This window comes from Streptomyces sp. NPDC048600 (assembly GCF_055587025.1).
Window position 1 is genome coordinate 1 of record NZ_JBVJGZ010000022.1, and the last position, 56772, is coordinate 56772.

General features: G+C 71.9%; 52 protein-coding genes and 2 pseudogenes (1 of these 54 only partly in view). 40 read left to right on the forward strand and 14 right to left on the reverse strand.

All coding sequences use genetic code 11. From position 1 onward, the window contains the following. From ACZ6SQ_RS26495 to ACZ6SQ_RS26510, 4 genes and pseudogenes are all read left to right on the forward strand, one after another. Positions 1-509 (forward strand): annotated as a pseudogene (locus ACZ6SQ_RS26495) (glucose-6-phosphate isomerase); the annotation flags it as partial. 55 nt (positions 510-564) lie between these two features. Further along, complete coding sequence (locus ACZ6SQ_RS26500) at positions 565-1584, forward strand: hypothetical protein (RefSeq protein WP_469566267.1); 1020 nt, start codon at positions 565-567, stop codon at positions 1582-1584. 74 nt (positions 1585-1658) lie between these two features. Then, complete coding sequence (locus ACZ6SQ_RS26505) at positions 1659-3338, forward strand: LuxR C-terminal-related transcriptional regulator (protein WP_469566269.1); 1680 nt, start codon at positions 1659-1661, stop codon at positions 3336-3338. Between the two features lie 222 nt (positions 3339-3560). Further along, the gene (locus tag ACZ6SQ_RS26510; protein ID WP_469566271.1) at positions 3561-4937 is read left to right on the forward strand and encodes an FAD-binding oxidoreductase; all 1377 of its coding nucleotides are present in this window, start codon (positions 3561-3563) and stop codon (positions 4935-4937) included. Between the two features lie 90 nt (positions 4938-5027). Here the strand turns inward: ACZ6SQ_RS26510 and pgl are convergent, their stop codons facing one another. From pgl to tkt, 5 genes are read right to left on the reverse strand one after another with little or no spacing between them, the layout of a single operon-like run. Continuing rightward, a complete protein-coding gene (pgl, locus tag ACZ6SQ_RS26515; protein ID WP_469566272.1) occupies positions 5028-5810 on the reverse strand; it encodes a 6-phosphogluconolactonase in 783 nt (260 codons plus the stop codon). Continuing rightward, on the reverse strand, positions 5807-6934 hold the full coding sequence (opcA, locus tag ACZ6SQ_RS26520) for a glucose-6-phosphate dehydrogenase assembly protein OpcA (protein WP_469566274.1): 1128 nt from the start codon (positions 6932-6934) through the stop codon (positions 5807-5809). The genes pgl and opcA overlap by 4 nt, the downstream gene beginning before the upstream one ends. Further along, positions 6931-8454, reverse strand: a complete 1524-nt coding sequence (zwf, locus tag ACZ6SQ_RS26525) for a glucose-6-phosphate dehydrogenase (RefSeq protein ID WP_469566276.1) — start codon at positions 8452-8454, stop codon at positions 6931-6933. Before zwf ends, opcA begins: the two co-directional genes overlap by 4 nt. A 4-nt stretch (positions 8455-8458) precedes the next feature. Continuing rightward, positions 8459-9577, reverse strand: coding sequence for a transaldolase (tal, locus tag ACZ6SQ_RS26530; RefSeq protein ID WP_386379360.1), 1119 nt, complete (start codon positions 9575-9577; stop codon positions 8459-8461). A gap of 34 nt (positions 9578-9611) precedes the next feature. Beyond that, on the reverse strand, positions 9612-11699 hold the full coding sequence (gene tkt, locus ACZ6SQ_RS26535) for a transketolase (protein ID WP_386379361.1): 2088 nt from the start codon (positions 11697-11699) through the stop codon (positions 9612-9614). Positions 11700-12111: 412 nt separating this feature from the next. Here tkt and ACZ6SQ_RS26540 point away from each other — a divergent pair, with 412 nt between their 5' ends. From ACZ6SQ_RS26540 to ACZ6SQ_RS26555, 4 genes are all read left to right on the forward strand, one after another. Further along, a complete protein-coding gene (locus ACZ6SQ_RS26540; protein ID WP_386379496.1) occupies positions 12112-13062 on the forward strand; it encodes a heme o synthase in 951 nt (316 codons plus the stop codon). Positions 13063-13234: 172 nt separating this feature from the next. After that, entirely contained in the window at positions 13235-13561 is a 327-nt protein-coding gene (locus ACZ6SQ_RS26545) for a hypothetical protein (protein ID WP_386379362.1), read from the forward strand. Positions 13562-13714: 153 nt separating this feature from the next. After that, positions 13715-14821, forward strand: coding sequence for an amidohydrolase family protein (locus tag ACZ6SQ_RS26550; protein WP_386379363.1), 1107 nt, complete (start codon positions 13715-13717; stop codon positions 14819-14821). 16 nt (positions 14822-14837) lie between these two features. After that, positions 14838-15575: a nucleotidyltransferase domain-containing protein gene (locus ACZ6SQ_RS26555; RefSeq protein WP_469566280.1), complete on the forward strand. Its 738-nt coding sequence runs from the start codon at positions 14838-14840 to the stop codon at positions 15573-15575. Here the strand turns inward: ACZ6SQ_RS26555 and ACZ6SQ_RS26560 are convergent. The 3 genes from ACZ6SQ_RS26560 to ACZ6SQ_RS26570 all read right to left on the reverse strand — a co-directional run bounded on the left by ACZ6SQ_RS26560 (position 15530) and on the right by ACZ6SQ_RS26570 (position 18428). Next, complete coding sequence (locus ACZ6SQ_RS26560; RefSeq protein WP_469566281.1) at positions 15530-16552, reverse strand: COX15/CtaA family protein; 1023 nt, start codon at positions 16550-16552, stop codon at positions 15530-15532. The two genes, ACZ6SQ_RS26555 and ACZ6SQ_RS26560, sit on opposite strands and share 46 nt — an antisense overlap. 93 nt (positions 16553-16645) lie before the next feature. Continuing rightward, positions 16646-17416 carry an ABC transporter permease gene (locus ACZ6SQ_RS26565; RefSeq protein WP_469566283.1) on the reverse strand — a complete coding sequence of 257 codons (771 nt, stop codon included), beginning with the start codon at positions 17414-17416 and terminating at the stop codon, positions 16646-16648. A gap of 88 nt (positions 17417-17504) precedes the next feature. Beyond that, positions 17505-18428 carry an ABC transporter ATP-binding protein gene (locus ACZ6SQ_RS26570; RefSeq protein ID WP_469566284.1) on the reverse strand — a complete coding sequence of 308 codons (924 nt, stop codon included), beginning with the start codon at positions 18426-18428 and terminating at the stop codon, positions 17505-17507. Between the two features lie 280 nt (positions 18429-18708). Between ACZ6SQ_RS26570 and ACZ6SQ_RS26575 the strand changes: the two genes are divergently transcribed. The 15 genes from ACZ6SQ_RS26575 to ACZ6SQ_RS26645 all read left to right on the forward strand — a co-directional run bounded on the left by ACZ6SQ_RS26575 (position 18709) and on the right by ACZ6SQ_RS26645 (position 31189). Then, positions 18709-19443, forward strand: a complete 735-nt coding sequence (locus ACZ6SQ_RS26575) for a helix-turn-helix transcriptional regulator (protein ID WP_469566285.1) — start codon at positions 18709-18711, stop codon at positions 19441-19443. Then, positions 19440-20861: a Fe-S cluster assembly protein SufB gene (gene sufB, locus ACZ6SQ_RS26580; protein ID WP_469566286.1), complete on the forward strand. Its 1422-nt coding sequence runs from the start codon at positions 19440-19442 to the stop codon at positions 20859-20861. Before ACZ6SQ_RS26575 ends, sufB begins: the two co-directional genes overlap by 4 nt. A gap of 86 nt (positions 20862-20947) precedes the next feature. Next, the gene (sufD, locus tag ACZ6SQ_RS26585; protein ID WP_469566289.1) at positions 20948-22129 is read left to right on the forward strand and encodes a Fe-S cluster assembly protein SufD; all 1182 of its coding nucleotides are present in this window, start codon (positions 20948-20950) and stop codon (positions 22127-22129) included. Beyond that, on the forward strand, positions 22126-22455 hold the full coding sequence (locus ACZ6SQ_RS26590; protein WP_386379371.1) for a bifunctional 3-phenylpropionate/cinnamic acid dioxygenase ferredoxin subunit: 330 nt from the start codon (positions 22126-22128) through the stop codon (positions 22453-22455). The genes sufD and ACZ6SQ_RS26590 overlap by 4 nt, the downstream gene beginning before the upstream one ends. 7 nt (positions 22456-22462) lie before the next feature. Next, positions 22463-23227 (forward strand): Fe-S cluster assembly ATPase SufC, encoded by a 765-nt coding sequence (gene sufC, locus ACZ6SQ_RS26595; RefSeq protein ID WP_469566291.1) that lies wholly within the window; start codon positions 22463-22465, stop codon positions 23225-23227. Further along, positions 23224-24480 (forward strand): cysteine desulfurase, encoded by a 1257-nt coding sequence (locus tag ACZ6SQ_RS26600; protein WP_469566293.1) that lies wholly within the window; start codon positions 23224-23226, stop codon positions 24478-24480. The genes sufC and ACZ6SQ_RS26600 overlap by 4 nt, the downstream gene beginning before the upstream one ends. 16 nt (positions 24481-24496) lie before the next feature. Continuing rightward, positions 24497-24964, forward strand: a complete 468-nt coding sequence (gene sufU, locus ACZ6SQ_RS26605) for a Fe-S cluster assembly sulfur transfer protein SufU (protein WP_469566294.1) — start codon at positions 24497-24499, stop codon at positions 24962-24964. After that, positions 24961-25293, forward strand: coding sequence for a metal-sulfur cluster assembly factor (locus ACZ6SQ_RS26610; protein ID WP_386379375.1), 333 nt, complete (start codon positions 24961-24963; stop codon positions 25291-25293). The genes sufU and ACZ6SQ_RS26610 overlap by 4 nt, the downstream gene beginning before the upstream one ends. Before the next feature lie 357 nt (positions 25294-25650). Beyond that, positions 25651-25971 carry a DMT family transporter gene (locus ACZ6SQ_RS26615; protein WP_469566297.1) on the forward strand — a complete coding sequence of 107 codons (321 nt, stop codon included), beginning with the start codon at positions 25651-25653 and terminating at the stop codon, positions 25969-25971. Beyond that, positions 25971-26513 carry a TetR/AcrR family transcriptional regulator gene (locus ACZ6SQ_RS26620; protein WP_469566298.1) on the forward strand — a complete coding sequence of 181 codons (543 nt, stop codon included), beginning with the start codon at positions 25971-25973 and terminating at the stop codon, positions 26511-26513. The genes ACZ6SQ_RS26615 and ACZ6SQ_RS26620 overlap by 1 nt, the downstream gene beginning before the upstream one ends. An 80-nt stretch (positions 26514-26593) precedes the next feature. Beyond that, positions 26594-27184, forward strand: a complete 591-nt coding sequence (locus ACZ6SQ_RS26625; RefSeq protein ID WP_469566300.1) for an RNA polymerase sigma factor — start codon at positions 26594-26596, stop codon at positions 27182-27184. Between the two features lies 1 nt (position 27185). After that, positions 27186-28088, forward strand: coding sequence for a CU044_5270 family protein (locus ACZ6SQ_RS26630; RefSeq protein WP_469566301.1), 903 nt, complete (start codon positions 27186-27188; stop codon positions 28086-28088). 151 nt (positions 28089-28239) lie between these two features. Then, positions 28240-29229, forward strand: a complete 990-nt coding sequence (dapD, locus tag ACZ6SQ_RS26635) for a 2,3,4,5-tetrahydropyridine-2,6-dicarboxylate N-succinyltransferase (RefSeq protein WP_386379380.1) — start codon at positions 28240-28242, stop codon at positions 29227-29229. A 185-nt stretch (positions 29230-29414) separates the two neighbouring features. Next, positions 29415-29963: a SigE family RNA polymerase sigma factor gene (locus ACZ6SQ_RS26640; protein WP_469566303.1), complete on the forward strand. Its 549-nt coding sequence runs from the start codon at positions 29415-29417 to the stop codon at positions 29961-29963. Continuing rightward, positions 29960-31189, forward strand: coding sequence for a WD40 repeat domain-containing protein (locus ACZ6SQ_RS26645; protein ID WP_469566304.1), 1230 nt, complete (start codon positions 29960-29962; stop codon positions 31187-31189). Before ACZ6SQ_RS26640 ends, ACZ6SQ_RS26645 begins: the two co-directional genes overlap by 4 nt. A gap of 46 nt (positions 31190-31235) precedes the next feature. On the opposite strand, the gene dapA is transcribed toward ACZ6SQ_RS26645, so the two are convergent. Beyond that, positions 31236-32123: a 4-hydroxy-tetrahydrodipicolinate synthase gene (gene dapA, locus ACZ6SQ_RS26650; RefSeq protein ID WP_469566306.1), complete on the reverse strand. Its 888-nt coding sequence runs from the start codon at positions 32121-32123 to the stop codon at positions 31236-31238. A gap of 175 nt (positions 32124-32298) precedes the next feature. Further along, a complete protein-coding gene (locus ACZ6SQ_RS26655; protein ID WP_469566308.1) occupies positions 32299-34128 on the reverse strand; it encodes an endonuclease/exonuclease/phosphatase family protein in 1830 nt (609 codons plus the stop codon). A 284-nt stretch (positions 34129-34412) separates the two neighbouring features. On the opposite strand from ACZ6SQ_RS26655, the gene ACZ6SQ_RS26660 reads away from it, so the two are divergent. Together ACZ6SQ_RS26660 and ACZ6SQ_RS26665 are read left to right on the forward strand one after the other, a co-directional pair. Next, on the forward strand, positions 34413-35843 hold the full coding sequence (locus ACZ6SQ_RS26660) for a hypothetical protein (RefSeq protein WP_469566310.1): 1431 nt from the start codon (positions 34413-34415) through the stop codon (positions 35841-35843). A 405-nt stretch (positions 35844-36248) separates the two neighbouring features. Continuing rightward, positions 36249-36857 carry a TetR/AcrR family transcriptional regulator gene (locus ACZ6SQ_RS26665; protein WP_469566312.1) on the forward strand — a complete coding sequence of 203 codons (609 nt, stop codon included), beginning with the start codon at positions 36249-36251 and terminating at the stop codon, positions 36855-36857. A 144-nt stretch (positions 36858-37001) separates the two neighbouring features. Here ACZ6SQ_RS26665 and ACZ6SQ_RS26670 read toward each other — a convergent pair whose 3' ends face one another. The 4 genes and pseudogenes from ACZ6SQ_RS26670 to ACZ6SQ_RS26685 form a co-directional block, all read right to left on the reverse strand. Continuing rightward, the gene (locus tag ACZ6SQ_RS26670) at positions 37002-38225 is read right to left on the reverse strand and encodes a TerD family protein (RefSeq protein WP_469566499.1); all 1224 of its coding nucleotides are present in this window, start codon (positions 38223-38225) and stop codon (positions 37002-37004) included. 64 nt (positions 38226-38289) lie between these two features. Beyond that, entirely contained in the window at positions 38290-38508 is a 219-nt protein-coding gene (locus ACZ6SQ_RS26675) for a hypothetical protein (RefSeq protein ID WP_469566314.1), read from the reverse strand. Between the two features lie 280 nt (positions 38509-38788). Next, positions 38789-38956 (reverse strand): annotated as a pseudogene (locus tag ACZ6SQ_RS26680) (alcohol dehydrogenase); the annotation flags it as partial. Positions 38957-39068: 112 nt separating this feature from the next. Further along, positions 39069-39977 (reverse strand): NAD-dependent epimerase/dehydratase family protein, encoded by a 909-nt coding sequence (locus tag ACZ6SQ_RS26685; protein ID WP_469566316.1) that lies wholly within the window; start codon positions 39975-39977, stop codon positions 39069-39071. A 267-nt stretch (positions 39978-40244) separates the two neighbouring features. On the opposite strand from ACZ6SQ_RS26685, the gene ACZ6SQ_RS26690 reads away from it, so the two are divergent. From ACZ6SQ_RS26690 to ACZ6SQ_RS26760, 15 genes are all read left to right on the forward strand, one after another. Continuing rightward, a complete protein-coding gene (locus ACZ6SQ_RS26690; RefSeq protein ID WP_469566318.1) occupies positions 40245-41186 on the forward strand; it encodes a 5-dehydro-4-deoxyglucarate dehydratase in 942 nt (313 codons plus the stop codon). After that, positions 41183-42349 carry a hypothetical protein gene (locus ACZ6SQ_RS26695; RefSeq protein WP_469566319.1) on the forward strand — a complete coding sequence of 389 codons (1167 nt, stop codon included), beginning with the start codon at positions 41183-41185 and terminating at the stop codon, positions 42347-42349. The genes ACZ6SQ_RS26690 and ACZ6SQ_RS26695 overlap by 4 nt, the downstream gene beginning before the upstream one ends. Before the next feature lie 99 nt (positions 42350-42448). Beyond that, entirely contained in the window at positions 42449-43039 is a 591-nt protein-coding gene (locus ACZ6SQ_RS26700) for a TIGR03086 family metal-binding protein (protein WP_469566321.1), read from the forward strand. A 541-nt stretch (positions 43040-43580) separates the two neighbouring features. Next, positions 43581-44330, forward strand: a complete 750-nt coding sequence (locus ACZ6SQ_RS26705; RefSeq protein WP_469566322.1) for an MBL fold metallo-hydrolase — start codon at positions 43581-43583, stop codon at positions 44328-44330. A gap of 132 nt (positions 44331-44462) precedes the next feature. Beyond that, the gene (locus ACZ6SQ_RS26710) at positions 44463-45122 is read left to right on the forward strand and encodes a GntR family transcriptional regulator (protein WP_469566324.1); all 660 of its coding nucleotides are present in this window, start codon (positions 44463-44465) and stop codon (positions 45120-45122) included. Beyond that, a complete protein-coding gene (locus ACZ6SQ_RS26715; RefSeq protein ID WP_469566326.1) occupies positions 45119-46024 on the forward strand; it encodes a dihydrodipicolinate synthase family protein in 906 nt (301 codons plus the stop codon). The genes ACZ6SQ_RS26710 and ACZ6SQ_RS26715 overlap by 4 nt, the downstream gene beginning before the upstream one ends. Then, entirely contained in the window at positions 46021-47736 is a 1716-nt protein-coding gene (araD, locus tag ACZ6SQ_RS26720; RefSeq protein ID WP_469566328.1) for an L-arabinonate dehydratase, read from the forward strand. The genes ACZ6SQ_RS26715 and araD overlap by 4 nt, the downstream gene beginning before the upstream one ends. Before the next feature lie 71 nt (positions 47737-47807). Then, complete coding sequence (locus ACZ6SQ_RS26725) at positions 47808-48743, forward strand: carbohydrate ABC transporter permease (protein WP_469566330.1); 936 nt, start codon at positions 47808-47810, stop codon at positions 48741-48743. Further along, positions 48740-49645 carry a carbohydrate ABC transporter permease gene (locus ACZ6SQ_RS26730; protein ID WP_469566332.1) on the forward strand — a complete coding sequence of 302 codons (906 nt, stop codon included), beginning with the start codon at positions 48740-48742 and terminating at the stop codon, positions 49643-49645. The genes ACZ6SQ_RS26725 and ACZ6SQ_RS26730 overlap by 4 nt, the downstream gene beginning before the upstream one ends. Then, a complete protein-coding gene (locus ACZ6SQ_RS26735; RefSeq protein ID WP_469566335.1) occupies positions 49645-50784 on the forward strand; it encodes a Gfo/Idh/MocA family protein in 1140 nt (379 codons plus the stop codon). The genes ACZ6SQ_RS26730 and ACZ6SQ_RS26735 overlap by 1 nt, the downstream gene beginning before the upstream one ends. Continuing rightward, positions 50781-51620, forward strand: coding sequence for a DUF6807 domain-containing protein (locus ACZ6SQ_RS26740; RefSeq protein WP_469566337.1), 840 nt, complete (start codon positions 50781-50783; stop codon positions 51618-51620). The genes ACZ6SQ_RS26735 and ACZ6SQ_RS26740 overlap by 4 nt, the downstream gene beginning before the upstream one ends. After that, positions 51617-53116 carry a glycoside hydrolase family 43 protein gene (locus ACZ6SQ_RS26745; protein WP_469566338.1) on the forward strand — a complete coding sequence of 500 codons (1500 nt, stop codon included), beginning with the start codon at positions 51617-51619 and terminating at the stop codon, positions 53114-53116. The genes ACZ6SQ_RS26740 and ACZ6SQ_RS26745 overlap by 4 nt, the downstream gene beginning before the upstream one ends. Positions 53117-53175: 59 nt before the next feature. Then, positions 53176-54519, forward strand: coding sequence for an ABC transporter substrate-binding protein (locus ACZ6SQ_RS26750; RefSeq protein WP_469566340.1), 1344 nt, complete (start codon positions 53176-53178; stop codon positions 54517-54519). A gap of 245 nt (positions 54520-54764) precedes the next feature. Next, positions 54765-55565: a rhamnogalacturonan acetylesterase gene (locus ACZ6SQ_RS26755; protein ID WP_469566342.1), complete on the forward strand. Its 801-nt coding sequence runs from the start codon at positions 54765-54767 to the stop codon at positions 55563-55565. A gap of 41 nt (positions 55566-55606) precedes the next feature. After that, positions 55607-56772, forward strand: the 5' portion of a protein-coding gene (locus ACZ6SQ_RS26760; RefSeq protein ID WP_469566344.1) for a pectate lyase family protein. It continues 121 nt past the right edge of the window; only the first 1166 of its 1287 coding nucleotides appear in the window; its start codon is at positions 55607-55609; its stop codon lies beyond the right edge, outside the window.

Sequence of the window (56772 nt, forward strand, 5' to 3'; positions counted from 1 at the left end):
CGCCCGGCACCAACGGGCAGCACGCCTACTACCAGCTGATCCACCAGGGCACCAGGCTGATCCCGGCGGACTTCATCGGCTTCGCCCGGCCGGTCACCGGACTCGGTGACCCCCTCGCCGCCCAGCACGACCTGCTGATGGCGAACTTCTTCGCGCAGACCCAGGCCCTCGCCTTCGGCAAGACCCCCGACGAGGTCCGCGCGGAGGGCGTGCCCGAGGAACTCGTCGCCCACAAGACGTTCCACGGCGACCGCCCCACCACCACCGTCCTCGCCGCCGAGCTGACCCCCTCGGTCCTCGGCCAGCTGATCGCGCTGTACGAGCACAAGGTGTTCGTCCAGGGCGCGGTGTGGGACATCGACTCCTTCGACCAGTGGGGCGTCGAACTCGGCAAGGTCCTCGCCAAGCGCATCGAACCCGCCCTCACCGAAGGCACCGACGTCCCCGGACTCGACACCTCCACGGCAGCACTCGTCGCGAAGTACCGGGAGCTGCGCGCCCGGGGCTGAACCGGGCTAGACTCCTCCGGGCGATCATGAGCACGATCACTCGGGGGAGTGCAACTTGACAGTCCCACAACGGAGTTGGACCGGCGGCAGGCTGACCGCCAAGACGTTCCTGAAGCCGTACAAGGTGGCATGGGTGATGTTCCACCCGACCTGGATCCCCGACTCGGTGGATCCGTCGGTCGAGTCGCTCAAGCGCGCCCGTGTCATTGCCGGAGCCGTCGCCGCCCTCGGCGTCTACACCTACGTCGAGGGCGGCTTCGCCTTCACCGAGGTACTGGGCAACGCCATGGCCGCGTCCATGGTGCTGCTGTTCCTCACCCCGATCACCGCCGGCGTCATGCTCTGGGTGTGGCGGCGCTCCGGCGGGGGCACGGTGGCACAGCTGCGCGAGCCCCTGGTGAAGGCGCTCAAGCTGCTCCTGCTGTTCGTCGGGTCGGTGGTCACCACCGTCCTGCTGTTCACCCTGTCGACGTCACTGCCGACCCTCGTCCGGCTCGTGGTCACGCTGGCGGCCCTGTGGCTGGCCTTCTTCGCGATGGCCGGCGCGATCCGGATCACCGGCAACTTCTTCGGCACCGCCGTCGTCCACCGCTGCCTGCCGCCGCTGCTCGCCACGGTCACCTCCTGGCTGATGGCCCTCTTCGACCTGTTCTCGGGCGATCTGCACGGTCTCAGCCTCGCGATGGGCATCCTGTTCATCCTCGGCGCGCCTGTCACGGTCACCGCCATCTCGCTGCTGGAGATGCGTCGGCTGCGCAGCCGCTACGGCATCCGCCTCGGCGCCCACCCCGCGACCCTGCCGCGCATCCCGGGCACGCCCCCGCCGATGCCGCCGACGGCTCCGCCGTACGTCCCGCAGCAGGGGAACCCGTACGGCAACCCCTACACCCCGCCGTACGGCCACCCGTACCCGCCGCAGCCCGCGCCCGGACACGCCCCGCAGCCCGCGCCCGGATACGTCCCGCAACCCGCCCCAGGGCACCCGCCCCACCAGGGTCATCCCTATGCACCCCCGCCGGGAGCCCCGTACCCGCCGCAGGGCAACCCGTACGGGCAGGGGCCCTACGGTCCCTGAGGCCCCCCGTCCGGCGCTGCCTATCCTGGAGGGAAGGGCACGGGCCGGCTCGCGGACGCGAGAAGGGAGCCGGGGTGAGTGAACGGACCACCGGCACCGGGACGGCTGTCCCGGACGACGTTCACCGGGCACGCGACGCCGTCGCACGGCAGGCGTGGGCCGAGGCCTACCGCCTGCTCAGCGGCAGCCCGGCCGCGCTCACCCCCGACGACTTCGCCGCCTGGGCGGACGCGGCCTGGTGGACCAGCCGCATCGAGGAGTCGATCGTCGCCCGCACCAAGGCGTACGCCGGATACGTGGCCACGCACAACGGGCGACGGGCCGGGTACTGCGCCTGGATGCTCTTCTACGAGCACCAGCTCGCGGGACGCACGGCACTGGCGGCCGGCTGGCTGCGCCGGGCAAGACGGCACCTGAGCGCCGAGCCGGAGTGCGTCGAGCAGTGCTACCTGGTGTGGATGGAGGCCGAGGCCGCCGCCGCTCGCGGCGAGTTCGACGCGGCGATGACCGCGGCACGGCGCATGCAGGACATCGCGCGGCGCCGCGGCAGCCCGGATCTGCACGCGATGAGCGTCCAGGCGCAGGCCGGCGTCCTGCTGGACCAGGGCCGGGTCGCCGAGGGCCTCGAACTGCTCGACGACGCGCTGTGCCCGGCCATGGCGGGCGAGCTGAGCGCCTTCTTCACCGGCTGGATCTACTGCCTGGGCCTCCAGCGCTGCATGGCCTGCGCCGATCTGGAACGGGCCGCCGAGTGGACCGACGCGGCCATGCGCTGGTGCGCGGCGATGCCGGCCGAGAACAACTTCCGCGGACTGTGCCGGGTGCACCGGGTGGAGGTGCTGGAGCTGCGCGGGCTGTGGCCGCGGGCGCTGGAGGAGGCCGTACGCACGTGCGAGGAGCTGCTGCCGTACGAGCGGGGCGCGGCGGCAGAGACGTTCTGCCTGATCGGGGACATCCAGCGGCGGCGCGGTGACACGGCCGCGGCCGAGACGGCGTACCGGCGGGCGCACGAGCTCGGCCGTGACCCGCAGCCCGGGCTCGCCCTGCTGCGGCTGGCCCAGGGCCGGGCCGAGGCGGCGGTCACCGGGCTGCGGCTCGCCCTCGCCGCCGAGGGCGACGGGGGAGACCGGCTCGCGCACTGCCGGCTGCTGGCGGCGCGGGCCGAGATCTCGCTCGCCCTGGACCGGGTCGAGGAGGCCCGGACGGCCGCCGCGGAACTGGAGGACCTGGCCGCCGACTGGGGCGTGCGGCGCCGCTCGTCGACCACCCCGCTGGACGCTGCCGCCGCGTCGGCGAGCGGCGCGGTGGCCTACGCCGAGCACGATGCCGAGCGGGCGGTGCTCCTGCTCAGGCGGGCGCTGTCGCTGTGGCTGGCGCTGGACGTGCCCTACGAGGAGGCGCAGGTCCGGATGACGCTCGCCGCGGCCCACCGCGCGGCCGGCGACGAGGAGGGCGCCCGGCTGGAACTGCGGGCCGCCCGGGGTGTGTTCGACCGGCTCGGCGCGGTCCCGGACGCGCGGCGGGCGGCGGCGCTGCTCGCGGGACCGGGCGCCCGTGAGCCCGGCGCGCTCACCGAGCGGGAGACCGAGGTGCTGCGGCTGGTCGCCGCGGGCCGGACCAACCGGGCCGTGGCCGCCGAGCTGGTGATCAGCGAGCACACCGTCGCCCGCCATCTGAACAACATCTTCGCCAAGCTGGACGTGTCCTCACGGGCCGCGGCGACGGCGTACGCCTTCCGGCACGGCCTTGCCTGAAGAAGCCCTGACCGGCCTGAGTGGGACCGGTCGGCCTGAGTGGGACCGGCCGACCCGAGCGGGACCGGCCGACCTGAGCGGGACCGCCCGATGGGGGCATGGGCCGTTTCGCCCATTCCCCGACCCGGCGGGATGGGCCGTTGTGGCGATGAGGGGCGGCCCCGGGCGGGCGTACACCGAAAGGACACACCGTCCCCGATCCGCCGAAGGCAGGTGGCCGCCATGACCGTCTCCCCACCGACCCTGGACGACCAGCGGCTGCGCGGCGCCCTGCGCGGGGACGTCGTCGAGCCCGGCGACCCCGAGTACGACGAGGCACGCAAGGTCTACAACGCCATGTCCGACCGGCGCCCGGCGCTCGTCGTGCGGGCCGTCGACGCGGGCGACGTGATCGCCACGGTCGACTTCGCCCGCGAACGGGGGCTGCCGCTCGCGGTGCGCGGCGGCAGCCACAGCGTCGCCGGGTACGGCACCTGCGACGACGGGATCGTCCTCGACCTCGGGCGGATGCGCGGCATCCGGGTCGACCCCGAGACCCGCACGGCCCGCGCACAGGGCGGCTGCACCTGGGCCGACCTCAACCACGCCACGCACGCCTTCGGGCTCGCCACCACCGGCGGGGTCGTCTCCAGCACCGGCATCGGCGGCCTCACCACGGGCGGCGGCATGGGGCATCTCGCCCGGCGCTGTGGACTGGCCTGCGACAACCTGGTCGCGGCCGACGTGGTGACCGCCGACGGGTCCTTCGTCACCTGCACCGGGGAGCGGAACGCCGACCTGCTGTGGGCACTGCGCGGCGGCGGCGGGAACTTCGGGGTCGTCACCTCCTTCGCCTACCGCCTGCACCCGGTCGCGGACATCCTCGGCGGGCCGACCTTCTTCCCGCTCGACGGCGAGGTGATCCGCCGCTACCGGGAGATGATCGGCGGCGCCGACGAACGGCTCGGCGCGCTGCTGGTCGTGGGACTCGGGCCGCCGCTGCCGTTCCTGCCCGAGCGCTGGCACGGGCGGCCGCTGTGCGGTGTGGTCACCTGCTGGAGCGGGCCTCGGGAGCAGGACGTCGAGATCCGCGGACTGCTCGCCGGACTCGGCCCCGTCCTCGGACAGATGCTCGACCGGATGCCCTACCCGGTGATCAACACCCTGTTCGACGAGCTGTTGCCCGCGGGCCTGTTCCACTACTGGAAGGGCACCTTCAGCCGCGGCCTGCCGGACGGCGCCGTCGACGCCTACGTCGAGTACGGCGCCTCGACGCCCTCCATCGAGAGCGCGACCGTGGTGTTCCCGCTGGACGGCGCGGTGCAGCGGGTCGGCCCGCACGACACCGCCTTCGCCTACCGGGACGTCGACTTCGCGACCGCGCTGTCGCCGACGCTCGCCACCCGGGAGGACTGCGAGGCGCAGAAGGACTGGGTGCGGTCCTTCCACGCGGCCCTGCTGCCGCACTCCGCCGAGGGCGCCTACGTCAACTTCATGGACGGCGACGACCAGGACCGCGTACGGGCCAACTACCTCGGCAACTACGACCGGTTGGCGGAGCTCAAGCGGCGGTACGACCCCGGCAACCTGTTCCGGCTCAACCACAACATCGCGCCCTGAACCCCCGAACCCCCGAACCCCTGAACCCCCGAACGAGAAAAGGGCCCTGGGCGGATCGCCCGGGGCCCTCCTCGGCACGTCACGGAGACGTCACGGAGACGCGGGCGGGTACAGCGAGCGCGGCAACTGCCCGGCCGCGGCCGCGTCCAGCAGCCACAGGGTGCGCTGCCGGCCGCGGGCGCCGGCCGCCGGGGCCTGGATCTCCCCGGCGCCGGACAGCGCGATCGCCGCGGCCTGCGCCTTGTCCTGGCCGGCCGCCAGCAGCCACACCTCACGGGCCGCCCGGATCGCCGGAAGGGTGAGGGTGACCCGGGTGGGCGGCGGCTTGGGGGCGCCGTGCACGCCGACCACCGTGCGCTCGGTCTCGCGCACCGCGGGCAGCTCCGGGAACAGCGAGGCCACGTGCGTGTCCGGGCCGACACCCAGCATCAGGACGTCGAAGGTGGGCACGTCGCCGTGGTTCTCGGGACCGGCCGCGCGGGCCAGTTCCTCGGCGTAGGCGGCGGCGGCCGCGTCCGCGTCGGCGCCGTACGGTCCGTCGGACGCGGGCATGGCGTGCACGCGCTTCGGGTCCAGCGGCACCGCGTCGAGCAGCGCCTCGCGGGCCTGGGTGACATTGCGCTCGGGGTCGCCCTCGGGCAGGAAGCGCTCGTCCCCCCACCACAGGTCCAGGCGGCCCCAGTCCACGGCGTCCCGGGCAGGGGCGGCGGCCAGGGCGGCGAGCAGGCCGTTGCCGTTGCGGCCGCCGGTGAGCACGACGGACGCGGAGCCGCGGGAGGCCTGCGCGTCGACGATCTTCGTGATCAGCCGGGCCGCGGCGGCCCGGGCCATCAGTTCCTTGTCGCGGTGCACGACGAGCTGGGGCGTACTCACTGCGCGGCCGCCTTCTTCGCCAGGGCCTTGGGGGTGACCCTCTCGGGAGCCGCGGTCCCGGCGTCGGCCCGCGGGTCACCGGCCTCGTCCGGCGCACCGGCGTCGGCCCGCGGCTCACCTGCCCCGTCCGGCGCACCGCCGTCGGCCGGTTCCCCGGCGTCGGCGGCCCGCCCGGAGCCGGAGGTCTCCCCGGCCCGGGGAGCGGTCAGCCGCTCCAGCCCGAACCGCAGCGCGGACGCGTACGTGTCGTCCGGGTCCAGACGCCGCAGCTCCTCCGCGATCAGGTCGGCCGTCTCGCGGCGCTTGAGCGCCACCGCGCGGTCCGGCTGACCCTCGATGGACAGGGTCGCCAGCGTGCCGTCGGCGCGGTCGAGGACGATCGGACCGCAGTCGGTGTCCATGCGCACCCCGGTCAGACCGGGGCCGCCGGACACCGAGCGCCGCACCGGCACGTCCAGCCGGTCCGCGAGCCACATCGCCAGCAGCTCGCAGCTCGGGTTGAACTCCTCGCCCTCGACCTCGACGCCCCGCACCTCGCAGGTCACCTGGTCCAGGGCCGCCGCCAGCATGGAACGCCAGGGCGTGATCCGGGTCCACGCCAGGTCGGTGTCCCCGGGCGTGTAGGTACCGGCGCGGGCGCTGAGGCCCCGCACCGGCTGCTCGGCCGCGTAGCTGTCGGTCACCCGTCGCTGGGCGAGCGCGCCCAGCGGGTCCCCGGCCGGGTCGAGGGGCGCGTTCACCGGCCACCAGACGACCACGGGGGCGTCCGGCAGCAGCAGCGGCAGCACGACCGACTGGGCGTGGTCGACCACCTCGCCGTACAGCCGCAGCACGACCGTCTCGCCGGTGCCCGCGTCGGCGCCCACCCGGACCTCGGCGTCGAGCCGGGACTGGGTGCGGTCGCGCGAGGTGCGCGAGACGCGCCTGATGACGACCAGGGTGCGCGAGGGGTGCTCCCGCGAGGCGTCGTTGGCGGCCCGCAGGGCGTCGTAGGCGTTCTCCTCGTCGGTGACGATGACGAGGGTGAGGACCATGCCCACGGCCGGCGTGCCGATGGCGCGGCGGCCCTTCACCAGTGCCTTGTTGATCTTGCTGGCCGTGGTGTCGGTGAGGTCTATGTTCATGGCCGGCGCCAGCTCCGTCCGTCTCGTTCGAGCATCTCGTCCGCCTCGACGGGGCCCCAGGTACCGGCCGGGTACTGCGCGGGCCTGCCGTGCTCGTCCCAGTACCGCTCGATCGGGTCGAGGATCTTCCAGGACAGCTCGACCTCCTCCGTGCGCGGGAAGAGGTTGGAGTCGCCGAGCAGGACGTCGAGGATGAGTCGCTCGTAGGCCTCCGGGCTGGACTCCGTGAACGACTCGCCGTACGCGAAGTCCATGGACACGTCCCGGATCTCCATCGAGGTGCCCGGCACCTTGGAGCCGAAGCGGACGGTGACGCCCTCGTCGGGCTGGACGCGGATGACGATCGCGTTCTGGCCCAGCTCCTCCGTCGCCGTGGTGTCGAAGGGGGAGTGGGGAGCGCGCTGGAAGACCACCGCGATCTCCGTCACCCGGCGGCCCAGCCGCTTCCCGGTGCGCAGATAGAACGGCACGCCCGCCCAGCGGCGGTTGTCGATGCACAGCTTGATCGCGGCGTAGGTGTCGGTCTTGGAGCCGGGGTCGATGCCCTCCTCCTCCAGATAGCCGACGGCCTTCTCGCCGCCCTGCCAGCCCGCCGAGTACTGGGCGCGCACGGTGTCCCGGCCCAGGTCCCTGGGCAGCTTCATCGCGCCGAGCACCTTGGTCTTCTCGGCGGCCAGCGCGTCCGCGTCGAAGGAGGCGGGCTCCTCCATCGCGGTCAGGGCCAGCAGCTGGAGCAGGTGGTTCTGGATGACGTCACGGGCGGCGCCGATGCCGTCGTAGTAGCCGGCGCGGCCGCCGATGCCGATGTCCTCGGCCATCGTGACCTGCACATGGTCCACGAAGGACCGGTTCCAGATCGGCTCGAACATCGTGTTGGCGAAGCGCAGCGCCAGGATGTTCTGGACGGTCTCCTTGCCCAGGTAGTGGTCGATGCGGAAGACCTGGTCCGGGGCGAAGACCTCGTGCACGACCTTGTTGAGCTCCTCGGCGGAGGCCAGGTCGTGACCGAAGGGCTTCTCGATGACCGCGCGGCGCCAGGAGCCGCCGGTCTGGTCGGCCAGGCCGTGCTTCTTCAGCTGCTGGATGACCACGGGGAAGGAGCGGGGCGGCACCGACAGGTAGAAGGCGAAGTTGCCGCCGGTCCCCTGGGCCTTGTCCAGCTCGTCGATGGTGGCGCGCAGCCTCTCGAAGGCGTCGTCGTCGTCGAAGGTGCCCTGCACGAAGCGCATGCCCTGGATGAGCTGCTGCCAGACCTCCTCGCGGAAGGGGGTGCGGGCGTGCTCCTTGACGGCGTCGTGGACCTCCTGCGCGAAGTCCTCGTGCGCCCACTCGCGGCGGGCGAAGCCGACCAGCGAGAAGCCCGGCGGCAGCAGACCCCGGTTCGCGAGGTCGTACACGGCGGGCATCAGCTTTTTGCGTGACAAATCGCCTGTGACGCCGAAGATGACCAGGCCCGACGGCCCCGCGATACGCGGGAGCCGTCGGTCTGCCGGGTCACGCAGCGGGTTGCTGCTTGACAAGGAATCAGCCCTCCGAGGGGGCGAGGCGCTTCAGTTCCGCCTCGGTCGAGGTCAGCAGATCGTTCCAGGACGCCTCGAACTTCTCGACGCCCTCGTCCTCCAGGAGCTGGACCACGTCGTCGTACGAGATCCCGAGCTTCTCGACGGCGTCGAGGTCCGCACGGGCCTGCTCGTAGGTACCGGTGACGGTGTCGCCGGTGATCGAGCCGTGGTCCTCGGTGGCCAGCAGGGTGGCCTCCGGCATGGTGTTCACCGTGTTCGGCGCCACCAGGTCGTCGACGTACAGGGTGTCCTTGTACGCCGGGTCCTTCACGCCCGTGGAGGCCCACAGCGGACGCTGCTTGTTGGCGCCCGTGCGCTCCAGCGCGTTCCAGCGGTCGGAGGAGAAGACCTCCTCGTACGCCTGGTAGGCCAGCCGCGCGTTGGCGAGGGCGGCCTTGCCGCGGGCCGCCTTGGCCTCGTCGGTGCCGAGCGCGTCGAGGCGCTTGTCGATCTCGGTGTCCACCCGGGACACGAAGAAGGACGCCACGGAGTGGATGAGGGAGAGGTCCAGGCCCTTCTCCTTCGCCTTCTCCAGGCCCGCCAGGTAGGCGTCCATGACCTCGCGGTAGCGCTCCAGCGAGAAGATCAGCGTGACGTTGACGCTGATGCCGTTGCCGATCACCTCGGTGATGGCGGGCAGACCCGCCTTGGTGGCCGGGATCTTGATCAGGGTGTTGGGCCGGTCGACCAGCCAGGCCAGCTGCTTGGCCTCGGCGACGGTCGCCGCGGTGTTGTGGGCCAGGCGCGGGTCGACCTCGATGGAGACCCGGCCGTCCTGGCCGTCGGTGGCGTCGTACACCGGACGCAGGATGTCCGCGGCGTCCCGGACGTCCGCCGTGGTGATCATTCGGACGGCCTCGTCCACGGTCACCTTGCGGGCGGCGAGGTCCGCGAGCTGCTGCTCGTAGCCGTCACCCGACGAGATCGCCTTCTGGAAGATCGTCGGGTTGGTGGTGACGCCCACGACGTAGCTCTGGTCGATCAGTTCGGCGAGGTTGCCGGACGTGATCCGCTTGCGGGACAGGTCGTCCAGCCAGATCGCGACGCCTTCCTCGGAGAGGCGCTTGAGTGCGTCTGTCATGGAAATTGCATCTCCTACATGTCGTATATGAGCGTCAGCGCTGGGCTGCGGCGATCGATTCCCGCGCTACGGCGGCCACGTTCTCCCCGGTGAAGCCGTACTCGCGGAAGAGGACCTTGCCGTCCGCGGAAGCGCCGAAGTGTTCCAGGGAAACGATGCGGCCGGCGTCACCCACGTACTTGTGCCAGGTCAGACCGATACCGGCCTCGACCGCCACACGCGCCTTGACGGACGGCGGCAGGACGCTGTCCCGGTACCCCTGGTCCTGCTCCTCGAACCACTCCACGCAGGGCATGGACACGACCCGCGTGGGCGTGCCGGCGGCCTCCAGCTGCTCGCGCGCCTCGACGGCCACGTGCACCTCGGAGCCGGTCGCGATCAGGACGACCTCGGGCGCGCCGTTCGACGCCTCGAACAGGACGTAACCGCCGCGCGCGGCGTCCTCGTTCGGCTCGTAGACCGGGACACCCTGGCGGGTGAGGGCGAGACCGTGCGGCTGACCCTTGCCGAACACCTTCGTGTAGCGCTTGAGGATCTCGCGCCAGGCGATCGCGGTCTCGTTGGCGTCCGCCGGGCGGACCACGTTCAGACCGGGGATCGCGCGCAGCGAGGCCAGGTGCTCCACCGGCTGGTGGGTGGGGCCGTCCTCGCCGAGACCGATGGAGTCGTGCGTCCACACGTACGTCACCGGCAGGTGCATCAGCGCCGACAGCCGCACCGCGTTGCGCATGTAGTCGGAGAACACCAGGAAGGTGCCTCCGTAGATGCGCGTGCCGCCGTGCAGGGCGATGCCGTTCATCTCCGCGGCCATGGAGTGCTCACGGATACCGAAGTGGATCGTGCGGCCGTACGGGTGTGCCTCGGGCAGCGGGTTGCCCTCGGGCAGGAACGACGAGGTCTTGTCGATCGTGGTGTTGTTGGAGCCGGCCAGGTCGGCCGAGCCGCCCCACAGCTCCGGGACCACCGCGCCGAGCGCCTGGAGGACCTTGCCCGAGGCGGCACGGGTGGCGACACCCTTGCCGGGCTCGAAGACCGGGAGCTTGTCCTCCCAGCCCTCGGGCAGCTCGCCCGCGGCGATCCGGTCGAACTCGGCGGCGCGCTCCGGGTTGCTGTTGCGCCACTCCTGGAACGACTTCTCCCACTCCGCCTTGAACTGGCGGCCGCGCTCCAGGGCCTCGCGGGTGTGGCCGATGACCTCGTCGGAGACCTCGAAGGACTGCTCCGGGTCGAAGCCGAGGACGCGCTTGGTGGCCGCGACCTCGTCGTCGCCGAGCGCCGAGCCGTGCGCGGCCTCGGTGTTCTGCGCGTTCGGGGCGGGCCAGGCGATGATCGAGCGCATCGCGATGAAGGACGGCCTGTCGGTGACCGCCTTGGCCTTCTCGACCGCCTCGAAGATCGCCTTCGGGTCGAGGTCGCCGTTCGCCTGCGGCTCCACGCGCTGGACGTGCCAGCCGTAGGCCTCGTAGCGCTTGGTGACGTCCTCGGAGACTGCGGTCTCGGTGTCGCCCTCGATCGAGATGTGGTTGTCGTCCCACAGCAGGACCAGGTTGCCGAGCTTCTGGTGGCCGGCCAGCGAGGACGCCTCGGCGGAGATGCCCTCCTGGAGGCAGCCGTCACCGGCGATCACGTACACGAAGTGGTCGAACGGCGACTCGCCGGCCGGGGCCTCGGGGTCGAACAGACCGCGCTCGTAGCGGGCGGCCATGGCCATGCCCACGGCGTTGGCGATGCCCTGGCCCAGCGGGCCGGTGGTCGTCTCCACGCCCACGGTGTGGCCGTACTCGGGGTGACCGGGGGTCTTGGAGCCCCAGGTGCGGAACGCCTTCAGGTCGTCCAGCTCCAGGCCGAAGCCGGCCAGGTACAGCTGGGTGTAGAGGGTCAGCGACGAGTGACCGGCGGACAGGACGAATCGGTCGCGGGCCACCCAGTCGGCGTCGGCGGGGTCGTGCCGCATCACCTTCTGGAAGAGGGTGTAGGCGGCAGGCGCCAGGCTCATCGCCGTACCCGGATGGCCGTTGCCGACCTTCTGTACGGCATCGGCGGCCAGGACGCGAGCGGTGTCGACGGCCCGCTGGTCCATTTCGGTCCACGCGAAGTCTGTGGTGGTCGGCTTGGTGCTCACCCTGAGTCAGGGCTCCTCTCCACATGTCGGTAGCCGGTGGTCCGGGCGCTCGTCCACCGGCCTCCGGTGCGCTCGACGCGCACCGGCCGATGGTGAGCCTACCCCCGTAAGTACGTGCGTTTTTTCCGCTCATTCCAGAGTGACGGGACTCTCGGAGATCCGCCTCCCGACTGGGCTGCGGGCCTTTCGGCATGTGAATACGGAGCCGCTCATCTGACTGCTCAATCGAGCTTCGGCGCGCCCGTCGGAAGGTCGCACGATCGCACCCTCGTACGTGCCGTCGGTCACGGCCGCCAACACGACCCCACCCCCGCGAATGTCCGGGTCTGGGCAACGTCTACAGTGGCGTGGTACGCGCGAGCTTTACCCGGACTTCACACGGACCAGGCTCGCTGGGATGTCTCTGTCAGGGGTGTGCGTGACGGCCGTTGAATCCCGTCCAGCGGGGATCGGGACGAGCCAGATCCCGAGCCACCGGCCGTTGGGGGCCCGTGTCAAGGGCTTCGTGGCGTTGACCAAGCCGCGGATCATCGAGCTGCTGCTCATCACCACCGTCCCGGTGATGTTCCTTGCCGAGCAGGGTGTGCCCGATCTCCGTCTGGTGCTGCTGACCTGCGTCGGCGGCTACCTCTCCGCGGGCGGCGCCAACGCGCTGAACATGTACATCGACCGTGACATCGACGCGCTGATGGACCGCACCTCGCAGCGGCCGCTGGTGACCGGCATGGTCGGCCCGCGGGAGTGCCTGGCCTTCGGCATCGCCCTCGCGGTGGTCTCCACCCTGCTGTTCGGCCTCGCCGTCAACTGGCTGAGCGCCTGGCTCTCCCTCGGCGCGCTCCTCTTCTATGTCGTGATCTACACGATGATCCTCAAGAGGCGTACGTCACAGAACATCGTCTGGGGCGGCATCGCGGGCTGCATGCCCGTGCTCATCGGCTGGACGGCCGTGAAGGACTCGCTGTCCTGGGCCCCGGTCATCCTCTTCCTGGTCATCTTCTTCTGGACGCCGCCGCACTACTGGCCGCTGTCCATGAAGGTCAAGGAGGACTACGCGCGCGTGGGCGTGCCCATGCTGCCGGTCATCGCCTCCAACAAGGTCGTCGCCCGGCAGATCGTCATCTACAGCTGGGTGATGGTCGCCGTATCCCTGCTGCTCACACCCCTCGGCTACACCGGCTGGTTCTACACCGCGGTCGCGCTGGCCGCGGGCGGCTGGTGGCTGTGGGAGGCGCACGCCCTCCAGAACCGCGCCAGGGCCGAGGTCACGGGCGGCAAGCTCAAGGAGATGCGGCTGTTCCACTGGTCCATCACCTATGTCTCGCTGCTGTTCGTCGCGGTCGCGGTGGACCCCTTCCTGCGCTGAGCGCCGCGTCCGGCTGAGCTGAGCGTCGGCCCGCCTCGGCTGACCCGCCGACCTGCTGGCCGGCTGACCCGTCGGCCCGGCGCCCCCGCCTCGCACCGGGGCCCCGCGCTGAGGCAAGCGTCACGCGGCAGGGCCGTCGCCGAACGATCTACGCGTCGGTAGCATCCTGACCATGGCAGACACGGACACGCAGCAGGTTGACCCGAAGGCCGAGCGCAAGGCCGCCCGGCTCGCCAAGCAGATCAGCGCCTTCGCCAAGGCCCACGGCGGCGCCGAGGGCCAGGTCGCCTACATCGGCGAGCGCGGTGCCCGGATCGCCCTCGTGGGCGAGGACGGCAACTGGGGCAACCTCGTCGCCCCGACCCTGGAGATCGCCCAGCAGGCCGTCACCAAGTCCGGCATCACCGTGCACGAGGACTTCGACGGCGAGTTCGCGGCGAAGGTGCAGACCGGCCGTTACGAATGGAAGCGGATGGCGGGCATCCAGATCGGCGGCTGACCCGCCCTCCCCAAGGGGCGCGGGGACCGCGCGCGAGGCGCCCGGCGTCCGGCGCGCGCGGGGCGATCGAGTCGTCCCGTCCGGGAGGCGCACCTCATCACCCGGTCACCCGTTAGGACGGGTAGAACCACGTCCGCCCACGGGAAGCCCGGGATGATCGACACGCCGTCCCTCGTGGACCAGTACTGCCACGGCGTACTGAGAACAGAGCTGGGCCTCGGCACCTTCGAGGCTCAGCTGTCCCGTACCGAGGGCCCACCCGCCCCCGGCACCACCCTCTTCGACACCCAGACCGGCTTCGCCGTGCGCCGCTGGTGCCCGCCGCTGCTCGGTCTGGAACCCCACTGCCACCCGGCCCGCTATCTCGCCAGACGTCGCGAACTCGGGGTCCTGGAGGCCGGCCGCAGACTGCTGCGCGGCAGCGGCATCACCACCTATCTGATGGACACCGGCCTGCCGGGCGACCTGACCGGCCCCGGCGAGATGGCCACCGCCGCCGACGCCGAGGCCCGCGAGATCGTCCGGCTGGAACTGCTCGCTGAGCAGGTCGCCGACACCTCCGGCACCGTCGAGTCCTTCCTCGCCAACCTCGCCGAGTCCGTGCACGGCGCCGCCGCGGACGCCGTCGCCTTCACCTCCGTCGCGGGCGTACGGCACGGCCTCGCGCTGGCCCCGGAGCCGCCCGGCCCCGGCGAGGTGCGCAGCGCGGCCGGCCGCTGGCTGGCCGCCCGCAGGGTCGGCGGCGAGGTCAGCGACCCGGTCCTGCTGCGGCATCTGCTGTGGATCGCCGTGGCCTCGGGACGCCCCCTCCAGCTGCACGCGGGACTCGGGGAGCCGGGCCAGCGCATCGACCGCACCGACCCGGTCCTCCTGACGGACTTCGTGCGGGCGACTGCGGGCCTCGGCACCGACCTGGTGCTGCTGCACGGCTACCCGTACCACCGGCACGCCGCCCACCTCGCCGGGGTCTTCCCGCATGTGTACGCCGACTCGGGCGCGGCCCTGGCCCGCACCGGCGCCCGTGCCGCCACGGTCCTCGCCGAGATCCTGGAGCTGGCCCCCTTCGGCAAGGTCCTCTTCTCCAGCGGCGCGCACGGACTGCCCGAGCTGCACGTCATCGGCGCCCGTCTGTTCCGCGAGGCCCTCGGCCGGGTGCTGGGCGCCTGGGTCGCCGAGGACGCCTGGTCCCTCGGCGATGCCCAGCGCGTGGCCGGGCTGCTCGCGGCGGGCAACGCGCGCCGGGTGTACGGGCTGGAGTGAGGTGTAGAACGGACGGATGGAGACCGAGACCTTACTCGCCCGCTTCGTCCGCGAACTGGCGGCGGTGGACCCCGTCGCCGTCTGGGCCCACGGCTCCCTCGCCGGGGGCGACTACCAGGAGGGCCGCAGCGACCTCGACCTGATCGCGATGCTGCCGGGACCGGTGACCCCGGGCGTCCTGTGGCGGATCGCCGTGCTGCACGCCCGGCTGCGCCGGGAGCCGCTCGCGCCGAAGCTGCACTGCACCTATCTCACGCCGGACACCGTCGCCGACCCCGCCCGGCGCCACCTGACCTGGGCGCACCAGCAGCTGTTCGGGCGACCGGTCACCCCGGTGACCCGTGCCGAGCTGCACGCCTTCGGGCGGGTGCTGCACGGCACGCCGCCCGCCGGGCTGCTGCCGCCCCTGCCGGAGGGGAGCCTGCGGGAGTTCGTCCTGCGCGACCAGCGGGACTACTGGCGGCGGGCGCTCGACCGGCCCGGGCTGTGGACCGAGGACGTCTGGGTCGACCTGGGGCTGGTCACCTTCGCCCGGGCGAGCGCGACCGTGCGCGACGGGCGGCTGATCTCCAAGCGGGAGGCGCTGGACCTGCTGCCCGCACTCGGCGCGCCCGGCGAGGTCGTCGACGACGTCCGCGGCCGCCGCTACGACGACCCGCCGCCGGTCACCCGCGAGTGGCGGGCCCGGCGGGCCGGGCTCGTCCGGGGCTACCTGGGGCCGGCGATCGACGCGCTGGTCGCCTCGAACGGCTGAAGCGGCAGGCCGGCCGGAGCGGAGTCGGGGCGCTCGCGCATGGCCAGCAGCACCCGCACGGCGGCGATCCAGACCAGGCAGGAGCCGAACATATGGGCGCCGACCAGGAGCTCGGGCAGGTCGGTGAAGAACTGGACGTAGCCGATGGCGCCCTGGGCGAGCAGCACCAGGAACAGCTCACGCGTACGGTCCAGCGGGCCCCGCGGGGCGTCGACCGCCTTGAGCACGAACCACAGGGCGAAGGTCAGCGTCACCACGATCCAGGCCAGGACGGCGTGCAGCTTGCTGACGTCCTCCCAGTTCAGCGGCATGCGCTCGACCTCGCTGGAGTCGCCCGCGTGCGGACCGGCGCCGGTGACGACCGTACCGACCGCGATCAGCAGGACGGTGACGCCGACGAGCGCCCACACCAGCTGCTGCACCGACTTGCCGACCAGCGGCCGGGGCGCCTCGTCGCCCTCGCGGGTGCGCTGCCACATCACCGTGGCCACCGCGATCAGGGCGCTGGAGAGCAGGAAGTGCGCCGCGACCGTGTACGGGTTCAGGCCGACGAGCACCACGATGCCGCCGAGCACCGCGTTGCCCATCACGATCCAGAACTGCGCCCAGCCGAGGCGGGTGAGGCTGCGACGGTACGGCTTCTGCGAACGCGCGGCGATGATCGCCCAGCCGACCGCGGCGCACAGGACGTACGTCAGCATGCGGTTGCCGAACTCGATGTAGCCGTGGATGCCCATCGCGGCGGTGTTGTTGATCGAGTCCTCGGTGCACTTGGGCCAGGTCGGGCAGCCCAGGCCCGAGCCGGTGAGGCGGACGGCGCCGCCGGTCACCACGATGACGACCGCCATCACGAGTGCGACGAGGGCCGCCCGCCGGACCGTCCGGGGTGTGGGCGTCCAGCGTGCGGCGATGAAGGCGAGCGGGTTGCGCACGGCGGCTGCCGCGTCGGCGGGGGTCAGGTTCGGCACGCGGTCCATCGTAGAAGGCCGCTTGTGCACGCTTTCACGAGGGTCGCCCTCGCGCCTGTCCCGAGTGTCGCTTTCATCCCTGTTCGCGCGGTTGTCCACGGCTCACTCCCAGCGGAAGAACTTCCCCGCCGCGGTCAGTCCCACGACCGCCCACACGGCGAGGATCCCCAGGTCGCCCCAGGGCATCCCGGCCCCGTGCTGAAGGACGTCCCGCAGCCCGTCGGACAGCGCCGAGACGGGCAGCAGGGCGAGCATGTCCTGGACGCCGGAGGGGAACTTGTCCAGCGGCACGACGACCCCGCCGCCGACCAGCAGCAGCAGGAACACCAGGTTGGCGGCGGCCAGCGTGGCCTCCGCTTTGAGGGTGCCCGCCATCAGCAGGCCGAGCCCCGAGAAGGCGGCCGTACCGAGGACCAGCAGCGCGAACACGGCGAGCGGGTTGCCCTGCGGGTCCCAGCCCATGGCCAGGGCGATCACCGTCACCAGGAGCACCTGGAGGACCTCGGTGACCAGCACCGACGCCGTCTTCGCGGTCATCAGGCCCCAGCGCGGCAGCGGTGAGGCGGCGAGCCGCTTGAGCACGCCGTAGCGGCGCTCGAAGCCGGTGGCGATGGCCTGCCCGGTGAACGCCGTCGACATCACGGCGAGCGCCAGGATGCCGGGTGTGAGGAAGTCCACCGCCTCGCCCTCGCCGGTGTCGACGATGTCCACCGAGCCGAACAGCACCAGCAGCAGCGTGGGGATCACGACCGTCAGCAGCAGCTGCTCGCCGTTGCGCAGCAGCATCTTGGTCTCCAGCACCGCCTGCGCCGCGATCATGCGGGGCAGGGGGGCGGCGCCGGGACGGGGGGTGTACCCGCCGGTGACGCTCATGAACGCAGCTCCTTGCCGGTCGGCTCGAGGCTTTGTCTTCCCGGGGGGCGCCCCCCGGACCCCCGGCGGTCGCCGGTGTGCACGCACGTCACGAACGCAGCTCCTTACCCGTCAGCTCCAGAAAAACGTCCTCCAGCGTGTGCCGTTCGACCGAGATGCGGTCCGGCATCACGCCGTGCTGCGCGCACCAGGAGGTGACCGTCGCGAGCAGCTGCGGGTCGACCTTGCCGGTGATCCGGTAGGAGCCCGGGGTCAGCTCGGCGGCCGTGCTGTCCGCCGGCAGTGCCTTGAGCAGCGAGTTCACGTCGAGGCCGGGGCGGCCGGTGAACCGCAGGGTGTTCTCGGCGCCGCCGCGGCACAGTTCCTCGGGGGAGCCCTGGGCGATGACCCGGCCGGCGTCGATGATCGCGACGTCGTCGGCGAGCTGCTCGGCCTCGTCCATGTAGTGGGTGGTGAGGATCACCGATACGCCGTCGGCGCGCAGGTCGCGCACGAGCTCCCAGGTCGCGCGGCGGGCCTGCGGGTCGAGCCCGGCGGTGGGCTCGTCGAGGAACACCAGCTCGGGGCGGCCGACCACGGCCATCGCGAGGGCGAGCCGCTGTTGCTGGCCGCCGGACAGCCGGCGGTAGGAGGTACGGCCGCAGGAGCCGAGCCCGAGGCGCTCGATCAGCGCGTCCACGTCCAGCGGGTGCGCGTGCAGCCGGGCGACATGGCGGAGCATCTCCCCGGCACGGGCGCCGGAGTAGACGCCGCCGGACTGGAGCATCACGCCGATCCGCGGACGCAGCTCGTCGCCCTGGCGTACCGGATCGAGGCCCAGGACCCGCACCGAGCCGGAGTCCGGTCTGCGGTAGCCCTCGCATGTCTCGATCGTGGTGGTCTTGCCGGCGCCGTTGGGTCCGAGTACGGCGGTGACTCCGGGCCTGGCCACCAGATCGAGGCCGTCCACCGCGGTCGTGTCGCCGTACCGCTTCACCAGGGACTGCACCTGGAGGACGGGATCGGTTCGCATGGGACAGGAGTCTAGGTACGCGCGCGGGGGCTCAGGCAGCCGGGTGCGCGAACTTCCCGGGATGTGCGCCGGAGCCGCCCTCCGGTGCCGCCGGAGGGGCAACAGGGCCGGTCGGAGGGGGTGCGGGGGCTGTGCGCGGGGAGCCGGGGGCATGGCCCGCTCTGATCGATCAAAGATCGTTTTTGCAGGTCAGATTAGGTATGCCTAAGTGATGTAGGGCACCGATCAAGGTTTCCTGGGCGGCTTGCCCGGTCCCGAGGAATTACGCAACAATGGCGTTGTGAAAAACGTCGGCGAGGCTCGGGAGACCCCCACGGGGGCCCCTCACGAAGAGCTAGCGACCGGTGAGCGTTCGACGCGCAACCGGGTCGCGCGGTCCATCCTGGACCACGGGCCGTCGACCGTCGCCGAGCTGGCCGCGCGGCTGGGCCTGACCCAGGCCGCCGTCCGCCGCCATCTCGACGCCCTCGTCGCCGACGACGTCGTGGAAGCACGTGAGCAGCGGGTGTACGGCACCCGCACCCGCGGCCGCCCCGCCAAGGTCTTCGCACTCACCGACTGCGGCCGGGACGCCTTCGACCAGTCCTACGACAAGCTCGCCGCGGACGCGCTGCGCTGGATCGCCGACCAGGAGGGCGGCGGCGAGGCGGTCGCCGCCTTCGCCCGCGCCAGGATCGCCGCACAGGCCGACGCCTATCGCACGGCCGTCGAGGGCGCCGCCCCCGACCGGCGCGCGGAAGCCCTGGCCAAGGCCCTGAGCGCCGACGGGTACGCTGCTACGGCGCGCAGCGCGCCCGTGGGTGAGCAGCTGTGTCAGCACCACTGCCCGGTGGCCCATGTCGCGGAGCAGTTCCCCCAGCTGTGCGAGGCGGAGACGGAGTTCTTCGCCGAGCTGCTCGGGACCCACGTCCAGCGGCTCGCGACCATCGCGCACGGCGACGGCGTGTGCACGACGTTCATCCCCAAGATTTCCGACAACGCATCCGCAAGCACGGCCGGGAGGAACCCCGCATGACTCTCCCCACGGAGACCGCCCACCCTGAGCTGGAAGGCCTGGGCAAGTACGAATACGGCTGGGCCGACTCCGACGAGGCCGGTGCCGCGGCGAAGCGCGGTCTGAACGAGGCCGTCGTCCGCGACATCTCGGGCAAGAAGTCCGAGCCGGAGTGGATGACCAAGCTGCGTCTCAAGGGCCTGAGGCTCTTCGAGAAGAAGCCGATGCCGAACTGGGGTTCCGACCTGTCGGGCATCGACTTCGACAACATCAAGTACTTCGTGCGCTCCACGGAGAAGCAGGCGGAGTCCTGGGAGGACCTGCCCGAGGACATCAAGAACACCTACGACAAGCTCGGCATCCCGGAGGCGGAGAAGCAGCGCCTGGTCGCCGGTGTCGCCGCGCAGTACGAGTCGGAGGTCGTCTACCACCAGATCCGCGAGGACCTGGAGGAGCAGGGCGTCATCTTCCTCGACACCGACACCGCCCTGAAGGAGCACCCGGAGCTCTTCAAGGAGTACTTCGGCACGGTCATCCCGGTCGGCGACAACAAGTTCGCGTCGCTGAACTCCGCGGTGTGGTCCGGCGGCTCCTTCATCTACGTCCCGCCGGGCGTCCACGTGGAGATCCCGCTCCAGGCCTACTTCCGTATCAACACGGAGAACATGGGCCAGTTCGAGCGGACCCTGATCATCGTCGACGAGGGTGCCTACGTGCACTACGTCGAGGGCTGTACGGCCCCGATCTACAAGTCGGACTCGCTGCACTCCGCGGTCGTCGAGATCATCGTCAAGAAGAACGCCCGCTGCCGCTACACGACCATCCAGAACTGGTCGAACAACGTCTACAACCTGGTCACCAAGCGCGCCGTCGCCTACGAGGGCGCGACCATGGAGTGGGTCGACGGCAACATCGGCTCCAAGGTGACGATGAAGTACCCGGCCGTCTACCTGATGGGCGAGCACGCCAAGGGCGAGACCCTGTCCATCGCCTTCGCGGGCGAGGGCCAGCACCAGGACGCCGGCGCCAAGATGGTCCACATGGCGCCGAACACCTCGTCCAACATCGTCTCCAAGTCGGTCGCGCGCGGCGGTGGCCGCACCTCCTACCGCGGTCTGATCGAGATCGGCGAGGGTGCCCCGGGCTCCAAGTCCAACGTGCTGTGCGACGCGCTGCTCGTGGACACCATCTCCCGGTCCGACACCTACCCGTACGTCGACGTCCGCGAGGACGACGTCTCCATGGGTCACGAGGCGACCGTCTCCAAGGTCTCCGACGACCAGCTCTTCTACCTGATGAGCCGCGGCCTGTCCGAGGACGAGGCCATGGCGATGATCGTGCGCGGCTTCGTCGAGCCGATCGCCAAGGAGCTCCCCATGGAGTACGCCCTCGAGCTCAACCGGCTGATCGAGCTGCAGATGGAAGGCGCGGTCGGCTAAGACCCCGCCCCCGGTCCAGCAGCAGTCGGCCCGCACCGGTAGCGGGCCGAGCATCGCAACGTAGGAAAGAGAGCAGACCGACAGCCATGGCTGAGGCTCCTAACAACCCGGTGGGCTCCACCACCGCCGGCGCGATCGCGGTCGCCGCCGAGTCGACCGTCGCCACGCGCATGAGCGCGCCCCCGTCCTTCGACGTGGCGGACTTCCCCGTGCCGCACGGCCGCGAGGAGGAGTGGCGGTTCACCCCGCTGGAGCGGCTGCGCGGACTGCACGACGGCACCGCGCTGCCCGGCGGCACGATCAAGGCCGAGTTCTCCGCGCCCGACGGCGTCACCATCGAGACCGTCGGCCGCGACGACGCCCGGCTCGGCCGGGCCGGCACGCCGGTGGACCGGGTCGCCGCCCAGGCGTACTCCGCCTTCGAGCAGGCCACGGTCGTCACCGTGCCCAAGGACACCGTGCTGAGCGAGCCGGTCCGCCTCGGTCTGCACGGCGAGGGCGGTGTCACCTACGGCCACACCGTCTTCGAGCTCGGCGCCTTCGCCGAGGCGACCGTCGTCATCGACCACACCGGCGACACCGTCCGTGCCGCGAACGTGGAGTACGTCGTCGGCGACGGCGCCAAGCTGACCGTCGTCACCGTCGTGGACTGGGACGACACCGCCGTGCACGTCGCGCAGCAGAGCGCGCTGGTCGGCCGCGACGCCGGCTTCAAGCACATCGTGGTCACCTTCGGCGGCGACCTGGTCCGCATCCACCCGCGGGTCTCCTACTCCTCCACCGGCGGCGAGGCCGAGCTGTTCGGTCTGTACTTCACCGACAAGGGCCAGCACCACGAGCACCGCCTCCTGGTCGACCACAACACCCCGCACTGCACGTCCAACGTCGTCTACAAGGGCGCGCTCCAGGGCGACAACGCGCACGCGGTGTGGATCGGTGACGTGCTGATCGAGGCCGCGGCCGAGGGCACCGACACCTACGAGATGAACCGCAACCTGGTGCTCACCGACGGCGCCCGCGTCGACTCGGTGCCCAACCTGGAGATCGAGACCGGCGAGATCGTGGGCGCCGGCCACGCCTCCGCCACCGGCCGCTTCGACGACGAGCAGCTGTTCTACCTGATGGCCCGCGGCATCCCGGAGCACGAGGCCCGCCGTCTGGTGGTCCGCGGCTTCTTCGCCGAGCTGGTCCAGCAGATCGGTGTCGCCGACATCGAGGAGCGCCTCCTCGCCAAGATCGAAGAGGAGCTGGAGGCGTCGGTCGCATGACCTTCGTACGCGCCTGTGCGCTGAGCGAGCTGGAGGAGGACACCCCGAAGAGGGTGGAACTCGACGGCACGCCGGTGTCCCTCGTGCACACCGAGGGCGAGGTCTTCGCGATCCACGACATCTGCTCGCACGCGAACGTCTCGCTGTCCGAGGGCGAGGTGGAGGACTGCCAGATCGAGTGCTGGCTGCACGGCTCCAGCTTCGACCTCCGCACCGGCAAGCCGTCCGGCCTTCCCGCGACGCGCCCCGTTCCCGTTTACCCCGTAAAGATCGAAGGGGGCAGCGTCCTTGTTGACGTAAGCGCCTCCCTCAACCAGGAGTCCTGAGGCACCCATGGCTACGCTTGAAATCCGAGACCTGCGCGTCACCGTCGAGGCCGACAACGCCACGAAGGAGATCCTCAAGGGCGTCGACCTCACCGTGAAGCAGGGCGAGACGCACGCCATCATGGGCCCCAACGGCTCCGGCAAGTCGACCCTGGCCTACTCCCTCGCGGGCCACCCGAAGTACACGATCACCGGCGGCACCGTGCTGCTCGACGGCGAGGACGTCCTGGAGATGTCCGTCGACGAGCGCGCCCGCGCGGGTGTCTTCCTGGCCATGCAGTACCCGGTCGAGGTCCCCGGCGTCTCGGTCTCCAACTTCCTGCGCACCTCCGCCACCGCGATCCGCGGCGAGGCCCCCAAGCTGCGCACCTGGGTGAAGGAGGTCAAGGAGGCCATGGAGCGCCTCAACATGGACCCCTCCTTCGCCGAGCGCAACGTCAACGAGGGCTTCTCCGGCGGTGAGAAGAAGCGCCACGAGATCCTCCAGCTGGAGCTGCTCAAGCCGAAGATCGCGATCCTCGACGAGACCGACTCCGGCCTCGACGTCGACGCCCTGCGCGTCGTCTCCGAGGGCGTCAACCGCGTCCGTGAGACGGGCGAGGTCGGCACCCTGCTGATCACGCACTACACGCGCATCCTGCGCTACATCAAGCCCGACCACGTCCACGTGTTCGCCGGCGGCAAGATCGTCGAGTCCGGCGGTGCCGAGCTCGCCGACAAGCTCGAGGCGGAGGGCTACGAGGCTTACACGAAGGGTGGCGCATCCGAGTGACACAGCTGCCGGGCCTCCTCGACACAGAGGCGCTCCGCAAGGACTTCCCGATCCTGGACCGGGCGCTCCACGACGGCAAGAAGCTCGTGTACCTGGACAACGCGGCGACCAGCCAGAAGCCGCGCCAGGTACTCGACGCGCTCAACGAGTACTACGAGCGCTACAACGCCAACGTCCACCGCGGCGTGCACGTCCTCGCCGAGGAGGCCACGGCGCTGTACGAGGGCGCGCGCGACAAGGTCGCCGAGTTCATCAACGCGCCCAGCCGCGACGAGGTGATCTTCACCAAGAACGCCTCCGAGTCGCTCAACCTCGTGGCGAACATGCTGGGCTGGGCCGACGAGCCCTACCGCGTGGACCGCGAGACCGAGATCGTCATCACGGAGATGGAGCACCACTCCAACATCGTGCCGTGGCAGCTGCTCGCGCAGCGCACGGGCGCGAAGCTGAAGTGGTTCGGTCTCACCGACGACGGCCGCCTGGACCTGTCCAACATCGAAGAGGTCATCACCGAGAAGACGAAGATCGTCTCCTTCGTGCTGGTCTCCAACATCCTGGGCACGGTCAACCCGGTCGAGGCGATCGTGCGCCGCGCCCAGGAGGTCGGCGCGCTGGTCTGCATCGACGCCTCCCAGGCCGCCCCGCACATGCCGCTGGACGTACAGGCCCTCCAGGCCGACTTCGTGGCCTTCACCGGCCACAAGATGTGCGCCCCGACCGGCATCGGCGTCCTGTGGGGCCGCCAGGAACTCCTGGAGGACCTGCCTCCGTTCCTGGGCGGCGGCGAGATGATCGAGACGGTGTCCATGCACTCCTCGACGTACGCCCCCGCGCCCCACAAGTTCGAGGCGGGCACGCCCCCGATCGCCCAGGCGGTCGGCCTCGGCGCCGCCATCGACTACCTGAGCTCGATCGGCATGGACAAGATCCTCGCCCATGAGCACGCGCTGACCGAGTACGCGGTCCAGCGTCTCCAGGAGGTCCCCGACCTGCGGATCATCGGCCCCACCACGGCCGAGGACCGGGGCGCGGCGATCTCCTTCACCCTCGGCGACATCCACCCGCACGACGTGGGCCAGGTGCTCGACGAGCAGGGCATCGCGGTCCGGGTCGGCCATCACTGCGCCCGCCCGGTCTGCCTGCGGTACGGAATTCCCGCGACCACCCGAGCGTCGTTCTATCTGTACTCCACTCCGGCCGAGATCGACGCGCTGGTCGAGGGGCTGGAGCACGTCCGGAACTTCTTCGGCTGACGGGACGAGCGATCGCATGAAGCTGGATTCGATGTACCAGGAAGTCATCCTGGACCACTACAAGAACCCTCATGGGCGTGGTCTGCGGGACGGCGACGCCGAGGTGCACCATGTGAACCCGACGTGCGGGGACGAGATCACGCTCCGCGTGAAGTACGCCGGCACGAAGATCGAGGACGTCTCGTACGAGGGCCAGGGCTGTTCCATCAGCCAGGCCTCGGCCTCCGTGCTGAACGAGCTCCTCGTGGGCAAGGACCTCTCCGAGGCGCAGAAGATCCAGGAGACCTTCCTGGAGCTGATGCAGTCCAAGGGCAGGATCGAGCCCGACGACGCGATGGAGGAGGTGCTGGAGGACGCGGTCGCGTTCGCCGGTGTCTCCAAGTACCCGGCCCGGGTCAAGTGCGCCCTCCTCAGCTGGATGGCGTGGAAGGACGCGACGGCGCAAGCCCTGGGCGGAGCCGACGCCGAAAGGAAGACGGCATGAGCGACACCGTGGAGATGAAGCCGGCCTCCGAGGAGGAGGTCCGCGAGGCCCTGTACGACGTCGTCGACCCCGAGCTGGGCATCGACGTCGTCAACCTCGGCCTGATCTACGGCATCCACATCGACGACGCGAACATCGCGACGATCGACATGACCCTGACCTCCGCGGCCTGCCCGCTGACGGACGTCATCGAGGACCAGGCCAAGTCCGCCACGGACGGCCTCGTCAGCGAACTGCGCATCAACTGGGTCTGGATGCCGCCGTGGGGCCCGGACAAGATCACGGACGACGGCCGCGATCAGCTGCGCGCGCTCGGCTTCAACGTCTGAGACCCGCCCGACGACGTGGAAGGGGCGGCACCCTGTCAGGGGGTGCCGCCCCTTCACGCGTTCATGGAGCGCCCCGGGTCACGGGGTGGTGCGGGCGGCCTGCGGGTCGTGGCGCGTCCCTTCAACGGGCCGAAATCCGGGAGTACTTGATGCCTGGTCGAGCGTGAGCGACTGGTCGCGGAATTTTCAGGCGCCCAGCGTCACTGGCGATGTGCGGAGCGTGTGGAGTGCGTGGCGATCTGCGCGCGTCATGCGATGCGTCGGATGCGCATCACGGATATGGCGGGGCATTCGGGGTGAACGGGAGGCGGAGGCTGCCCCGAAAGCCGGAAGCGACCGTTGCGTACGCTCGTACACATGGGATATCTACTGCTGGCCGGGGCCATAGCCGCGGAGGTCTGCGCCACGACCGCGCTCAAGTACACCGACGGCTTCAGCCGGCTGCTGCCGTCCGTGCTGACCGGGCTCGGCTACGTCGTGTCCTTCCTGCTGCTCGCCCAGACACTGCGGACGGTCTCGGTCGGCACGGCGTACGCGATCTGGTCCGGGGTCGGCACCGCCGTGATCGCCACCATCGGCGTGCTCTTCCTCGGGGAGGGGATGAACACCGCCAAGGCCGCCGGGATCGCGCTGATCATCGTCGGGGTGGTCGTGCTCAACATGGGAGGGGCGCACTGATGCCCCGGCGGCACGACCCCGAGCGCAGGCAGCGGATCATCGACGCGGCGATCCGGGTCGTGGGGGAGCGCGGCATCGCCGGACTGACCCATCGCACGGTCGCCGCCGAGGCGGATGTGCCGCTCGGCTCGACGACGTACCACTTCGCCACCCTCGACGACCTCCTCGTCGCCGCCCTGCGCCAGACCGGCGAGGGCTTCACCGCGCTGATCGCCGAGTGCGGCGGGCTCGACGACCCGGACACCGATCTGGCGGCACGGCTCGCCGCGCTGACCGGCGAGTGGCTCGCGGGCGACCGGGAGGGAGTGGAGCTGGAGTACGAGCTGTATGTCGCCGCCCTGCGCCGGCCCGCGCTGCGGCCCGTCGCCGCCGAGTGGGCGCACGGCGTCGGCACGCTCCTCGCCGCCCACACCGACCCCGTCACCGCGCGGGCCCTGGTCGCGATGCTGGACGGGGTGTGCCTCCAGGTGCTGCTGACGGGGGCGCCGTACGACGAGGCATACGCGCGGGAGATGCTGGGGCGGGTGCTGCGGGGGGCGTGAACCCGTCCCGTGAACCCGTTCCGGGGGATCGGGGAACAGCGGATGACATGCTCAAGCAGAACCCGTTCCCTGGAGGCCACGTGACCGGACCGCCGGCGCTGTGCGAGGACGGCGACCTGGTCGCCCAGTCGCTGGAGGAGCCCGAGCTGTTCGCGCGGCTGTACGACCGGTACGCGCCCGACATCCACCGGTACGCGGCACGCCGTCTGGGCACGGGCGCGGCCGAGGACATCACCGCCGAGACGTTCCTCGTCGCCTTCCGCGGCCGTGCCCGCTACGACACCACCCGGGGCAACGCCCGGCCCTGGCTGTACGGCATCGCCGGCAACCTCATCGGCAAGCACCGCCGTGCCGAGGTCCGGGCCCTGCGGGCGCTGGCCCGCACCGGACACGACCCGGTCGCCGAGTCCTGGTCGGAGCGCGCCGACGAACGGCTCGCCGCCGGGAGCGCGCACCTCCCGCTGGCCGGGGCGCTGGCCGCCCTGTCGGCCGGCGACCGCCATGTCCTGCTGCTCGTGGCCTGGGCCGACCTGAGCTACCAGGAGGTCGCCGAGGCGCTCGGCATCCCCGTCGGCACGGTCCGCTCGCGGCTCAACCGTGCCCGCCGCAAGGTGCGTTCGGCCCTGGGCGCCGACCCGGCGTTCACCCTCGACCCCACGGAGGTGGTCTGACATGGACGAGATGACGGCGGTCCGCGACCTGCGCTCCGAGGCGCCCGTCGGCTCCCGCCCCGACCTCGTCGCCGGCCGGGACCGGCTGCTGCGCGAGGCGGCCCGCGGCTCCCGCCGCCTGCGGGGCGACTGGCGGCTCGCGGCGGTGGGCGCCGCGGCGATCACCGCGGTCGCGCTGGTCGGCACGCACGTGGCCGACGGCGGCTCCGAGGACACCCGGGCGGGCTCCCGGCCCTCGTACACGATCGAGCTCGGCAGTGCGAAGGACCTGCTGAACCAGGCCGCGGACGTGATCGCCGCCGGACCCGGCAGGACCGCGCGCGAGGGCCAGTGGATCTACTCCCGCACCGTGGAGAGCAACCTGACCGACGACGATCCGGGACCGCAGACCGACGAGCGGTGGACGAAGTACGCCGACCCGGCCTCCGAGAACGGCAAGCAGGGCGACGACCACTCACCCCGGGAGCAGTACGAGTTCCTGCGGACGCTGCCCGACGACGTCCGGCAGGTCCGCACGCGGGCCCGGCAGTTCTACGACGCCACCGACTCGACCGAGACCCGCGTCCAGCACGAGTACCGGGCCCTCACCACCGTCCTCTCCCGCGCCTACGCCTACGACCCCGAGGACCTCGCCAAGGTCTACCGGGCCCTGGCCTCCATCCCCGGCGTGCGGGCCGCCGACGTCACCGACGTCACGGGGCGCGGCGCGATCGCCCTCTATCTCAAGGGCACCCGCCCCTCGGCGGACCGCGAGGAGACCCTCCTCGACCCGGTGACGTACCACTACCGCGGCTTCCGCTACCTGGCCGGGACGGACGGCGACGGATGGCGGAAGGGCGACCCGCTGATCAGCGGGGCGCGGGACGCGGTGGCGGTGGTGGAGAAGAAGGGGCGGAAGCCGTGACGCCGCCGGCCCGTGGGGCGGCAGCCGTGAGGCCGCCGGCCCGCAGGGCGGGAACCGTGAGGCCGTCGGCCCTCGGAGCCCCGCCGACCGGCACGTGAGACGGGCCGTGGGCGGTTGGCCCGGGATGGCCGGGTCACGTTAGGTTTCCCTCATGACCGACACGACTGCTCCCCGCACCACCGGCGCCGTGGCCGCCGGCCTCGCCACGATCGCCGCCGACGGCACCGTCCTCGACACCTGGTTCCCCGCCCCGGAGCTGACCGACGAGCCCGGCCCCGCGGGCACCGAGCGGCTGGACGCCGAGCGCACCGCCGCGCTGCTCGGCGAGCACGCGGTGGCCGCGATCGCCAAGGACGGCATCCGCGGCACGGAGGTCGTCGCGGTCCGTACGGTCATCTCCTCGCTGGACGACAAGCCGCTCGACACCCACGACGCCTACCTGCGGCTGCACCTGCTCTCGCACCGCCTGGTGAAGCCGAACGAGCAGAACCTCGACGGCATCTTCGGTCTGCTCGCCAACGTCGCCTGGACCTCGCTCGGCCCGGTCGCCGTGGACACCCTGGAGACGGTCCGCCTCGCGGCCCGCGCCCGCGGTGTGCACGTGAGCGTGTTCGGTGTGGACAAGTTCCCGCGCATGACGGACTACGTCGCCCCGGCCGGCGTCCGTATCGCCGACGCGGACCGGGTCCGCCTCGGCGCGCACCTCGCCTCGGGCACCACGGTCATGCACGAGGGCTTCGTCAACTTCAACGCGGGCACCCTCGGCACCTCCATGGTCGAGGGCCGCATCTCCCAGGGCGTCGTCGTCGGCGACGGCTCGGACATCGGCGGCGGCGCCTCCACCATGGGCACCCTGTCGGGCGGCGGCAAGGAGCGCGTCCGCATCGGCGAGCGCTCCCTGGTCGGCGCCGAGGCCGGCGTCGGCATCGCCCTGGGCGACGACTGCGTCGTCGAGGCGGGCCTCTACCTCACCGCCGGCACCAAGGTCACCCTCCCCGACGGCCAGACCGTCAAGGCCCGCGAGCTCTCCGGCGCCAACAACATCCTCTTCCGCCGCAACTCCGTCACGGGCGCCGTCCAGGCGGTCCCCAACAACGCGGAGTGGGGCGGCCTGAACGAGATCCTGCACAGCCACAACTGACGTACGGCCGGCGCCTCGGAGCGGTCCGGGGCTCGTATCGCGGGGGACGCGGTGCGGGCTCCGGGCCGTTTCCGCGTTCACGGGCGGGAAAGTTCCGCCCGCCTCGCATAGCCGCCCCGCCCCGCGCGCGTCAGTAGAAGTACGGGGGGCGGACGACGGGTCCGCCCGGGGCGGAGAAGGTGGCGATGGACGCCGAGGCACAGGAGGAGTTCCGGCGGTTCGTGGCCGGCCGGTCCTCCTCGCTGCTGAGAACGGCCGTGCTGCTCAGCGGCGGCGACCGGCACGCGGGCGAGGACCTGCTGCAGAACGCCCTGGTCAAGGCGGCCGGGCGGTGGCGGCGGATCGACGAGCCGGAGGCCTACGTACGGCAGATCCTGTACCGGCAGCAGATCAGCCGCTGGCGGCTGAAGTGGCGGCGGCTCGAACTGAGCGTCGCCGAGCCGCCCGACGGCCACCCCGTCCCCGACGGCTCCACCGCGGCCGAACTGCGTCTGGTGATGCGCCAGGCCCTCGGCCGGCTGACCGCCCGGCAGCGGGCCGTGCTCGTGCTGCGCTACTTCGAGGACCTGCCCGAGGCCGAGGTGGCCCGCCTGCTCGGCTGCTCCGTCGGCACCGTGCGCTCCACCACCCATCGCTCCCTCGCCCGGCTGCGCGCCCTGGCGCCCGAGCTGGCCGCCCTTCGGGACATCGCCCAGGGGCCCCGTGACTTCTCGCCCGTGGAGGTGCGTCCGTGAACGTCGAGGAACTGGTGCGGGACTCCCTGCGGGAACTGGCCGACGAGCAGCCGGCCGCCGCGCCCGGGTTCGCCGAACGCGTGCTGCGGACTCGTCGCCGCCGCCGGGCCCGGCGGCTCGCCGCCCTGGCATCGGCCGGCGCGGCCGTCGTCGCCGTCGCCGTGACCGGGCCGCTGCTCCCGGGCGGCCGGGGCGAGCCCTCGCCCTTCGCGGCCCGGCTCGGGATCAGCGCGCACGCCGACCAGTCGCCGCCGCGCGAGCTGATCGAGGCCGGTGACACCGCCCTCGCCGCCTACTACCTGACGCGGACCGTCCCGGTGACCGAGTGGCAGGGGGTCGTACAGCGGACGTACTGGCTGCTCGATCCCGTCAGCGGCCGGTACGAGAAGGACGCCCGCTGGTCCTTCGTCGCCGTCGCGCCCGGACTGCGGACCGCCGCCGTGCTCGAACGGCGGCTGCCCGCCTCGCGCATCGGCCTGCTGGACCTGCGCACCCGCGAGGTCCGGAGATGGATTCCGGTGGACCACGCCGTCGGCGGGCTCGCGTTCTCCACCGACGGCACGAAGCTCGTCGCCACGACGTACGAGCACCACCCCGACCCGACCGTCCCGTCGGACACCGGCGTTGTCGAGGAGACCGCCAGGGGCTACTCGCTCCCGCCCACCGACCCCCGCCGCACCGGCTTCCACATCCTCGACGTGGCCACGGCACGGGGCACCTGGAGTGCCGTCGCCGAGCGCGGCGACGACCTGTGGGGCAGTCGCCAGGACTTCTCCTTCGGACGGGACGGGCGGACCGTGTACTGCCAGATCCTCGGTTCCCGGGACGGTCTCCAGCAGTTCTACGGCCTCGACGGGCGGCCGGTCGCCGCGCCCACCGGCGAGCGGTGGCTGCGCTCGGACGTGCCGGCCCGGCTCTCCCCCGACGGACGGCTCGCCGCCCTCGGGCTGACCGAGGAGCTGCCTCCCGGCAGGTCCTACTCCTCGATCCGCGACCCGCGCACCGGCGAGGAGGTGGCCAAGGTGCGCGGCGCGCAGCTCCTGGCCTGGGCCGACGACCGGCGGCTCATCGCCTGGGAACGGGCGACCGGCCTCGACGAGCCGTACCGGCCCCGCCTGGTGCTGGTCACGATCGGCAGTGACGAGACGGTCCCGCTCAGCGGGGTGCCAAAGGAGGCGGCGTATCCCTCCGAGTACGCCTGGACCCCGGTCTTCGCCCGGCGCTGAGCGCGACGCTGAGCCCGGCGCGACGTGCGGCGGCAGCCGGTCGGCCTCAGCCGGCGGTGAGCCGCTCGTACGCCGCCCGCAGCCCGTCGGCCGCCTGTCGACCGGCCGGCCGCAGCGGCGCGCGCACCGGGCCGGCTGGCAGACCGAGGGCGTTCAGCAGGGACTTGGCGGTGACCGAGCCGGGCAGCCCGGACGACATCATCGACTCGATGAGCTCGGTGGCCCGTTGCTGGAGCCGGGCGGCTCCCGCGGTGTCGCCCGCGTCGAACGCGTCCAGCACGGACCGCAGATGACGGGGGACCACGTTGGCGACCGTGCTGATGTACCCGGCGCCGCCCACCGCGTACAGCGCGAGGTTGTGCTCGTCGCAGCCCGCGTAGTACGCCAGATCCGTACGGGAGAACACCTTCTGGGCGGCCAGGAAGTCGTAGGAGCAGTCCTTGACGCCGACGATCCTCGGGTGCTCGGCGAGGCGCAGGACGGTGTCCGCCTCGATCCGGGTGCCGGTGCGGCCGGGGATGTCGTACAGCAGCACCGGAAGGCCGGAGGCGTCCGCGACCTCCAGGAAGTGCGCCTCCAGGGCGTCCTGCGGCGGCCGGCTGTAGTACGGCGAGACCACCAGCAGCCCGTCCGCGCCGGACTTCTCGGCCTGCAGGGCGAGTTCGGCGGTGTGCCGGGTGTCGAAGGTGCCGACGCCCGCGACGACCGAGGTCCGCGCGCCCACCGCCTTCCGCACTGCCGCGATCAGCTCGGCCTTCTCGGCGTCCGAGGTGGTCGGCGACTCACCCGTCGTGCCGGACAGCACGAGTCCGTCGCAGCCCTCGGTCACCAGCCGGTCGGCGAGCCGCTGGGCGCCGTCGAGGTCGAGGGTGCCCGACTCGGTGAAGGGCGTGATCATCGCGCACAGGGCGCGGCCGAAGGGAGGAGACGTCATGGAGGTAGTCTCGGCGCGACCTCGGTGAAGCTCCACTTAAATCTCCTACGAGATATGGCTAAGCGGTGCTTCAGGAACGGCAGCCGCCGCCCCCTCCCCGAGCGGCTGGGGAGCGGGGCGGCGGCCGGCCGGACCGGGGCCGGCCGGCGGGAGTGCCGGACGGCCCCGGGGGACCTCACGGGTAGAAACGCAGCACCTGCGGGTCGTGGTCGCTGATCTGGTCGTTGAACTCCGCATTGATGTGCACGCTGTCGTACTCGAACGCGCAGCCGCGGCGCACCGACGGGCTGACCAGGATCTGGTCCAGCGTCTGGGCGTTGCCCTGGTAGACGTACGAGTAACGCTCCGTGCGCGGCAGCGACTTGATCGCCGACCACAGCTCGCCGTCACCTTCGAGGATCTTCGCGGTGCCGGAGAACTCGAAGTCGTTGATGTCGCCGAGGACCACCACGTCCGCGTTGCGCTGCACGGCGAGGACGTCCTTGACGAACGTGTTCACGACCGTCGCCTGCGCGTGGCGCTGGGTCTCCGAGCTGCGCGCCGGCGGCTGGAACTGCGAGGTCAGACCCTGGTCGCCGCCCTTGGAGTTGAAGTGGTTGGCGACCACGATGACCGTACGGCCACGGAAGACGAACTCGCCGGCCAGCGGCTTGCGGCTGTTGGCCCAGGCGGCGTTCGCCGGGTCGATGCGGCCCGGCGAGACGGTCAGGGCCGCCTTGCCGCGCACCTCGGTGACACCGGCCGCGGTGGTGGCGTCGCCGCCCGCGCGGTCGGTGAAGGACACCCGCCGCGGGTTGAACAGGAACACCTGGCGGATGTTGCCGCCCGGCTCACCGCCGTCGGCGAGGTCCACCGGGTCGATCGAGCGCCAGTCGTAGGCCGGGCCGCCCGCCGCGACGATCGCGTCTATCAGCTTGCGCACGGTCTGGTCCGCGGCGACCGTGCCGTCCTTCACCGCGCCGTTGTTGTCCTGGATCTCCTCCAGGGACACGATGTCGGGCGACTTCAGGTTGTTCACGATCGCGCTCGCGTGCGCGTCGAAGCTGGTGTCGGACGGGTCGAGGTTCTCGACGTTGTAGGTGGCCACCGCCAGTTCGCCCGACCGCTGCCTGCGCGTGCTCTCCCGCTCCAGACCGGCGCTCTCCAGAGTGCCGAGCCGGTCCGCGATCAGCGTGTAGCCGCCGAACTGGTTGTAGTCCAGCGGGCCGGCGGTGACACCGGCCAGGGTGTCGCCGACGTTCGCGACGGGGAAGTCGGCGGGCTTGCCGAGCGACTGGATCTGGATCCGGCCGCTGTTCTGGGCGGCGTAGGAGCCGTAGACCGTGGCGCCGCGGCGGCTGTCGCGCTCCTGCGGCTTCACCGTCACCCACAGCTCGGTGTACGGGTCGGTCGCGCCGACCACACGGGCGTCGGCGACCTGGACGTTCATGCCCTCCACGGACTCGTACAGGTCCAGCGCGTACGAGGACGGCTTCAGGGTGAGGCCGTTCACCGAGCCGCCGGCGGCGGGGTCGCCCTCCGGGGCGTAGGCGTCCGGGACGGAGCCGTCATCCAGGACGACGGCGGCCGGGACGGCGTTGCCGCTGGAGACCACGGTGATCACCGGCTTGGTGATCTCGGTCACCGCCTGGTTGCCCGAGGCGGCGCCGCCCGGCACGAACTCGGTGACCGTGCCGGAGACCTTCACCAGGTCGCCCACGGCCACGCCCTTCGGGGCGGAGCCGGTGAAGACGAAGACGCCCTCGCTGGTGGCCGGGTCGGCGTCCGCCTCCGGGTCCTGGATCCAGAAGCCGCGCGAGGAACCGTAGGTCCGCACGCCGGTGACGATTCCGGTCACGTCGGCGACCTGCTGGCCCGCGTACGGGGACGTCCGGGTCGTGCCCTGGATGTCGTGGACACGGACGGCGTCGGCGTGGGCGGGCGACGTCAGCACGACCGTGGACGCCGCGGAGCACACGGCGGCGACGGTGAGCGCGGCGAGGCGCGCGGAAGACTTGCTCGGCAAAGGGATCCCTCCGGGGACGTTGGTCTGGCGCCGGGACGAGGGCGGTGAGGTCTCTGGACCGGGGCACCGGGACGCGGACAGCGTCGGTGCACAGGTGTTCCCCCTCTTTCTACGCGCGTCAATTTCCTGCCTGGCCCCGTCAGTTGTCAAGGTTTCGGCCATGTACGGCGCCTGACGGGCAGATGAACCGGGCGGCATGGGTGGAAATCCGTCTAGGCTGAGCCCAGTTCACCGCCGTCGTGAGTGCCGTACGGCCGTCCAGGTGCCCTAGGAGAAGCAGGCTCATGTCAGACAGCTCCCCCCTGCCGCCCGTGCGGCTTGCGTCCGAAGCGGAGCTGGCGCGTGCCGCGCTGTCCACGCCGGTGCTGTCCCGTGCCGCCCGGCTCGCCCGCTGGGCCGGACCCGACACCCGCGTCGACGCGGCCGGCGGCCTGGCCGAGGAGCAGCTCCCCGCCGCCGCCGAGACCCTCGGACTCGACGGCGACGACGCGGCCGCGGAGACAGCCGAGGCCTGGCAGGTCGCCGTCGACACCGGACTCGTCGAGATCGCCGACGAGGAGACCGGCACCGTCACGGCCGGCGCCGACCTCGCCCTGCTCACCTCCGGCTCCCCGCACGAGGTGCTCGGGATCTGGCAGGACGCCCTGGAGACGCTGATCGCCGACGCGAGCGTGCCCGACCTCGACGGCCTGGTCGACGCGCTCGACGAGGGCGGCACCGTCGACTTCTCCCAGCTGGACTGGGACCCGCAGGCCGACGCCGACTTCCTCGACGGCGTCCTCGCCAACCTCTATCTGCTCACCGTCAGCGAGGACGGCCCCGGCGACGCCCCCGTGCCGCTGCCCGCGCTCGCCGCGTCCGCGATCGTCCCCAGCGACATGGGCGAACCCACCAACGACGTGCTGGAGCAGGTCTCCGACGCGATGATGCGCCTCGACGACCAGTTCCGGCTGCTGGAACCCGTCGGCCTGGTCGAGTACCGGCCCGTCGACGAGGCGCTGATGGCCGATGTCGACGACCCCGAGGGACCCGAGTCCGTCGACGACACCGACGTCTCCCGCTACGGCATGGTCCGGCTCACCCCGCTCGGCCGGTACGGGCTGCGGGCGAGGCTGCTGGAGGCCGGGTTCGCCGCCCCGGCCGTCGGTGAGCTCGCCGACAAGGGCGCGGACACGCTGCTGGACGGCACCGCCGGGTTCGGCCCGCGGGCCGCGCAGGCCGAGACCGAGCAGTGGCTCGCCCGCCGCGAGGCCCTCGACGCGGCCCGTGAACTCCTCGCCGCAGCGCGCGGTGCCGACACGGGCGGGCCGCTGCGCCGGCTGCGCTGCCAGCAGGCGCTGTCCCTGGTCGGCCCGGAGGCCGAACCCGCGCTGCGCGAGGTCCTGGACGACGCCGAACTCGGCGGACTGGCCCGGGTGTGGCTCACCGAGCGCGGCGCGGCGGACGTGCCCGCGCCGTCCGAGGCGATGGTGTTCTGGCTGACCGTCGACACCGTCGCCGCGCAGCTCGCCGCCGAGGGGAACTCCGAGGAACTCCAGGCGCTCGTCGAGGGGTTGGCCGAGCAGCACAGCGGCTTCTTCGCCGCGGCCTGGCGGGTGGACCACCCCGCGACGGCCGACGTGCTGGAGGCGATGGGGCGGCTGCACCCGGACAAGAAGGTCGCCAAGGAAGCCCGGAAGGCCGCCTTCAAGGCCCGTTCCCAGCAGGGGAACTGACCCTTCCGTGCCCCTTCCGGTGACGCGACCGCCGTGTCCCGCACGGCGGTCGACGGTCGTTTATTGACTCGCCCGGGCCATGGCGCCCTCCTAGAGTGGGAACTCGGGAGGCGCCGCGAAAACCGGGTGCCCGGTCGGTCGGCGACAAGGCCGGGAAACGAATCCGGCCCATTTTCCATCGGCTCGAAATACGCGGATCCATCGCCTTCCGCGTCGCGTCTCCCTCGGAAACCACAGCGAATTCGGGGGAATTCATCATGGCGTACTTCACGCGTATCGAACGCGGTCCTGTCCGACTCCGCCCGGCACGTACGGTGGAGGACACCAGGTGGCCCGCGCGGGCCTGACCGGGTGACGGCGGCGATAGGATGCGGGGACGGTCCCCGGTCCGTGAGGAGCAGCCGAATGTCGCAGGTGGGAGCGGGGGGCCGAACGGCCGGCCGGGACGGCACGGCCGCCCTGCCGAAGCGGGCGGACGCCCGCCGTAACCATCAGCGGCTTCTGCGGGTCGCCGCCGAACTCTTCGCCGAACACGGTGAGAACGCCTCGCTCGACGAGATCGCCAAACGAGCCGGTGTGGGCTCGGGAACGCTCTACCGGCATTTCCCGACCCGCCAGGCCCTGCTGGAGGCCGCTTACGTCGACCGTATCGAGGCGCTGACTGCCCGCGCCGACGAGATCGGCGAGCTGCTGCCACCGGGCGAGGCGCTCGCGGAATGGATGCGGGAACTCGGCCTCGGCACCATCCAGATCCGCGGACTGCGGGCATTGCTGGGCGCGGCCGCCGCTCAGGGTGCCGCGGCCACCGTCTGCGGCAGCACCCTCCGGGACGCGGCCGGGCGGCTGGTCGAGGCGGCCCGGCGCGAGGGGACCCTGCGCGCGGACGTGGAGCCCCTGGACGTGCTGCGGCTGGCCCTCGGGCTGGCCAGTGCCTCCGACCTCGCGGACGACCAGGAACAGCGCGTCGAACGCTATGTCTCCCTCCTCATGGAGGGGTTGAGGCCGCGGGGTTGAGGCCGCGGGTTGAGTTCGCGGGTTGAGTTCGCGGGGTTGAGCGCGGCGGGCGCCCCTGGCTGGGGCGCCCCTGCCCTGCGACGAGAGTTCCGGCTGTGGCTGATCTGGCTGCCGTGGCCTGCGGTGGTGCTGTGCGGTGGCCGGTTACAGTGCCTGGCCCGCCGGCTTGACCATGTTGCGGACCGTGCGCGCCTTCACGAAGTCGCCCATCGCCGTCATCTCCCACTCGCCGGAGTACTGACGGATCAGCTTGGCCATCATCACGCCCGTCTGCGGCTCGGCGCCGGTGAGGTCGAAGCGGACGAGTTCCTCGCCGGTGGCGGCGTCCAGCAGACGGCAGTACGCCTTGGCGACCTCCGTGAACTTCTGGCCGGAGAAGGAGTTCACCGTGAAGACCAGGCCGCTGACCTCCTGCGGGAGACGGCCGAGGTCGACGGTGATCACCTCGTCGTCGCCGCCGCCCTCGCCGGTGAGGTTGTCGCCGGAGTGGCGGATCGCGCCGCCGACGATGGTCAGCTTGCCGAAGTAGCAGCTGTCGATGTGGTTGCGCTGGGGGCCGAACGCGATGACCGAGGCGTCCAGGTCGATGTCCTTGCCCCGGTACGCCGGCTCCCAGCCCAGGCCCATCTTGACCTGGGAGAGCAGCGGGCGGCCGCCCTTGACCAGGGACACGGTCTGGTTCTTCTGGAGGCTGACCCGGCCCTTGTCGAGGTTGATCTTCCCGCCGGCGGGCGGGGCGGCCGGAGGGGCGGGGGGTGCCGGGGGAGCGGCCGGGGGCGCCGGGGTCTGGGCCGCGGGGGGCTGCCAGGCCGGTGCCGGGGGAGCGGCGGGCGCGGCGGGCTGGGCGGGTGCTGCGGGCTGGGCCGGGGCGGCCGGCTCCTCGACCGTGACGCCGAAGTCGGTGGCGATGCCGGCCAGGCCGTTGGCGTAGCCCTGGCCGACCGCGCGGGCCTTCCAGACGCCGCCGCGCAGATAGACCTCCACGATCACCAGTGCCGTCTCGCTGCCGAGCTGCGGGGGCGTGAAGGTGGCCAGGACGCTCTGGTCGTCCGCGTTGCGGATGGTGGCGGTGGGCTCGATGCCCTGGAAGCTCTGGCCTGCCGCGTCCGGGCTCGCGGTGACCACGATCTTCTCGATGCCCGGGGGGACGGAGGCGGTGTCGACCACGATGGCGTCGGGGGCGGAGCCGCCGCCCGAGCGGTAGGTCACGCCGGGGCCGGCCGGCTGGTTGTAGAAGATGAAGTCGTCGTCGGAGCGCACCTTGCCGTCGGCGGTGAGCAGCAGGCCCGAGACGTCCAGCCGGACCGGGGCGGTCACGTCGACCGTCACGCGGGCGGCGTTCAGCGGGATGTTCGAGCCGGGGGTCATAGCTGTCATGCCCCGTGAACGAGCGAAGGGGTTTTGCCGTTCCCTTACCTGGCCGCCGATCGGGTCAGCGGCGGTTGCGGGGGTGGTTGCGGGCGGTGCGTTCGTTGCCGCGCTTGTAGTTGCCGGTCCAGCGGGCCATGACCAACTGGGGGTCGGTGGTGACCTCGGTGAGGAAGCGGGTGGCTCGGGTGCCGCGGAGGGTGGTGGCGGGGTGGCCGTGGTGGGTGATCAGTACGGTGCCGTCGGGGTGGGTCTCGTAGGCGAAGCCGGTGGGGTGGGGCATGGTCGGGATGGTAGGGGTGGTGGGGGGTTGGGGCCCATCGGTTTTCGCCCCCGCCGCCCCTACCCGTCCCGTCCTCAAGGGGCTCCGCCCCTTCGACCCCGGTCGGCCCTGGACGGGCCTTGTCCTCAAGCGCCGGACGGGCTGTAGGGGGTGGGTGGGTTGCGTGGGGCTTGTCCTCAAACGCCGGACGGGCTGGAGGGGGTGGGCGGGCTGGACGGGGCTTGTACTCAAGCGCCGGACGGGCTGGGGGTGGGTGGGGCTTGGCGTCAGGTTTCGGGGGTCATGGGGTTGTCAGGACCTTGCGGCCGGTTCCGGATGCGAAGCGGGTCAGGGCCCCGGGGTAGTCGGCCAGGGGGACGCGGTCGCTGATCAGGATGTCCGGGTCCAGCACATCGTCCGCGAACAGTTCGGCCGCGCGTTCGAAGCTGTGGAGGACGGCCATCGAGCCCCTCTGGGGCGGTCGCCGACCGGGCGTCGTGGTGGCCGCGGCGGTTTGCGCCGGGCTGCGTGGGTGTCCGAATGGGGGGTGGGCCGGGGTCCGTTCCGTGACCGGCTGTCCTTCAGTACGGCCAGATCGGCGGGTCCGTGACGAAGTGGCCGCCCAGGCGGGCGTGGGCCTCGTTGGCGGGATCCAGGTCGCCCTGTTCCGCGATGAGCTTCTCGGCGTACGGCTCCGAGTCGTCCCGGGGGTCGTAGCCGAGGGCGCGGGCGCTGGTGAGGTCCCACCACAGGCGGGTGTTGGCGGAGGAGCCGTGGACGATCGTGTGGCCGACGTGCTCGGCGGTCAGCGCCGCGTGGAAGAGACGGGCGCCGTCGGCGGGGCTCATCCAGACCGAGAGCATGCGCACGCTGGTCGGCTCCGGGAAGCACGAGCCGATGCGCACCGACACCGTTTCCAGGCCGTGCTTGTCCCAGTAGAACTGCGCCAGGTCCTCGCCGAACGCCTTGGACAGGCCGTAGAAGGTGTCCGGGCGGTGCGGGGTGGTGATCGGGACGAGGGGGTCGTCGCCCTGCGGGCGCGGGGTGTAGCCGACCGCGTGGTTGGAGGAGGCGAAGACGATCCGGCCCACGCCCTCCTCCCTGGCCGCCTCGTAGAGGTGGTACGTGCCCTCGATGTTGGCCTTGAGGATCTTGTCGAAGGAGGCTTCCAGGGAGATGCCCGCGAGATGGATGATCGCGTCGACGCCTCGCACGGCCTCGCGCACGGCCTCCCGGTCCGCCAGGTCCGCGACGATCGAGCCCGGGGCGTCCTCGACGGGCCGCATGTCCAGCAGGCGCAGGTCGTAGCCGTACTCCGGCAGCAGGCCGCGCATCAGGGTGCCGAGGCCTCCGGCGGCGCCGGTGAGCAGGACGGTGCGGGGGGTTCCGGGGGCGGGGCGGGGTGCGGGGCCGGGGGCTGTGGTGGGTGCGGTGCTCGCGGTGGTGGGTGCGGTGCCTGGTGTGTTCGGTGTTGTGCCGGGTGCGGGCATCCGCGGGTCTCCGTGGGGTCGGACGGATGTGTGGACCATATTCACAAGCGTGGACACGGTAGGGATTCGTGCGGTGTCCCGTCAAGTGGGGGTGGGGCCGGCCGGGCCGGATCTGTTGGGTCGAGTCGGGTCGCATTCGGGGTGTGGGGTGGTCCGTTTTGTGTCGGGGGTGTCGGTTGCTTGACCTGTTTGGCGGGGGTCCTTAATCTGCGTTCAGAAATGTAGACGATGGTCACAGGCTTGAGCGCCTGATCAAGGGAGAGCAACGTGACGCCAGCCCCTCTCGCCTCTCGGCTCAGCATCCCCAGCGGGCCCCTGTTCTTTCCCGTCACCGCCTACGGAAGCGGCGGCACGGTCGCCCTCGACGTCTATCGCGCGCACGTGCGCGCGGGCGTCGAGGCCGGTGCCGCCGCCGTCTTCGCCTGCTGCGGCACCGGCGAGTTCCACGCGCTCACCCCCGAGGAGTACGAGCTCTGCGTCCGCGCCGCCGTCGAGGAGACCGCGGGGCGCGTCCCCGTCGTCGCCGGCACCGGGTACGGCACCGCGCTCGCCGTGCGCTACGCGGCCCTCGCCGCCGGTGCCGGGGCCGACGGGCTCCTCGCCATGCCGCCCTACCTCGTCGTCGCCGGGCAGGAAGGGCTGCTGCGGCACTACCGGGAGATCGCCGCCGCCACGCCCCTGCCGGTCGTCGTCTACCAGCGGGACAACGCCGTGTTCACCCCCGAGACGGTTGTCGGACTCGCCCGCACCGACGGGATCATCGGGCTCAAGGACGGGCTCGGCGACCTCGACCTCATGCAGCGGATCGTCAGCGCCGTGCGCGGCGAGGTGGCCGACTTCCTCTACTTCAACGGCCTGCCCACCGCCGAGCAGACCCAGCTCGCCTACCGGGCCATCGGGGTTCCGCTCTACTCGTCCGCCGTGTTCTGCTTCGCGCCCGAGCTCGCCCAGGCCTTCCACCAGGGCCTGGAGACCGGGGACCGGGCCGTCGTCGAACGGCTGCTGGACGGGTTCTTCCGGCCGTTCGTCGAACTGCGCGCCCAGGGGCGGGGGTACGCCGTCTCCCTCGTCAAGGCGGGGGTCCGGCTGCGGGGGCTGGACGTCGGCGGGGTGCGGGCCCCGTTGCAGGAGCCCGCGGACGAACACGTCGAGCTGCTCGGTGAACTGATCGAGCGCGGGTACGCGCTGATGAAGGAGGGCGGGGCGTGAAGACGTCCGCGTTCGTCTATCCCTGGGACGTCAACGGCGATCCCGCGGCGGCCTCGTGGATCGCCGGGCTCGGCGTGCGGCAGGTGACGCTCGCCTCCGCGTACCACTCCACGCGCGCCCTCACGCCGCGCCATCCCCGGCACCGGGTCGTCACCGCGGAGTACGCCGCGGTTCTCTACCCGACGGGTTCGCGGTGGGCCGGGCGCGAGCTGCGGCCCCATCCTGCCGGGGACTGGGCGCCCGGTGACGCCTACGGCGAGGCGGCCGCCGCGCTCGCCGACGCCGGGCTGGAGGTGCACACCTGGGTCGTCCTCGCCCACAACTCCCGGCTCGGCGCCGAGCACCCCGAGACCTCCGTCGTCAACGCCTACGGCGACCGCTACCCGTGGGCCCCGTGCATCGCCCGGCCCGCCACGCGCGCGTACCTCGTCGATCTCGCCGTCGAGGCCGCCGTACGGCCCGGTGCGCGCGGGACCGAGCTGGAGTCCCTCGGGTGGTACGGGCTCGCCCATCTGCACGCGCACGACAAGACCGCCGGGGTGGGCCTCGGGGACGCCGGGCAGTATCTGATGTCCCTGTGCTTCTGTGCGGACTGCCGGGCCGGGTACGACGGGGTCGGGCTCGACCCCGACGCGCTGGCGGCCGCTGTGCGGAGCGCGCTCGGACCCGTGTGGCGGGGGGCAGCCGCCTCCGACGGGGGGTGGGCCGGGGTGGAGAAGCTCCTCGGCGAAGCCCGGGCGGCGGGCACGCGCGCGTGGCGGGACGGTGTCGCCCGCGGGCTCCAGGAGTCCGTCGTCGCGGCGGTCCGCGGGGCGGCCCCCGCCGGGTTCCAGGTGCTGCTGCACGCCGATCCCGTGTCCTACCACTGCGGGGCGAACGCGGGGGTGGACCCGGGGCACGTGCTGGGTGTCGCCGACGGGGTCGTCGTGCCCTGTACGGGCGGGGCCGGGGCGGTTGTGCCGTTCGCCGAGCAGGGGGTGGCAGGGGCCGTCGTCGCCGCGAACCTCACCGTCGTGTCGGGGATGGGCGGGCGGCCCGGCGCCCTCGGGGCCGACGTGGCCGCGGCGCGGGCGCTCGGCGCGAACGAGTTGCGGCTGTATCACGCCGGGCTGGCGTCCGACTCGGATCTCGATGCCGTGCGGGGGGTGGTCGGGGGGCTCTGAACCGGGGCGGGGCGGTTGTGGTCGTGAGCGATGAGTTTCTGGTGCGGGGGGAGTCCTTCCTTGTGGTTGTCGTCCCTTTGTACGGAGGAGCTGGAGCTCATGAGTGAACCGATGATCCTTGATCTCGGGCCGCAGGTGCGGGTCGTGGCGGGGCTGGTGGCCGGGGTGCGGGAGGAGCAGCTGGCCGACAAGACGCCGTGTCCGGCGTACGCGGTGCGGAATCTGCTCGGGCATCTGTACGGGTTGTCCGTCGCGTTCCGGGATGCCGCGCGGAAAGATCTGGGGCCTACGACGGACACGAGTCCCGGGGATCACGTGCCGGATGTGGGGGAGGGGTGGCGGTCGGCGCTGCCTCGGGCGCTGGACGAGCTGGCGGCGGCCTGGCGGGAGCCGGCGGCGTGGTCGGGGATGACCAGGGCCGGGGCCGTGGATCTGCCGGGGGCGGTGGCCGGGGCGGTGGTCGTGGACGAGCTGGTGATCCACGGGTGGGATCTCGCTCGGGCGACCGGGCAGGTGTACGAGCCGGACGAGGCCGCGTTGCGGGTGGCGCACGAGTTCTTGCTGGCTGCGGCGGAGGATCCCGGGCGGGGGGCCGGGGCGTTCGGGCCCGTGGTGCCTGTCGCTGAGGGGGCCTCGGTGCTGGCTCGCGCGGTGGGGTTGAGCGGGCGGGATCCGGGGTGGGCGGGCTGAGGTGATGCCTGCGGCGGCCGGCGTGTGTAGCGCGCTACGGGGGTGGGTGGTGCGGGGCCGGGCCGGGGGGTGTCCGTCCTCGGTCCGCCGGGCTGGTTGCTTACGGGGGTGCTGGTGTCTGACGGCGGCCGCTGCGGGCGGACACCCCCCGCCCCGTCCCCTTGCCGCCGTACGCGGCTTTCCGTCGCCGCGGGCTGCGCGCGCCGCCGCTGCGGGCATGCGTGCCTCCCCCAGTGCCTTAAGGGCCTGGGAGGTACCCCCAGGGCGGCACGGGTGGGCTGGGGGTCCCCCCTCTGGGGGAGGCACCTCGTAGCGCCGAGTTGCGCACCGCCCCGCCCTCAGCCCCCACCGGGCGGTACCTCGCTTACGCCGAGCTGCCCGGCTAGGGGCCTCTGCCGAGCGCAGCTCGCCTGGGGCAGCCGTGGTGCCGGGCTGCGAAACCGCCCCCGCCCCGGCTGGGCCGACCCCGCAACAAACGGCCGTCGCCCAACAGGGCTAAACACGGCGGCCATGCCCCGGAGGGAAACGTACGCTCCGGGGCATGCCCCTGAGCCTCACCGTCCTCGGCACATCCTCCCCGCACCCCGCCCCGGACCGCCCCTGCTCCGGATACCTGCTGCGCGGCGGCGGCGCGGAGGTGTGGGTGGACGCCGGGTTCGGAACGTTCGCGGAGTTGCGCAGGCACACCGACCCGGCCCGGCTGACGGCGATCTGGATCTCGCACCTGCACGCGGACCACACCGCCGACCTGCTGGCCGCCGCCTACGCGTACGCCTTCGGCGGCATGACGCCCGCCGGCCCGGTCCCCGTGTACGCCCCCGAGGGCTGCGACCGGCGGATCGCGGCCTTCCTCGGGCGGACGGACGCCACGTTCCTGAACGAGGTCCTGGACTTCAGGCCGCTGCACGACGGCCACTTCGCACGGCACTGGAACCTGACCCTGAGGGCGAGGGCCGTCGAGCACGACGGGGAGGCCTACGGGCTGCGGGCCGAGTGCCAGGGGAGTGTGCTCGCGTACTCGGGGGACAGCGGACCCTGCGCCGCGCTGCGCGAACTCGCCCGCGGCGCCGACCTGTTCCTGTGCGAGACCGACATCGACAAGGCTCACGCGGGCGAACGGCAGGTGCATCTGACGCCGGAGGACGCCGGTGCATGTGCGAAGGGCGCGCGGGAGCTGCTGATCACCCACGTGGGGCCGACACTGAGCCGTGAGGAGGCCGTCGAGCGGGCCGCCGTCGTGTTCGGCGGGCCCACCGGTGCTGCTCGCGAGGGCGAGACCCGGGCTGTGTGAAAGCACTGCGTGAAAGCGCTTTCTCGATTCTTGTCGGAAGCATTGACGAAACCTGTGGGCGCTTCTAGTTTCATCGCGTCGTACTTCGTACGTCATATATGAGACGCGATACGTCAGATCCGAGAGGCGCGCATGACCTCTGTGCCCACGCCGATCCCGTCCCGCACGCAGTTCGTGCTGGAGGAGATCAAACGCCGCATCCTGACCGGCCGGTTGACCCCGGGCCAGGCCCTCGTCGAGGCCGAACTCGCCGCGCAGTTCGGGGTGTCCAAGACGCCCGTGCGGGAGGCGCTGAAGACGCTGGCCGGGACCGGGCTGGTCGTGATGAGCCAGTACAAGGGCGTCACCGTGCGCATGGTGGACGCGGACATGGCGCGCGAGGTCTACGACGTGCGCCTGCTGCTGGAGCCCGAGGCCCTGCGGCGCGCGGTGCGGCGGAACGCCTCGCTGGACGCGGCCCGGGACGCGCTCGAGCGCGCCGACGCCGCGGACGACACCGCCGAACGGTCCCTCGCCAACCGGGAGTTCCACCGGGCCCTCTACCTGCCCTGCGGCAACCCGCTGCTCGGGCGGATGCTCGACGAGGTGCGCGACCAGGCCGCGCTGGTGTCCGCCGTCGCCTGGGCCTCGTCCCCCTCGTGGGAGCGGGAGGCCGGCGAGCACCGGGAGATCCTGCGGCTCGCCCTCGGCGGCGACGCCGACGGGGCGGCGCGCGCCCTTCACGACCACATCGCGTCGTTCGTGCGACGGGCCTTCCCGGACACGGCCGGTGACCAGGGAGAGGAAGCATGACGACGTTCGAGTCCCAACGGGCGGCCCTGGCCGACGTGGTGGCGATTCCGGTGACCCCGTTCGCCGAGGACGGCACGGTCGACCCGGACACCTACCGGGCCCTGCTGCGCCGGCTCCTGGACGGCGGCGTGCGGACCCTGACCCCCAACGGCAACACCGGCGAGTTCTACGCCCTCACCCCCGAGGAGCGGCAGTCCGTCACCGAGCTGACGCTGGAGGAGGCGGGCGAGCGGGCCGTGATCCTGGTGGGTGTCGGGCACGACGTGCCCACCGCGGTCGCCTCCGCCCGGCACGCCCGGGAGCTGGGCGCCGCGATGGTCATGGTCCACCAGCCCGTGCATCCGTACGTCTCGCAGAACGGCTGGGTCGACTACCACCGGGCCATCGCCGAGGCCGTGCCCGAGCTGGGTGTCGTGCCGTACATCCGCAACGCGCAGCTGGAGGGCGGCCGGCTCGCCGAGCTCGCGGACCTCTGCCCGAACGTGATCGGCGTCAAGTACGCCGTCCCCGACGCGGCCCGCTTCGCCGGCTTCGCGCGGGACGCCGGGCTGGAACGCTTCGTCTGGGTGGCCGGGCTCGCCGAGCCGTACGCGCCCTCGTACTTCTCGGCCGGGGCCGCCGGCTTCACCTCCGGGCTGGTGAACGTCGCGCCCGCCGTCTCCCTGAACATGCTCGAAGCGCTGCGCTCCGGCGACTACGCCGCCGCGATGAAGGTCTGGGAGCAGATCCGGCGGTTCGAGGAACTGCGTGCCGCCCACGCCTCCGCCAACAACGTCACCGTCGTCAAGGAGGCCCTGGCCTCGCTCGGGCTGTGCCGTCGTGAGGTGCGGCCGCCGAGCCGGCCGCTGCCCGAGAGCGAGCGGGCCGAGGTCGCGGCGATCGTCGCCGGGTGGCCGATATGACCCGGGAACTGAGGAGCCGTCAGTGGTACGAGGGTGACGGGCTCAGGTCGTTCAGCCATCGGGCACGGACGCGGCAGCTCGGGTATCTGCCCGAGGAGCATCTCGGCAAGCCGGTGATCGCCGTACTCAACACATGGTCCGACATCAATCCCTGCCATGTGCATCTGCGGGACCGGGCCCAGGCCGTGAAGCGGGGGGTGTGGCAGGCCGGGGGCTTCCCGCTGGAGTTTCCTGTCTCCACTCTGAGCGAGACCTTCCAGAAGCCGACCCCGATGCTCTACCGGAACATGCTCGCCATGGAGACCGAGGAGCTGCTGCGGTCCTACCCGGTGGACGGTGCCGTGCTGATGGGCGGCTGCGACAAGTCCACCCCCGCGCTGCTCATGGGGGCCGCCTCCGTCGATCTGCCCGCTGTCTTCGTGCCTGCCGGGCCCATGCTTCCCGGGCATTGGCGGGGCGAGGTGCTCGGCTCCGGTACGGACATGTGGAAGTACTGGGACGACAAGCGCGCCGGGCTCATCGGGGACTGCGAGATGGGCGAGCTGGAGAGCGGACTCGCCCGGTCCCCGGGGCACTGCATGACCATGGGGACGGCCTCCACGCTCACCGCCGCCGCCGAGGCGCTCGGGGTGACCGTGCCCGGCGCGTCCAGCATTCCCGCCGTCGACTCCGGACACGACCGGATGGCCGCCAGGGCCGGGATGACCGTGGTCGAGCTCGTCCGCCGGGACCGCCGGCTGTCCGAGGTGCTGACGCGGGAGGCTTTCGAGGACGCCGTGACCACCGTGCTGGGGCTCGGGGGCTCCACCAACGCGGTGATCCATCTGATCGCCATGGCGGGGCGGGCCGGGGTCCGGCTCACCCTCGACGACTTCGACCGGATCGCGCGGACCGTCCCGGTGCTGGCCGACGTACGGCCCGGTGGACAGCGATATCTGATGGAGGACTTCCACTTCGCCGGCGGGCTGCCCGGGTTCCTGTCGCGGATACCGGATCTGCTGCACCTGGACCGGCCGACCGTGTCCTGCGACTCCCTGCGCGAGCAGATCGCCGGGGCGCGGGTGCACGACGACGACGTCATCCGGCCGCGCGAGCGTCCCGTCGCGCGTGAGGGCGGCGTGGCCGTGCTGCGGGGGAACCTGTGCCCGGACGGCGCCGTCATCAAGCACATCGCCGCCGAGCCGCACCTGCTCAAGCACACCGGGCCCGCCGTGGTCTTCGACGACTACCGGACCATGCAGCGCACCATCGACGACCCGGAGCTCGGCATCACCGCCGACAGCGTGCTCGTGCTGCGCAACGCCGGGCCCAGGGGAGGGCCGGGCATGCCGGAGTACGGGATGCTGCCGATCCCCGGGCATCTGCTCAAGCAGGGCGTGCGGGACATGGTGCGGATCTCCGACGCCCGGATGAGCGGCACCAGTTACGGCACCTGCGTGCTGCATGTCGCGCCGGAGTCGTACGTCGGCGGGCCGCTGGCGCTGGTCCGCAGCGGCGATCTCATCACGCTGGACGTCGAGGCGCGATCACTGCATCTGGACGTGTCCGACGAGGAGCTGGAGCGGCGGCGGGCCGGGTGGACGCCACCGCCCGCACGGTACGAGCGGGGCTACGGCTTCCTCTACGAGCAGCAGATCACCCAGGCCGACACCGGCTGCGACTTCGAGTTCCTCGCCCGGCCCGGCACGGTTCAGGACCCGTACGCGGGCTGACTCCCGCCCTGTTTGTCGGCCGGTATTTCGAACGGCTACCGGCAAGCGCTTCCATCGAACGGAGAACAGTCATGGCCCAAGCCGCAGCCGTGGCGAAACCGCCCGCGCCACCGAGGCGGCGCCGTACCTCCGCCACTCCGCGCAGGCTGCCGTACCTGCTGATCGCCCCGGCGGCCCTGCTGATGCTGGGCTTCATCGCATACCCGGTCGTCAGCGTCTTCTACTACAGCCTGCGGGACTACAACCCCACCAAGCCCTGGCGGAACGGGTACGCCGGCTTCGACAACTTCGTCCAGATCTTCACCGACGACCCGCAGTTCTGGGACACGCTGACCTTCAGCGCCCAGTGGGTGTTCGTCGAGGTCGGGCTGCAGCTGCTGTTCGGTCTCGCGCTGGCGCTGATCGTCAACCAGACCTTCGCGGGCCGGGCGCTGGGCCGGGCGCTCGTGTTCTCGCCCTGGGCCGTGTCCGGTGTGCTGACCTCCGCGATCTGGGTGCTGCTCTACAACTCCCAGACCGGCATCACCCGTTATCTCGCCGACGTCGGCATCGGGGCGTACGGCACCAGCTGGCTGTCGGACACCTCCACCGTCTTCCCGGCCGCCGTCGTCGCCGATCTGTGGCGTGGTGTGCCCTTCTTCGCGATCCTCATCCTCGCCGACCTCCAGTCCGTCTCCCGCGACCTGTACGAGGCCGCCGAGGTCGACGGGGCGAGCCGGCTCAAGCAGTTCTGGCACATCACGCTGCCACACCTGAAGGACGCGATCGTCCTGTCCACGCTGCTGCGCGCGGTGTGGGAGTTCAACAACGTCGACCTGCTCTACACGCTGACGGGCGGCGGGCCCGCCGGCGAGACCACGACGCTGCCGCTGTACATCGCCAACACCAGCGTCGAGTCCCACGACTTCGGCTACGCGTCCGCGCTGACCACGGTCGCGTTCGTGATCCTGCTCTTCTGCTCGATCGTCTATCTGCGGCTGAGCAAGTTCGGAGGTGAGTCCAAGTGACGGTCAAGGAGGCCACCGCCGCCCCGAGCGCCCCCGCGCCGGAGCGCGTGCCCGACGCCCCGCGGCAGCGGACCGGCGGGCGGGAACGCCCCTGGGACCAGGTCCCGCGCTGGCAGATCTATCTGCCGCTGTCCGTGTACCTCGTCTTCACCCTCGTCCCCTTCTACTGGATCCTGCTGTTCGCGCTGCGCCCCACCGGCTCGACCTCGCTCGTGCCCTGGCCGATGACCGGCGAGCACTTCGAGAAGGTGTGGAGCGAACGCGGCTTCGGCACCTACTTCCAGAACAGCCTGCTCGTCGGCGTCGCCACCCTGGTGATGACGACGGTCGTCGCCCTGGCCGGCGGCTACGCCCTCGCCCGGTTCGACTTCCGGGTCAAGCGCGGCTTCATGCTCGCCCTGCTGTGCTCGCAGTTCGTGCCCGGCGCGCTGCTGCTGGTGCCGCTGTTCGAGATCTTCGCCGGCCTGAGCATGATCAACTCGCTGGGCAGCGTCATCGTCGCCGAGACGGTCTTCCAGCTGCCGCTGTCGATGATCCTCATCAGCAACTTCATCAAGAACGTGCCGTACTCGCTGGAGGAGGCGGCCTGGGTCGACGGCTGCAACCGCTTCACCGCCTTCCGGATCGTCGTACTGCCGCTGCTGCGGCCCGGTCTGATCGCCGTCGGCTCCTTCGCCTTCGTGCACTCCTGGAACCACTTCCTGTTCGCCCTGATGTTCCTCAACAACCCCGCGAAGCAGACCATCCCGGTCGGCCTCAACACCCTGATGAGCGCCGACAGCGTCGACCTCGGGGCGCTGGCGGCGGGCGGCATCGTCGCGGCCGTGCCGGTGGTGCTGGTGTTCGCCTTCATCCAGAAGTGGCTCATCACCGGGTTCAGCGCCGGGGCGGTGAAGGGCTGATGGGTGCCGTGCCCGTTGTGCTCGCCGGTGCCCGCGGTCACGGCCGCCGGCATATCGAGAACATCCGCAGACTTGAGAGGCTGGGCCTTGTGCGGCTCGTCGGCGTCTGCGAGCTGACGCCGCTGACGGAGGACGAGTTCGGGAGCGAACCACCCGCTCAGTCCGCCGACTTCGGAGGACTGCTGGACGCCACGGGCGCCCGCGTCGCCGTCGTCTGTACGCCCATCCCCACGCACACCGGCCTCGCGCTGACCGCCGCCGCCCGGGGCGTCCATCTGCTCCTGGAGAAGCCGCCCGCACCGTCGTACGCCGAGTTCCGGCGGATGGCCGACGGGGTCGCGGCGGCTGGCGTCGCCTGCCAGGCCGGCTTCCAGTCCCTCGGCTCGCACGCCGTGCCCGCGATCCGCGAGCTGATCGCCGACGGGGCGATCGGCACGGTCCGCGGGATCGGCGGCGGCGGCGCCTGGGCCCGCGACAAGGACTACTTCCGCCGGGCGCCCTGGGCCGGACGGCGGCGCCTGGACGGGGCCGACGTGATCGACGGGGCGCTCACCAACCCGCTCGCGCACGCCGTCGCCACCGCCCTCGCCCTGGCCGGGGCCGACCGCGCCGAGGCCGTGGCCGAGGTGGAGACCGAGCTGTGGCACGCCCACGACATCGAGGCCGACGACACCTCCTGCGTCCGCGTCACCACCGAGGACGGCCTCCCGGTCGTGGTCGCCGCGACCCTGTGCGCCGAGCGGCCCGAGGAGCCGTACGTCCTGGTGCACGGCAGCCGCGGCCGGATCACCTTCTGGTACAAGCAGGACAGGGTGCTGCTCCAGCGCGCCGGACACGGCCCCGAGGAGTTCGACCACGGCCGCACCGACCTGCTGCACAACCTCCTCGACCATCTCGAAGGCGGCGCCGCCCTGCTCGTCCCGCCGGACGCCACCGGCGGCTTCATGAAGGTCGTCGAGGCGATCCGGCGGGCCCCCGACCCGGCCCAGCTGCCCGAACTGGCCTGGCGGGAGCTGCCCGACGAGCGGCGGCGGATCGTGCCCGGCGTGGAGGGCCTGGTCGCGGCCAGCGCCGGCACCCTCGCCCTGTACTCCGAACTCGGCGCGCCCTGGGCGGCCCGGGAGGTGAGCGCCCGATGACCGACGCCCCGGTCCTGCGGGTCGCGGGCCGCCCCGTCGCCCGCTACGTCACCCGGCCCGAGCTGCCCGCCCGGCTCTCCCCGCGCCCCTATCTGCACCCCGTCACCACCCTCGGCGGCACGGCCGTCACCGAGCTGAGCCCCGCCGACCACCCCCACCACCTCGGCGTCGGTGTCGCCGTCCCCGACGTCGAGGGGCACAACTTCTGGGGCGGCCGCACCTTCGTGCGCGACCGGGGCCCGGCCGAGCTGGACAACCACGGCGCGCAGCGGCACGTCTCCTTCCAGCTGCGCGACCCCGACGGGTTCGTGCAGGAACTGCGCTGGGTGGCCGCGGGCGGTGAGCTGCTGCACGAGCGGCGGACCGTCGCCGCGAGCGGACTGGACGCCGCCGCCTGGGCGCTGGACCTCACCTTCGCCCTCACCAACACCACCTCCGCACCGCTCACGCTCGGCAGCCCCGCCACCAACGGGCGTCCGGGCGCGGCCTACGGCGGCTTCTTCTGGCGGGCCCGCAAGGAGGCCGAGCCGCCCCGGGTGCTCACCCCGGACGCCGAGGGCGAGACGGCGGCGCACGGGCGGGCCGCCGACTGGCTGGCCCTGGTGGGCGGTTCCTGGACGCTCGTGTTCGCGGGCGTCACCGCCGCCACCCGCCGCGACCCCTGGTTCGTGCGCACCGGCGAGTACCCCGGCGTCGGCTCCTCGCTCGCGCACACCGCGCGCACACCGATCGCCCCCGGCGACACCCTCGTACGCCGTGTCGTCACCGTCGTCGCGGACGGCCGGCTCGGCCGGGGCGAGGCCGCCGCACTGGTCCGGAAGGCGGTCGCGCGGTGACGTACACCAACCCGGTCCTGAACGCCGACTGGTCCGACCCGGACGTATGTCGCGCCGGCGACGACTTCTATCTCACCGCCTCCAGCTTCGGCCGCGTTCCCGGGCTGCCCCTGCTGCACTCCCGCGACCTGGTCGACTGGACGCTCGTCGGCCACGCCCTGCAACGTCTCGAGCCCGCCGCGGAGTTCGACCGGCCGCGGCACGACCGCGGGGTCTGGGCGCCATCGCTGCGCTTCCACGACGACCGCTACTGGATCTTCTGGGGCGACCCCGACCAGGGCGTCTTCCAGGTCAACGCCTCGCAGATCAGGGGCCCTTGGAGCACACCCCGGCTGGTGAAGGCGGGCAGGGGGCTGATCGACCCCTGCCCCCTGTGGGACGAGGAGACCGGCGAGGCCTATCTGGTGCACGCCTGGGCGAAGTCACGCTCCGGCGTCAAGAACCGGCTCACCGGGCACCGGATGCGGCCCGACGGCACCGGCCTCCTCGACGAGGGGCAGGTGATCGTGGACGCCGACCGCCTGCCCGGCTGGTTCACCCTCGAAGGACCCAAGCTGTACCGGCACGACGGCTGGTTCTGGATCCTCGCCCCGGCCGGGGGAGTGGAGACCGGCTGGCAGGGCGCCTTCCGCTCGCGCGGTTTCTTCGGACCGTACGAGGAACGGGTCGTCCTGGAGCAGAAGGACACCGAGGTCAACGGCCCTCACCAGGGCGGCTGGGTGCGCACCCCGGCCGGCGAGGACTGGTTCGTCCACTTCCAGCAGCGCGGCGCGTACGGCAGGGTCGTCCATCTCCAGCCGATGCGCTGGGACGCGGACGGCTGGCCGGTGATCGGCGCCGACGGCGCCCCGGTCACCGTGCACGAGCGTCCCCGTCTGCCGCCGCAGCCGCCCGCCGCGCCCGCCACCGACGACGACTTCCCCGGCGGGCGGTACGGACGTCAGTGGCAGTGGACCGCCAACCCGCAGGACGGCTGGGCGCCGCAGCACTCCGCGGACGGCCTGCGCCTGGCCTGTGTCCGTTCGGCCGACGCGCACGATCTGCGCCGGGTGCCGAACGTGCTCACCCAGCGGCTGCCGGGCATGCCGTGCTCGGTCGAGGCCGGACTCCGCCTGGAGAGCGGGGAGACGGGCGCGCGGGCCGGACTCGCCGTGCTCGGGGAGGCCTTTGCGTGGATCGGGCTGGAACGGCGGGCCGACGGGACGGCGTGGCTCGTGCACCGGTTCGCCGAGAGCACCGCCGAGGCCGAGCGGGACGCGGCCCACCCGGTGCCCGCCCCCGGCGGCCGGGCCCTGCTGCGGATCGACCTCACCCCCGGCGCGCGCTGCCGCTTCTCCTACGACGTCGGCGACGGGCCGCGCCCCTGCGGGCAGGTCTTCGCCGCCACCGGTTGGCGCTGGGTCGGAGCCCTGCTGGGTCTGTTCGCCCTGGCCCCCGACGGACCCGGCCACGCGGGCACGGCCGAGTTCACCCGCTTCCGGGTCACGCCCGCGTAAGTCCCCCAACCCCCACAACTTCATATCCCCGACCGGAACCACACGAAGAGAGCCGACCGATGAAGTTCAGCATCAGCAGAAGCAGGCGGGCCCTGGCGGCCGTCGCCCTGGGATCCGCGCTCGCCCTGACCACGACCGCGTGCGGCGACGACGGCAGCGGCTCCGGCGGCGACAAGGGCGCCGAGGGCAGCGGCACCGGCAAGATCGTCTTCTGGGACAACAACGGCGGTGTCCGCACCGACGTCTGGAAGGAGATCATCGCCGACTTCGAGAAGGCCAACCCGGACATCGACGTCGAGTACGTCGGCATCGCCTCCACCGAGTACCAGTCCAAGGTCGACACCGCCATCCAGGGCGGCGGACTGCCCGACGTCGGCGGGGTCGGCGCGGCGATGCTCGCCGGGTTCTCCGCGCAGAACGCGCTGGAGCCGCTGGACGAGCGCCTCGGCAGGTCCGCCCTCAAGGGCATGCTCAACGCCGACATGGTCGCGTCGATGAAGGCCGCCGGCGGCGGGGACGGCACCCTGTACTCCATCCCGACCTCCGCCAACAACGGTGTGCTGTACTACCGCACCGACCTGTTCCAGAAGGCGGGCCTGGACGAGCCGGCGACCTGGGAGAAGTTCTACGAGGCCGCGGAGAAACTCACCGACGCCAAGAAGAACGCGTTCGGCTACACCATCCGCGGCGGCGCCGGGTCCATCGCCCAGGCCTTCGACGCGATGTACGGGCAGTCCGGGATCACGTCGTTCTGGAACGGCGACCAGAGCACGGTCAACGACCCGAAGAACGTCGCCGCTCTGGAGAAGTACGCCGCGCTGTTCAAGAAGGTCACGCCCGCGGCCGACCTCAACAACGACTTCACCAAGATGGTCGCGCAGTGGGACTCCGGCACGATCGGCATGCTCAACCACAACCTCGGCTCCTACCAGGACCATGTGAAGGCTTTCGGCGCCGAGAAGTTCCGCGGCATCCCGCAGCCGCTCGGCGCCGCGGGCAAGCGGGTCCAGGTGTCCAACCCGGTCGACGGGCTGGGGCTGTTCAAGAGCTCGAAGAACAAGGACGCCGCCTGGAAGTTCATCGAGTTCGCGCTCTCGCACGCGGAGAACTCCAAGTTCAACGAGTCCGCGGGGCAGGTCCCGGCGAACACGCAGGCCGCGCAGGACACCTGGGTGGGCAAGGCCGAGCCGACCAAGCTGGCCGCCGCCGCGCTGACCGACGGATCGACCACCATCGTGCAGCTGCCCTACTACCTGCCCGACTGGAACACCATCTCCAAGGCCGACAACGAGCCGAACTTCCAGAAGGTCCTGCTGGGGACCATGAGCGCCAAGGACTTCCTGGACGGGCTGGCCGAGCAGCTGAACGAGGCGCAGGCCGAGTGGAACGAGCAGAAGGGCTGAGTGCGGACGGGTCTTCCGCCGGGTGCGGTCCGTACGCCGCCGGGTGGGGGCTCGGGCGGTCCGCACGCCGCCGGGCGCGGGCCGTCGTCCCCGGGGCGGCCGCGCCCTCGCGGCGCAGTCGCGCCCGCCTCTGACCACCTCGGGCGGCCGAGCCCTTGCGACGGAGCCGCCCTCGCCCCCGACCACCTCGGGCGGCCGAGCCCTCCCGGCCGGGCCGCCCCCACTCCAGTCGAAAGGTGCACGGCGTGTCCCTCAGCCGTAGACAGCTCGCCGCCGCCGCTCTCGCCGCCGTGCCGCTCGGCGTCGCCGGTGCCGGACCCTCGTCCGCCGCGCGGCGTCCCTGCCGCACCCTCTTCGTCGCCGGTGACTCAACCGCCGCCCAGAAGTACGCCTCCGCCGCGCCCGAGACCGGGTGGGGCATGGCGCTGCCGTTCTTCCTGCGCGGGGATCTCCTCGTCGCCAACCACGCGGTGAACGGCCGCAGTTCGAGGAGTTTCGTCGACGAGGGGCGGCTGGACGCGATCCTCGGCGCGATCCGGCCCGGGGACCTGCTGCTGGTCCAGTTCGCGCACAACGACGAGAAGACGAACGACCCCGCGCGGTACACCGAGCCCTGGTCGACGTACCAGGAGTACCTGCGGAGGTATGTGGACGGGGCGCGGGCACGCGGGGCGCGGCCGGTGCTCGCCACGCCCGTGGAGCGGCGGAGGTTCGACGCGGCGGGCGACGCCGTGCCGAGCCACGGGGAGTACCCGGCGGCCATGCGGGCGCTCGCCGCCGGGGAAGACGTCGCACTGCTCGACCTCCAGGCCCTGTCGCTCGCGCTGTGGCAGCGGCTCGGGGCCGAGGAGACGAAGACCTACTTCAACTGGACCGCGACAGAGCAGGACAACACGCACTTCAACCCGCCGGGCGCGATCGCCGTGGCCCGGCTCGTGGCACGGGAGTCGGTGAGAGCCGGGGTGCTCGCGCCGAGGGACGTCCGCCGCCTGGCGGAGGAGATCCCGGTCTCATGGATGACCTGGCCGTCGGACCCTGAGAGCTAGGAGAGCCGCAAGTGAACATCTCAAGATGTCATGCACGTGTCATGGGCGGGCTGGTGGGCTGCACCGCCCTGGTGCTGTCCGTCACCACGGGAGCCGCCGCCGGCCCCGAATCCCGGCGCGACCTCGCGCGCGAGGTGCTCGGGGCGGGCGACGGCTGGGGGTCGTACGGCACCGGCACCACCGGAGGCGCCGCCGCCGACGCCGGGCACGTCCACACCGTGCGCACCTGGGCCGAACTGAAGGCCGCCCTCGCCGACGACAGCGGCACGCCGAGGATCGTCAAGGTCGTGGGGACGATCGACGCGGTCGCGCAGGGCTGCGACGCCTTCGCCGTCCCCGGCTACGACTTCGACGCCTACCTGGCGAAGTACGACCCCGCCACCTGGGGTCTCGACACCGACCTCGGCGCCGAACCGGACGACAGCCCCGAGGGACTGCGCCGCGCCTCGGCCGCCCGGCAGGACCAGGCCGTCAAGGTGAACGTGCCTGCGAACACCACCCTCGTCGGGGTGGGGCGCGACGCGGCGATCCACGGAGCGAGCCTCCAGATCAAGGACGTCGACAACGTCATCGTCCGCAACATCACCTTCGAGAGCCCCGTCGACTGCTTCCCGCAGTGGGACCCGACCGACGGCGACAAGGGCAACTGGAACTCCGAGTACGACACCGCCGTCGTCTACAACTCCACCCATGTGTGGATCGACCACAACACCTTCACCGACGGCGACAGCCCCGACAGCGCCGCCCCCACCCACTTCGGGATGCTCTACCAGCAGCACGACGGCGAACTGGACATCGTCCGCGGCGCCGACCACATCACCGCCTCCTGGAACGTCTTCGCCGACCACGACAAGACGATCCTCGTCGGCAACAGCGACGGCGCCGCGGCGACCGCCTCCGACCGCGGCCACCTGAAGGTCACCTTCCACCACAACCTCTTCAGGAACCTCGTCGAACGCGCGCCCCGCGTCCGCTTCGGCCAGGTCGACTCCTACAACAACCACTTCGTCGCCGGCAGCTCGTACTCCTACAGCTTCGGCATCGGCAAGGAGTCCCAGCTCGTCGCCGAGCACAACGCGTTCACCCTGCCCGCCGGGGTCAGCCCCGCGAAGATCCTCAAGAAGTGGAGCGAGGCACCGCTCACCGCCGGCGGCAATGTCGTCAACGGCCATGCCACGGACCTGATCGCCGTCCACAACGCCGCCGT

Coding starts and splice junctions, on each gene's coding strand:
- ACZ6SQ_RS26510 (WP_469566271.1), top strand. CDS start 3,561: ATGACCGTCTCCCCACCGACCCTGGACGACCAGCGGCTGCGCGGCGCC.
- opcA (WP_469566274.1), bottom strand. CDS start 6,934: ATGAACATAGACCTCACCGACACCACGGCCAGCAAGATCAACAAGGCA.
- tal (WP_386379360.1), bottom strand. CDS start 9,577: ATGACAGACGCACTCAAGCGCCTCTCCGAGGAAGGCGTCGCGATCTGG.
- ACZ6SQ_RS26545 (WP_386379362.1), top strand. CDS start 13,235: ATGGCAGACACGGACACGCAGCAGGTTGACCCGAAGGCCGAGCGCAAG.
- ACZ6SQ_RS26550 (WP_386379363.1), top strand. CDS start 13,715: ATGATCGACACGCCGTCCCTCGTGGACCAGTACTGCCACGGCGTACTG.
- ACZ6SQ_RS26555 (WP_469566280.1), top strand. CDS start 14,838: ATGGAGACCGAGACCTTACTCGCCCGCTTCGTCCGCGAACTGGCGGCG.
- ACZ6SQ_RS26560 (WP_469566281.1), bottom strand. CDS start 16,552: ATGGACCGCGTGCCGAACCTGACCCCCGCCGACGCGGCAGCCGCCGTG.
- ACZ6SQ_RS26565 (WP_469566283.1), bottom strand. CDS start 17,416: ATGAGCGTCACCGGCGGGTACACCCCCCGTCCCGGCGCCGCCCCCCTG.
- ACZ6SQ_RS26570 (WP_469566284.1), bottom strand. CDS start 18,428: ATGCGAACCGATCCCGTCCTCCAGGTGCAGTCCCTGGTGAAGCGGTAC.
- sufB (WP_469566286.1), top strand. CDS start 19,440: ATGACTCTCCCCACGGAGACCGCCCACCCTGAGCTGGAAGGCCTGGGC.
- sufD (WP_469566289.1), top strand. CDS start 20,948: ATGGCTGAGGCTCCTAACAACCCGGTGGGCTCCACCACCGCCGGCGCG.
- ACZ6SQ_RS26590 (WP_386379371.1), top strand. CDS start 22,126: ATGACCTTCGTACGCGCCTGTGCGCTGAGCGAGCTGGAGGAGGACACC.
- sufC (WP_469566291.1), top strand. CDS start 22,463: ATGGCTACGCTTGAAATCCGAGACCTGCGCGTCACCGTCGAGGCCGAC.
- sufU (WP_469566294.1), top strand. CDS start 24,497: ATGAAGCTGGATTCGATGTACCAGGAAGTCATCCTGGACCACTACAAG.
- ACZ6SQ_RS26610 (WP_386379375.1), top strand. CDS start 24,961: ATGAGCGACACCGTGGAGATGAAGCCGGCCTCCGAGGAGGAGGTCCGC.
- ACZ6SQ_RS26615 (WP_469566297.1), top strand. CDS start 25,651: ATGGGATATCTACTGCTGGCCGGGGCCATAGCCGCGGAGGTCTGCGCC.
- ACZ6SQ_RS26620 (WP_469566298.1), top strand. CDS start 25,971: ATGCCCCGGCGGCACGACCCCGAGCGCAGGCAGCGGATCATCGACGCG.
- ACZ6SQ_RS26630 (WP_469566301.1), top strand. CDS start 27,186: ATGGACGAGATGACGGCGGTCCGCGACCTGCGCTCCGAGGCGCCCGTC.
- dapD (WP_386379380.1), top strand. CDS start 28,240: ATGACCGACACGACTGCTCCCCGCACCACCGGCGCCGTGGCCGCCGGC.
- ACZ6SQ_RS26640 (WP_469566303.1), top strand. CDS start 29,415: ATGGACGCCGAGGCACAGGAGGAGTTCCGGCGGTTCGTGGCCGGCCGG.
- dapA (WP_469566306.1), bottom strand. CDS start 32,123: ATGACGTCTCCTCCCTTCGGCCGCGCCCTGTGCGCGATGATCACGCCC.
- ACZ6SQ_RS26660 (WP_469566310.1), top strand. CDS start 34,413: ATGTCAGACAGCTCCCCCCTGCCGCCCGTGCGGCTTGCGTCCGAAGCG.
- ACZ6SQ_RS26665 (WP_469566312.1), top strand. CDS start 36,249: ATGTCGCAGGTGGGAGCGGGGGGCCGAACGGCCGGCCGGGACGGCACG.
- ACZ6SQ_RS26670 (WP_469566499.1), bottom strand. CDS start 38,225: ATGACCCCCGGCTCGAACATCCCGCTGAACGCCGCCCGCGTGACGGTC.
- ACZ6SQ_RS26675 (WP_469566314.1), bottom strand. CDS start 38,508: ATGCCCCACCCCACCGGCTTCGCCTACGAGACCCACCCCGACGGCACC.
- ACZ6SQ_RS26685 (WP_469566316.1), bottom strand. CDS start 39,977: ATGCCCGCACCCGGCACAACACCGAACACACCAGGCACCGCACCCACC.
- ACZ6SQ_RS26700 (WP_469566321.1), top strand. CDS start 42,449: ATGAGTGAACCGATGATCCTTGATCTCGGGCCGCAGGTGCGGGTCGTG.
- ACZ6SQ_RS26705 (WP_469566322.1), top strand. CDS start 43,581: ATGCCCCTGAGCCTCACCGTCCTCGGCACATCCTCCCCGCACCCCGCC.
- ACZ6SQ_RS26710 (WP_469566324.1), top strand. CDS start 44,463: ATGACCTCTGTGCCCACGCCGATCCCGTCCCGCACGCAGTTCGTGCTG.
- ACZ6SQ_RS26715 (WP_469566326.1), top strand. CDS start 45,119: ATGACGACGTTCGAGTCCCAACGGGCGGCCCTGGCCGACGTGGTGGCG.
- araD (WP_469566328.1), top strand. CDS start 46,021: ATGACCCGGGAACTGAGGAGCCGTCAGTGGTACGAGGGTGACGGGCTC.
- ACZ6SQ_RS26725 (WP_469566330.1), top strand. CDS start 47,808: ATGGCCCAAGCCGCAGCCGTGGCGAAACCGCCCGCGCCACCGAGGCGG.
- ACZ6SQ_RS26735 (WP_469566335.1), top strand. CDS start 49,645: ATGGGTGCCGTGCCCGTTGTGCTCGCCGGTGCCCGCGGTCACGGCCGC.
- ACZ6SQ_RS26740 (WP_469566337.1), top strand. CDS start 50,781: ATGACCGACGCCCCGGTCCTGCGGGTCGCGGGCCGCCCCGTCGCCCGC.
- ACZ6SQ_RS26750 (WP_469566340.1), top strand. CDS start 53,176: ATGAAGTTCAGCATCAGCAGAAGCAGGCGGGCCCTGGCGGCCGTCGCC.